The organism is Micromonospora sp. CNB394, from assembly GCF_000374985.1.
GTDB lineage: Bacteria > Actinomycetota > Actinomycetes > Mycobacteriales > Micromonosporaceae > Micromonospora > Micromonospora marina.
The window spans coordinates 112,748-167,461 of record NZ_KB895830.1; the positions used below are offsets into that span (position 1 = coordinate 112,748).

59 protein-coding genes, 1 pseudogene and 1 riboswitch (2 of these 61 only partly in view) are annotated in these 54,714 nt (G+C 73.2%); of the genes and pseudogenes, 32 read left to right on the forward strand and 28 right to left on the reverse strand.

Translation table 11 applies throughout. The features are described from left to right. A pseudogene (locus C569_RS34195) lies at positions 1-301 on the reverse strand (AAA family ATPase); its annotated part reaches 404 nt to the left of the window's first position; the annotation flags it as partial. On the opposite strand from C569_RS34195, the gene C569_RS0110450 reads away from it, so the two are divergent. Continuing rightward, positions 300-1,256 (forward strand): sulfotransferase, encoded by a 957-nt coding sequence (locus tag C569_RS0110450; RefSeq protein WP_018785730.1) that lies wholly within the window; start codon positions 300-302, stop codon positions 1,254-1,256. The pseudogene C569_RS34195 and the gene C569_RS0110450 overlap by 2 nt on opposite strands. 8 nt (positions 1,257-1,264) lie before the next feature. Further along, positions 1,265-1,732 carry a hypothetical protein gene (locus C569_RS0110455; RefSeq protein ID WP_155945525.1) on the forward strand — a complete coding sequence of 156 codons (468 nt, stop codon included), beginning with the start codon at positions 1,265-1,267 and terminating at the stop codon, positions 1,730-1,732. A 31-nt stretch (positions 1,733-1,763) separates the two neighbouring features. Here the strand turns inward: C569_RS0110455 and C569_RS0110460 are convergent, their stop codons facing one another. Together C569_RS0110460 and C569_RS0110465 are read right to left on the reverse strand one after the other, a co-directional pair. Further along, positions 1,764-2,303 (reverse strand): hypothetical protein, encoded by a 540-nt coding sequence (locus C569_RS0110460; protein WP_018785732.1) that lies wholly within the window; start codon positions 2,301-2,303, stop codon positions 1,764-1,766. Positions 2,304-2,389: 86 nt separating this feature from the next. After that, on the reverse strand, positions 2,390-3,568 hold the full coding sequence (locus tag C569_RS0110465) for a Fic family protein (protein ID WP_051090474.1): 1,179 nt from the start codon (positions 3,566-3,568) through the stop codon (positions 2,390-2,392). A gap of 131 nt (positions 3,569-3,699) precedes the next feature. Here C569_RS0110465 and C569_RS0110470 point away from each other — a divergent pair, with 131 nt between their 5' ends. Genes C569_RS0110470 through C569_RS0110480 form a run of 3 tightly spaced genes read left to right on the forward strand, consistent with a single transcriptional unit; the run spans position 3,700 to position 7,336 of the window. Continuing rightward, on the forward strand, positions 3,700-4,167 hold the full coding sequence (locus C569_RS0110470; RefSeq protein WP_018785734.1) for a DUF4442 domain-containing protein: 468 nt from the start codon (positions 3,700-3,702) through the stop codon (positions 4,165-4,167). Between the two features lie 47 nt (positions 4,168-4,214). Continuing rightward, positions 4,215-4,967, forward strand: a complete 753-nt coding sequence (locus tag C569_RS0110475; protein ID WP_018785735.1) for an HAD family phosphatase — start codon at positions 4,215-4,217, stop codon at positions 4,965-4,967. Beyond that, on the forward strand, positions 4,964-7,336 hold the full coding sequence (locus tag C569_RS0110480) for a glycoside hydrolase family 65 protein (RefSeq protein WP_018785736.1): 2,373 nt from the start codon (positions 4,964-4,966) through the stop codon (positions 7,334-7,336). Before C569_RS0110475 ends, C569_RS0110480 begins: the two co-directional genes overlap by 4 nt. Before the next feature lie 42 nt (positions 7,337-7,378). On the opposite strand, the gene C569_RS0110485 is transcribed toward C569_RS0110480, so the two are convergent. The 3 genes from C569_RS0110485 to C569_RS0110495 form a co-directional block, all read right to left on the reverse strand. Beyond that, positions 7,379-7,558, reverse strand: coding sequence for a hypothetical protein (locus C569_RS0110485; protein ID WP_018785737.1), 180 nt, complete (start codon positions 7,556-7,558; stop codon positions 7,379-7,381). 81 nt (positions 7,559-7,639) lie between these two features. Beyond that, the gene (gene trxA, locus C569_RS0110490; RefSeq protein WP_018785738.1) at positions 7,640-7,987 is read right to left on the reverse strand and encodes a thioredoxin; all 348 of its coding nucleotides are present in this window, start codon (positions 7,985-7,987) and stop codon (positions 7,640-7,642) included. Then, positions 7,957-8,349 carry a MerR family transcriptional regulator gene (locus C569_RS0110495; protein ID WP_018785739.1) on the reverse strand — a complete coding sequence of 131 codons (393 nt, stop codon included), beginning with the start codon at positions 8,347-8,349 and terminating at the stop codon, positions 7,957-7,959. The genes trxA and C569_RS0110495 overlap by 31 nt, the downstream gene beginning before the upstream one ends. 200 nt (positions 8,350-8,549) lie before the next feature. Here C569_RS0110495 and C569_RS0110500 point away from each other — a divergent pair, with 200 nt between their 5' ends. Then, positions 8,550-9,203, forward strand: coding sequence for a dienelactone hydrolase family protein (locus C569_RS0110500; protein ID WP_036345521.1), 654 nt, complete (start codon positions 8,550-8,552; stop codon positions 9,201-9,203). A gap of 12 nt (positions 9,204-9,215) precedes the next feature. On the opposite strand, the gene C569_RS0110505 is transcribed toward C569_RS0110500, so the two are convergent. Continuing rightward, positions 9,216-10,367 carry an AI-2E family transporter gene (locus tag C569_RS0110505; protein WP_018785741.1) on the reverse strand — a complete coding sequence of 384 codons (1,152 nt, stop codon included), beginning with the start codon at positions 10,365-10,367 and terminating at the stop codon, positions 9,216-9,218. A gap of 129 nt (positions 10,368-10,496) precedes the next feature. Between C569_RS0110505 and C569_RS0110510 the strand changes: the two genes are divergently transcribed. Then, entirely contained in the window at positions 10,497-10,679 is a 183-nt protein-coding gene (locus tag C569_RS0110510) for an antitoxin (protein WP_018785742.1), read from the forward strand. A gap of 109 nt (positions 10,680-10,788) precedes the next feature. On the opposite strand, the gene C569_RS0110515 is transcribed toward C569_RS0110510, so the two are convergent. From C569_RS0110515 to eccB, 8 genes are all read right to left on the reverse strand, one after another. Beyond that, positions 10,789-11,400 carry a C39 family peptidase gene (locus C569_RS0110515; RefSeq protein ID WP_026267966.1) on the reverse strand — a complete coding sequence of 204 codons (612 nt, stop codon included), beginning with the start codon at positions 11,398-11,400 and terminating at the stop codon, positions 10,789-10,791. 145 nt (positions 11,401-11,545) lie between these two features. Continuing rightward, a complete protein-coding gene (locus C569_RS0110520) occupies positions 11,546-11,959 on the reverse strand; it encodes a pyridoxamine 5'-phosphate oxidase family protein (protein ID WP_018785744.1) in 414 nt (137 codons plus the stop codon). 31 nt (positions 11,960-11,990) lie between these two features. Further along, complete coding sequence (locus C569_RS0110525) at positions 11,991-12,326, reverse strand: YkvA family protein (RefSeq protein WP_026267967.1); 336 nt, start codon at positions 12,324-12,326, stop codon at positions 11,991-11,993. A gap of 77 nt (positions 12,327-12,403) precedes the next feature. Further along, positions 12,404-13,234, reverse strand: a complete 831-nt coding sequence (locus tag C569_RS0110530) for a hypothetical protein (protein ID WP_026267968.1) — start codon at positions 13,232-13,234, stop codon at positions 12,404-12,406. Positions 13,235-13,390: 156 nt separating this feature from the next. Continuing rightward, positions 13,391-13,828 (reverse strand): hypothetical protein, encoded by a 438-nt coding sequence (locus C569_RS0110535; protein ID WP_026267969.1) that lies wholly within the window; start codon positions 13,826-13,828, stop codon positions 13,391-13,393. Positions 13,829-13,988: 160 nt separating this feature from the next. Further along, positions 13,989-15,425 (reverse strand): WXG100 family type VII secretion target, encoded by a 1,437-nt coding sequence (locus C569_RS34855; protein WP_026267970.1) that lies wholly within the window; start codon positions 15,423-15,425, stop codon positions 13,989-13,991. Next, positions 15,418-15,789 carry a hypothetical protein gene (locus C569_RS0110545; protein WP_026267971.1) on the reverse strand — a complete coding sequence of 124 codons (372 nt, stop codon included), beginning with the start codon at positions 15,787-15,789 and terminating at the stop codon, positions 15,418-15,420. Before C569_RS0110545 ends, C569_RS34855 begins: the two co-directional genes overlap by 8 nt. A gap of 116 nt (positions 15,790-15,905) precedes the next feature. Then, entirely contained in the window at positions 15,906-17,375 is a 1,470-nt protein-coding gene (gene eccB / locus C569_RS0110550; protein WP_018785748.1) for a type VII secretion protein EccB, read from the reverse strand. A 162-nt stretch (positions 17,376-17,537) separates the two neighbouring features. Here eccB and C569_RS0110555 point away from each other — a divergent pair, with 162 nt between their 5' ends. After that, on the forward strand, positions 17,538-18,707 hold the full coding sequence (locus tag C569_RS0110555) for a type VII secretion protein EccE (protein WP_018785749.1): 1,170 nt from the start codon (positions 17,538-17,540) through the stop codon (positions 18,705-18,707). Here the strand turns inward: C569_RS0110555 and eccD are convergent. Next, the gene (gene eccD / locus C569_RS0110560) at positions 18,691-20,088 is read right to left on the reverse strand and encodes a type VII secretion integral membrane protein EccD (protein ID WP_018785750.1); all 1,398 of its coding nucleotides are present in this window, start codon (positions 20,086-20,088) and stop codon (positions 18,691-18,693) included. The genes C569_RS0110555 and eccD overlap by 17 nt on opposite strands. 169 nt (positions 20,089-20,257) lie before the next feature. On the opposite strand from eccD, the gene C569_RS0110565 reads away from it, so the two are divergent. From C569_RS0110565 to C569_RS0110575, 3 genes are all read left to right on the forward strand, one after another. Continuing rightward, positions 20,258-24,223: a type VII secretion protein EccC gene (locus tag C569_RS0110565; protein WP_018785751.1), complete on the forward strand. Its 3,966-nt coding sequence runs from the start codon at positions 20,258-20,260 to the stop codon at positions 24,221-24,223. A 323-nt stretch (positions 24,224-24,546) separates the two neighbouring features. Continuing rightward, positions 24,547-24,855: a WXG100 family type VII secretion target gene (locus C569_RS0110570; protein WP_018785752.1), complete on the forward strand. Its 309-nt coding sequence runs from the start codon at positions 24,547-24,549 to the stop codon at positions 24,853-24,855. A gap of 28 nt (positions 24,856-24,883) precedes the next feature. Continuing rightward, positions 24,884-25,165 (forward strand): WXG100 family type VII secretion target, encoded by a 282-nt coding sequence (locus C569_RS0110575; protein ID WP_018785753.1) that lies wholly within the window; start codon positions 24,884-24,886, stop codon positions 25,163-25,165. A gap of 60 nt (positions 25,166-25,225) precedes the next feature. Here the strand turns inward: C569_RS0110575 and mycP are convergent, their stop codons facing one another. Beyond that, the gene (gene mycP, locus C569_RS0110580) at positions 25,226-26,380 is read right to left on the reverse strand and encodes a type VII secretion-associated serine protease mycosin (protein WP_018785754.1); all 1,155 of its coding nucleotides are present in this window, start codon (positions 26,378-26,380) and stop codon (positions 25,226-25,228) included. 139 nt (positions 26,381-26,519) lie between these two features. Further along, positions 26,520-26,858 (reverse strand): helix-turn-helix domain-containing protein, encoded by a 339-nt coding sequence (locus C569_RS0110585; RefSeq protein ID WP_018785755.1) that lies wholly within the window; start codon positions 26,856-26,858, stop codon positions 26,520-26,522. Between the two features lie 155 nt (positions 26,859-27,013). Here C569_RS0110585 and C569_RS0110590 point away from each other — a divergent pair, with 155 nt between their 5' ends. Then, positions 27,014-27,667, forward strand: a complete 654-nt coding sequence (locus tag C569_RS0110590) for a carbonic anhydrase (protein WP_018785756.1) — start codon at positions 27,014-27,016, stop codon at positions 27,665-27,667. Between the two features lie 54 nt (positions 27,668-27,721). On the opposite strand, the gene C569_RS0110595 is transcribed toward C569_RS0110590, so the two are convergent. The 3 genes from C569_RS0110595 to C569_RS0110605 form a co-directional block, all read right to left on the reverse strand. Then, a complete protein-coding gene (locus C569_RS0110595; RefSeq protein WP_018785757.1) occupies positions 27,722-28,750 on the reverse strand; it encodes a hypothetical protein in 1,029 nt (342 codons plus the stop codon). A 3-nt stretch (positions 28,751-28,753) separates the two neighbouring features. Beyond that, a riboswitch (cyclic di-AMP (ydaO/yuaA leader) is annotated at positions 28,754-28,885 on the reverse strand. A gap of 154 nt (positions 28,886-29,039) precedes the next feature. Then, positions 29,040-30,314: a YibE/F family protein gene (locus tag C569_RS0110600; RefSeq protein ID WP_018785758.1), complete on the reverse strand. Its 1,275-nt coding sequence runs from the start codon at positions 30,312-30,314 to the stop codon at positions 29,040-29,042. 163 nt (positions 30,315-30,477) lie between these two features. Then, positions 30,478-30,777: a metal-sensitive transcriptional regulator gene (locus tag C569_RS0110605; protein WP_013283780.1), complete on the reverse strand. Its 300-nt coding sequence runs from the start codon at positions 30,775-30,777 to the stop codon at positions 30,478-30,480. An 80-nt stretch (positions 30,778-30,857) separates the two neighbouring features. On the opposite strand from C569_RS0110605, the gene C569_RS0110610 reads away from it, so the two are divergent. The 9 genes from C569_RS0110610 to C569_RS0110650 all read left to right on the forward strand — a co-directional run bounded on the left by C569_RS0110610 (position 30,858) and on the right by C569_RS0110650 (position 36,978). Continuing rightward, positions 30,858-31,064 (forward strand): heavy-metal-associated domain-containing protein, encoded by a 207-nt coding sequence (locus C569_RS0110610; RefSeq protein WP_018785759.1) that lies wholly within the window; start codon positions 30,858-30,860, stop codon positions 31,062-31,064. A gap of 36 nt (positions 31,065-31,100) precedes the next feature. Further along, positions 31,101-32,072, forward strand: a complete 972-nt coding sequence (locus tag C569_RS0110615) for a hypothetical protein (protein WP_018785760.1) — start codon at positions 31,101-31,103, stop codon at positions 32,070-32,072. A 17-nt stretch (positions 32,073-32,089) separates the two neighbouring features. Next, positions 32,090-34,345, forward strand: a complete 2,256-nt coding sequence (locus tag C569_RS0110620; protein ID WP_018785761.1) for a cation-translocating P-type ATPase — start codon at positions 32,090-32,092, stop codon at positions 34,343-34,345. Positions 34,346-34,412: 67 nt separating this feature from the next. Then, positions 34,413-34,586 carry a CsbD family protein gene (locus C569_RS30065; protein ID WP_036345575.1) on the forward strand — a complete coding sequence of 58 codons (174 nt, stop codon included), beginning with the start codon at positions 34,413-34,415 and terminating at the stop codon, positions 34,584-34,586. 180 nt (positions 34,587-34,766) lie between these two features. After that, complete coding sequence (locus C569_RS0110630) at positions 34,767-35,183, forward strand: YbaB/EbfC family nucleoid-associated protein (RefSeq protein WP_018785763.1); 417 nt, start codon at positions 34,767-34,769, stop codon at positions 35,181-35,183. Further along, positions 35,183-35,506, forward strand: a complete 324-nt coding sequence (locus C569_RS0110635) for a hypothetical protein (RefSeq protein WP_018785764.1) — start codon at positions 35,183-35,185, stop codon at positions 35,504-35,506. The genes C569_RS0110630 and C569_RS0110635 overlap by 1 nt, the downstream gene beginning before the upstream one ends. Before the next feature lie 2 nt (positions 35,507-35,508). Beyond that, the gene (locus tag C569_RS0110640) at positions 35,509-36,003 is read left to right on the forward strand and encodes a hypothetical protein (protein ID WP_026267973.1); all 495 of its coding nucleotides are present in this window, start codon (positions 35,509-35,511) and stop codon (positions 36,001-36,003) included. Between the two features lie 36 nt (positions 36,004-36,039). Continuing rightward, the gene (locus C569_RS0110645) at positions 36,040-36,519 is read left to right on the forward strand and encodes an EndoU domain-containing protein (protein ID WP_018785766.1); all 480 of its coding nucleotides are present in this window, start codon (positions 36,040-36,042) and stop codon (positions 36,517-36,519) included. Positions 36,520-36,534: 15 nt separating this feature from the next. Beyond that, positions 36,535-36,978 (forward strand): hypothetical protein, encoded by a 444-nt coding sequence (locus tag C569_RS0110650; RefSeq protein WP_018785767.1) that lies wholly within the window; start codon positions 36,535-36,537, stop codon positions 36,976-36,978. Positions 36,979-37,000: 22 nt separating this feature from the next. Here the strand turns inward: C569_RS0110650 and C569_RS0110655 are convergent, their stop codons facing one another. The 5 genes from C569_RS0110655 to C569_RS0110675 all read right to left on the reverse strand — a co-directional run bounded on the left by C569_RS0110655 (position 37,001) and on the right by C569_RS0110675 (position 41,212). Further along, positions 37,001-38,242, reverse strand: a complete 1,242-nt coding sequence (locus C569_RS0110655) for an RNA polymerase sigma factor (RefSeq protein WP_026267974.1) — start codon at positions 38,240-38,242, stop codon at positions 37,001-37,003. After that, the gene (locus C569_RS0110660; protein ID WP_231394758.1) at positions 38,239-38,601 is read right to left on the reverse strand and encodes a YciI family protein; all 363 of its coding nucleotides are present in this window, start codon (positions 38,599-38,601) and stop codon (positions 38,239-38,241) included. Before C569_RS0110660 ends, C569_RS0110655 begins: the two co-directional genes overlap by 4 nt. 100 nt (positions 38,602-38,701) lie before the next feature. Beyond that, the gene (locus C569_RS0110665; protein ID WP_018785770.1) at positions 38,702-39,892 is read right to left on the reverse strand and encodes a DUF2786 domain-containing protein; all 1,191 of its coding nucleotides are present in this window, start codon (positions 39,890-39,892) and stop codon (positions 38,702-38,704) included. A gap of 133 nt (positions 39,893-40,025) precedes the next feature. Next, on the reverse strand, positions 40,026-40,451 hold the full coding sequence (locus C569_RS0110670) for an ATP-binding protein (RefSeq protein ID WP_018785771.1): 426 nt from the start codon (positions 40,449-40,451) through the stop codon (positions 40,026-40,028). 38 nt (positions 40,452-40,489) lie between these two features. Next, entirely contained in the window at positions 40,490-41,212 is a 723-nt protein-coding gene (locus C569_RS0110675; protein ID WP_018785772.1) for a cyclopropane-fatty-acyl-phospholipid synthase family protein, read from the reverse strand. Between the two features lie 85 nt (positions 41,213-41,297). Here C569_RS0110675 and C569_RS0110680 point away from each other — a divergent pair, with 85 nt between their 5' ends. The 10 genes from C569_RS0110680 (at position 41,298) to C569_RS0110730 (ending at position 52,079) form a co-directional block, all read left to right on the forward strand. Next, complete coding sequence (locus C569_RS0110680; protein WP_026267975.1) at positions 41,298-41,516, forward strand: hypothetical protein; 219 nt, start codon at positions 41,298-41,300, stop codon at positions 41,514-41,516. 316 nt (positions 41,517-41,832) lie between these two features. Continuing rightward, positions 41,833-42,063, forward strand: a complete 231-nt coding sequence (locus C569_RS30070) for a hypothetical protein (RefSeq protein WP_018785774.1) — start codon at positions 41,833-41,835, stop codon at positions 42,061-42,063. Positions 42,064-42,309: 246 nt separating this feature from the next. After that, on the forward strand, positions 42,310-42,399 hold the full coding sequence (gene kdpF, locus C569_RS30075) for a K(+)-transporting ATPase subunit F (RefSeq protein WP_018785775.1): 90 nt from the start codon (positions 42,310-42,312) through the stop codon (positions 42,397-42,399). Continuing rightward, on the forward strand, positions 42,399-44,054 hold the full coding sequence (gene kdpA / locus C569_RS0110700) for a potassium-transporting ATPase subunit KdpA (RefSeq protein WP_026267976.1): 1,656 nt from the start codon (positions 42,399-42,401) through the stop codon (positions 44,052-44,054). The genes kdpF and kdpA overlap by 1 nt, the downstream gene beginning before the upstream one ends. A 20-nt stretch (positions 44,055-44,074) precedes the next feature. Next, complete coding sequence (gene kdpB / locus C569_RS0110705) at positions 44,075-46,249, forward strand: potassium-transporting ATPase subunit KdpB (RefSeq protein WP_026267977.1); 2,175 nt, start codon at positions 44,075-44,077, stop codon at positions 46,247-46,249. After that, entirely contained in the window at positions 46,249-47,130 is an 882-nt protein-coding gene (locus C569_RS0110710) for a potassium-transporting ATPase subunit C (RefSeq protein WP_018785778.1), read from the forward strand. The genes kdpB and C569_RS0110710 overlap by 1 nt, the downstream gene beginning before the upstream one ends. Positions 47,131-47,212: 82 nt before the next feature. Next, entirely contained in the window at positions 47,213-49,759 is a 2,547-nt protein-coding gene (locus C569_RS0110715; protein WP_018785779.1) for a DUF4118 domain-containing protein, read from the forward strand. Continuing rightward, entirely contained in the window at positions 49,756-50,436 is a 681-nt protein-coding gene (locus tag C569_RS0110720; protein WP_018785780.1) for a response regulator, read from the forward strand. Before C569_RS0110715 ends, C569_RS0110720 begins: the two co-directional genes overlap by 4 nt. Before the next feature lie 58 nt (positions 50,437-50,494). Beyond that, positions 50,495-51,601, forward strand: a complete 1,107-nt coding sequence (locus C569_RS0110725; protein WP_018785781.1) for a magnesium and cobalt transport protein CorA — start codon at positions 50,495-50,497, stop codon at positions 51,599-51,601. 208 nt (positions 51,602-51,809) lie between these two features. Beyond that, complete coding sequence (locus C569_RS0110730; protein ID WP_018785782.1) at positions 51,810-52,079, forward strand: GlsB/YeaQ/YmgE family stress response membrane protein; 270 nt, start codon at positions 51,810-51,812, stop codon at positions 52,077-52,079. A gap of 65 nt (positions 52,080-52,144) precedes the next feature. On the opposite strand, the gene C569_RS0110735 is transcribed toward C569_RS0110730, so the two are convergent. Next, positions 52,145-53,728, reverse strand: coding sequence for a DUF4139 domain-containing protein (locus C569_RS0110735; protein WP_026267978.1), 1,584 nt, complete (start codon positions 53,726-53,728; stop codon positions 52,145-52,147). A gap of 217 nt (positions 53,729-53,945) precedes the next feature. Between C569_RS0110735 and C569_RS0110740 the strand changes: the two genes are divergently transcribed. Further along, the gene (locus C569_RS0110740) at positions 53,946-54,287 is read left to right on the forward strand and encodes an STAS domain-containing protein (RefSeq protein ID WP_231394755.1); all 342 of its coding nucleotides are present in this window, start codon (positions 53,946-53,948) and stop codon (positions 54,285-54,287) included. Here the strand turns inward: C569_RS0110740 and C569_RS0110745 are convergent. Beyond that, positions 54,267-54,714 carry the final stretch of a PP2C family protein-serine/threonine phosphatase gene (locus tag C569_RS0110745; protein WP_018785785.1) on the reverse strand. Its footprint extends 821 nt past the window's final position, so the window shows 448 of its 1,269 coding nt (coding positions 822-1,269); its start codon lies beyond the right edge, outside the window; it ends in the stop codon at positions 54,267-54,269. The genes C569_RS0110740 and C569_RS0110745 overlap by 21 nt on opposite strands.

Consider the following 54,714-nt stretch of genomic DNA (forward strand, 5'->3'; position numbering starts at 1 on the left):
CGTGGGTGTCGACGTAGCAGCCCTCGGCCGAGTACTCGCCGCGCCGGTAGCGCCGCGCCCGGGGGAAGAGGAAGTCGTCGACAGTCGCGCGGATGACGTACCGGCCACGGGCGCGCAGGACGGCGGCCAGCTCGTCGGCGAGCGTGGTCTTGCCGGCGGCGGGCGGCCCGTCGACGGCGACCCGGGTCGGGTGCGGCACGGCGACGGACCCGACCGCGTCGGCCAGGTGGGCGATCAGCCGATCTCGGCGGGGGTAATTGGATTGCCCCGGTGCCGGGGCGGGAGTTTGACTGCCGTCCATGCCGTCTCCCTCACCGGTCTTCGTCGCGGGTACCGGCCGCTCGGGCACGTCGCGGATCGCCGACATCATCGGCCAGCATCCGCTGATCCACCGGATCCCGATGGAGACCAAGTTCCTCGTCGAACCCGGTGGCCTGCGGGACCTGGCCGACGCGCTCACCCACCGGTACGACCCCGTCGTCGGTGAGGACGCCCTGCACCGGCTGAGCGACTTCCTCACCGTACGCGTGCCCGGCCGCCGTGACGACCGCGGCAAGACCGTGCCCGAGTTGGTCGGCGAGCGGCGCTACCGGGACGCCGTACACCAGCTCTGGCCGCAGGTGATCGCGCACGCCTTCGAGGAGCCCGTGCCCGCGGAGGGGTTCGGCGACGGCGACCGCCCGGCCGGGCCGTTCGGGCCGGCCAGCCGACGGCGGGTCGTGCCGAGGTATTTCCGCGACCGGGGGGAACTTGTCGGCATCCTGCGGGGCCTGGTCGACACCCTGTTCGGCGGAGCGGCGGCCGACGCGGGCAAGCCGACCTGGTGCGAGAAGACGCCGTTCAACCTGTTCGCCATGGACTTCCTCTGGGAGTTGTCTCCCGAGGCGACGATCGTGCACATCAAGCGTCACCCGGTGGCGGTGCTCGCCTCACACCTGGCCCAATCGTGGGCGCCGTCCACCGTCGACGGGACGCTCGCCTACCTGGTGCCGGTCTACCAGCGATGGCTGGCCTGGAAGGACGCGGGCGGCCTGGCGGGTCGACGATACGTCGAGGTGAGGGCGGAAGACCTCGCGGCCGACTGGCCCGGGCAGCGGCGGGCCCTTTTCGAGCGGCTCGGCGTCGAGGACGCCGTCACCGCGTCGACGTTCCGGGCGGACAAGCTGGCGCACCGCGACGACCAGTTCGACGCCGACGCCCGCGCGTACGTCGAGCGGGAACTGGGCGAGATCATCCCCGCGATGGGATACGAGTGACGGCCGCGATGTCGGGGGCCGGCCAGGCGCAGGTCCGCGACGACGGCGAGGTGACCGGCGCGCCACGCTGGTCGATGCGGAGCTGGATCGACGCGATCGACCGGCCGGAGATCGTCGACAACGCCCTGCGCCGGGACGATCCGTACGCCGGGGTGGCGCTTCTGACCCTCGTGCTCAACCATCCCGAACCCGACGTCGTGCTGCCCCGGATCAAGCGGGCGCTCACGTCGGTGAGCGCGCAGACCCGCGCCAACGCACTACAGTCCCTCGGCCACGACGCCCGTCTGCACGGCCGGATCGATGCGGACTCGATCGCTCACCTGCGCCGGGCCCTGGAGGACCGTACGGTCCTGCACGGGTACGAGATACGCGGATACGCGGGGGACGCCGCCAGTGACGTGGCGATCTTCGCCCCGCGGCGTTGCCTGCCCCGGTGGCTGCGCCGGCGCTTCGCGGGCCCCGCTCCCCGGAGCTGACCGGCTCGACGGGTCGACGGGAACCGGCCGCTCAGGCGGCCCCGGACCACGTCTTGTGGCGCAGCTCGCGGAGCACGCCGTGCCGGCGGAGCGCCCACCCAAGGCGCCGCGCACTGGGGTGCCTGACGAACAGCACCGCCGCCCGGCGGATCAGCCCGAACCGGTTGTCGCTCACCTGGTCGTCGACCGCCCGCCAGATCAGCTCGCGTACGCCGGCGCTGTCCAGCATCGCCCGTACCTCGTGGCGTACCCGGGGATCCTCGGCCGCGGACGTGACGGCGGTGACCAGGCCGGGCCGGTCGGCGAGCGGCTCCACCGCCGCGGCGACGAGCGGCCGGCGTACGGTGTCCCGCTCCAGCAACAGCAACACCGCCTCCCGGACCTGGGTGCTGTCGAGTCCGGACCGCAGCAGGCCCAGCGCGCTCCGCTCGACCTCGCGGTCGCGGTCCGGAAGGGACAGCGCGGCCAGCAGCACCGTCACCTCGTCGAGGTCGACGAGGTGACGCAGCCCGTCGCGGAACTCCGGCAGCGCCCACGCCACCGTCAGCCCGCGTGCGAGATCGCGGTTCATGGGCCACTCGCTACCCGGAGTCGGCAGCCGCCGAAACGCGTTCGACTAATCCACCGGGCCGGACAGCGCCGTGAAATGGACCGTGGTTACAACCGCCCACCTGAGCCGGTCTTATTGGCAGCCTCGGTCGCGAGAACGACCGGCATGGCCGGATAGGGGTCGCTGATCGGCTTGCGCTGAGCATGGACCCGTTCCCGTACCGCCACCAGCGTGGGGCCGGCGACGTAGTGCCTTCCCCGCCGCTCGCCACGTGCTTCCAACAGCCCGTGCTCAACAAGGTTGGCCAGATCACGAGATGCGGTCCGATCCTCGACATCGGCAAGTTTGACGTACCCGGAGCGGCGGATGCGATAGCCCAGGACTGCCTCGTAGAGCAGATCGGTCACCCGCTCAGGGAGCCTGTTCTCGGCAACGATCGCGTCCAACTCCGACCAGATGCCGGACGCCTCCCTGAAGCGGCGCGCGACGGTCTGCGCCTGCATGTGATGGGCACGCAGGTTGAACGACACCCAGAGGTGCGCCGAACCCTCGGGGTTCCAGCGGCCACGTCCGGTGACCGCCAGCACTCGGTAGTAGTCCTCCGTGTTGCTGCCCAGCCATTCCTCAATGCTGGAAAAGGCCGGCTCAACGATCGCGCGGCGGGAGAGCACCAGCGTCTGAAGGGCGCGTGCCATCCGCCCGTTACCGTCGCGGAACGGGTGAATCATCACCAGGTTCAGATGCGCCATGGCTGCTTTGACGAGCGGCGAGGCGGTGACGTCCGACCGTAGATCCTCGGCTAGTTCCTCCATGAGGTGAGGCACGTGGTCGGCGTCCGCGCCCTCATACACGCGCTCATCGGTCCGCTCATCGTGCACGTAGATCGGGCCCTTGCGGTATTGCCCCGGGCTCTTGCTCAGATCGTGCGAGAGCATCATGTAGTGCATGCTGCGAATCGCCGACGTATCGAAGCGGAAGTGCGGATCCCCGGCGGTTTGCAGCACGTATCCCAGAGCCTGCCGGTAGCCCCGGATCTCGGCGAAGGTCCGGTCGTCGGCGCTCAACGGCTCCTCGCCGTCAAGCGCGGCGGCGGCGTCGTCCTCGGCGACCACGTAGCCCTCGATGCTGTTGGAGCCGAGAATCGCGCGGGCCAACATCGTGCGCCGGAGGCCGCCGGTCCACCGGCGAGGGGTGCGCAGGACATCGGCGAGCATGCGGCGCATGTCGTGCACCTCGGCCAGCACGGTCTCGTCGTGATCGCTGAGTACTGGGGTGGCGTAGATCATCTCGTGTCCCATTGTCTCTCAATAAGAGACAAGCCTAGCGGCAGTTCGCGAGGATGTCGCTTAGTTAGCGACATTAGGTCAGGGTGACCTGGCGTCTTGCCGAGAAAGTTACTGGCGAGTAGCGTTCGGGCATGAGCATCGACTCTCGCCAGGTGGCGGCCGGTCTTCTCGACGCCGTGCCGTTCGCCCGCACGCTCGGAATCGAGTTCGTCGAGGTGGCGCCCGAGGCCGAGGGCGGGGTCCGGGCCGTGGTCCGGCTCCCCGACGACCCGGCGCACCACAACCACGTGGGCGGCCCGCACGCCGGGGCCATGTTCACGCTGGGGGAGACCGCCTCGGGCGCGGTTGTCCTGGCCGCGTTCGGGCACGTGCTCGACCGGGCCGTACCCCTGGCCGTGACCGCGACCATCCGCTACCGCAAGGTGGCGGTGGGGCCGGTGCTGGCGACCGCCCGGCTCAGTCGTCCGCCCGCCGACGTGCTGGCCGAGCTGGACGCGGGAACGCGGCCCGAGTTCCCCGTCGAGGTGGAGATCGGCACCGAGGACGGCACCGTCACCTCGGCGCTCACCGTGATCTGGACGCTCCGCCCGAACCGCTGAGCCCCGAACGGGGTTTGCCCGGCGCGAGGGCTGGATAGATTCAAGCGATGCTGGGCCTCCCCGCGCACGTGAGCGCTTGTCTCTTCGATCTGGACGGTGTGCTGACGCAGACCGCCAAGGTGCACAACGCCGCCTGGGCGGCGACGTTCGACGCGTACCTGCGGCGCCGGTCGGTGGAAACCGGCGAGCCGTTCCACCCGTTCGACAGCGGACCGGACTACAACCGGTACGTGGACGGCAGACCGCGTGCCGACGGGGTGCGTACATTCCTGGCCTCGCGCGGCATCATCCTGCCCGAGGGATCGCCGGACGACCCGCCCGGGGCGGACACCGTCAACGGCCTCGGCAACCGCAAGAACGTCGTCCTGCTCCAGCAGATCGAGCAGCACGGCGTCGATGTGTACGAGGGTTCGGTGCGCTACCTGGAGGCGGCCACCACGGCCGGGCTGCGCCGCGCGGTCGTCTCGGCCAGCGCCAACTGCGCCGCCGTGGTGCACGCCGCCGGGCTGGAGCGCTGGCTGGAAGCGCGGGTGGACGGCGTGGTCGCCCGCGCGAGCGGGCTGCGCGGCAAACCGTACCCGGACACGTTCCTGGAAGGTGCGCGGCTGCTCGGCGTCGAACCGGCGCGGGCCGCCGTCTTCGAGGACGCCCTCGCCGGAGTGGCCGCCGGCCGGGCCGGCGGATTCGGGTACGTGGTCGGCGTCGACCGGGTCGGCCAGGCCGACGAGCTGCTCGCGCACGGCGCCGACGTCGTGGTCACCGACCTCGCCGACCTGCTCGCATCGGAGCCGGCCGCGTGATCCGGGAACGGGCGTATCCGGTCGAGCCCTGGCACGTGCGGGAGATGCAGCTCGACATGGACGTGCTGGCCCAGTCCGAGTCGGTGTTCGCGCTGTCCAACGGCCACATCGGGTTGCGCGGCAACCTCGACGAGGGCGAGCCGCACGGGCTTCCCGGCACCTACCTGAACTCGTTCTACGAGCTGCGGCCCCTGCCGTACGCGGAGGCGGGCTTCGGTTTCCCCGAATCCGGGCAGACCATCGTCAACGTCACGAACGGCAAGCTGATCCGGCTCCTCGTCGACGACGAGCCGCTCGACGTGCGCTACGGCGAACTGCTGGCCCACGAGCGCGTCCTCGACATGCGCGCCGGCACGCTCCACCGGGACCTGCACTGGCGCTCCCCGGCCGGCCGCGAGGTCAAGGTCCGCACCACCCGGCTGGTGTCGTTCACCCAGCGTTCCGTGGCGGCCATCCACTACGAGGTGGAGCCGGTCGACGGGCCGCTGCGACTGATCGTCCAGTCCGAGCTGGTCGCCAACGAGTCGCTGCCGCCGCAGAGCCGCGACCCCCGGGTGGCCGCCGTCCTGGAGTCGCCGTTGCAGTCCGAGGAGGAGCTGACCACCGACGACGGCGGCCAGCTCATCCACCGCACCAAGGTCAGCGGCCTGCGGGTCGCCGCCGCGATGGGCCACGACATCGACGGCCCGGAACGCACCACGATCGAGAGCGAGGGGTACGAGGACTGGGTCCGTACCACCGTCGGCTGCGTGCTCAAGCCCGGCCAGACGCTCCGCGTGGTCAAGTACCTCACGTACGGCTGGTCCAGCCGCCGGTCCCTGCCGGCGCTGCGCGACCAGGTCGGCGCGGCGCTGGCGGCGGCCCGGCTCGACGGCTGGGACGGCCTGCGCCGGGCCCAGCGCGAATACCTGGACGCGTTCTGGGACGCCGCCGACGTGCGTGTCGAGGGCGACCCCGAGGTGCAGCAGGCCGTCCGGTTCGGCCTCTTCCACGTCCTCCAGGCCGGTGCCCGCGCGGAACGGCGGCCGATCTCGGCCAAGGGCCTCACCGGCCCCGGGTACGACGGCCACGCGTTCTGGGACACCGAGATGTTCGTGCTGCCGGTGCTGACGTACACGCAGCCGGGCGCGGTGCGGGACGCGTTGCAGTGGCGCTACTCCACGCTGCCCCAGGCCCAGGAACGCGCCCGCACGCTGAACCTCGAAGGGGCCGCCTTCCCGTGGCGCACGATCGAGGGGCCGGAGTCGTCGGCGTACTGGCCGGCCGGCACCGCCGCGTTCCACATCGCCGCCGACGTCGCCGACGCGCTGCGCCGCTACGTCCTGGTCACCGGCGACGAGACGCTGGAACGGGAGACCGGGCTGGAACTGCTGGTCGAGACCGCCCGGCTGTGGCGCTCGCTCGGCCACCACGACCGCGCCGGCCGGTTCCACATCGACGGCGTCACCGGCCCGGACGAGTACACGGCGGTGAAGAACGACAACGTCTACACCAACCTGATGGCGCAGCGGAACCTGCGTACCGCCGCCGACTGCGCGATGCGCTACCGGGACCAGGCGCTCGACCTCGGCGTCACCGAGGAGGAGGCCGCCGCCTGGCGGGACGCCGCTAACGACATGCACATCCCGTACGACGCGGAGACCGAGGTGCACGAGCAGGTGGAGGGGTTCACCCGCTTCCAGGAGTGGGACTTCGAGCACACGCCGCCGGAGAAGTACCCGCTGCTGCTGCACTACCCGTACTTCGACCTCTACCGCAAGCAGGTCGTCAAGCAGGCCGACCTGGTGCTGGCCATGCACTGGCGGGGCGACGCGTTCAGCGCCGCCGAGAAGCTGCGCAACTTCGTCTACTACGAGCGGCGCACCGTACGCGACTCGTCGCTGAGCGCCTGCACCCAGGCGGTGCTGGCGGCCGAGGTGGGGTACCTCGAACTGGCCCACCGCTACCTGCGCGAGGCCGCGCTGATGGACCTGCACGACCTCAACGAGAACACCCGCGACGGCGTGCACATGGCATCCCTGGCCGGCGCCTGGATCGCGCTGGTCGCCGGGTTCGGTGGGCTGCGCGACCACGACGGGACGCTGTCCTTCGCGCCCCGGCTCCCCAGCCGCCTCAGCCGCCTGGAGTTCTCGCTCCAGTGGCGCGGGATGCGGCTGCGGGTCGACGTGCGGCCGCACCAGACGACGTACTCGCTGCGCAACGGCGGCCCGGACACGGCCGTGGAGCTGCGGCACCACGATGAGCCGCTGCGCGTCACCTCCGGGCAGCCGGTCACAGTGGCGGTGCCACCGGCCCATCCGAGCGGGACACAGCCGGAACAGCCCCAGGGCCGTGCGCCGCTGATGCACCTGCCGGACCGCATGGACTGAGCGGCCCCGCCACGAGGGGCGGGACCGCTCGGTACGCGTACCTCAGAACTGGCGGCCGTTTGACGGACGCCCGCCGGCGTCGCGCGGCGCCGTGGCCCGCGGATCGTCGGCGGTACGCGCCGTCGAGGCGCGGTCGGCCCAGTCCGGGGAGTCCTTCAGCTCCTGCTCGCGGCGTTCCTGGTCGGTGAGTTCCTGTTCCCGGGACCTGTCCTGTGTCGCCATGACGATCCTCGCGATCGGTCGGGGTCCGTGGTCACCTCGCGCGTTCCCGCCCGGCGGCGGCTCAACCGTCCAGGCGAGGGCTCAACCGTCCACGTGCCGGGCGAAGCTGCGCCGCAGGTGGTCCTTCGGGCGGGAGCCGACGATCGAGCCGACCACCTCGCCGCGCCGGAACACCAGCATGGTCGGCGCGGACATGATCCGGTGGGCGCGGGCGGTGGCCGGGTTCTCGTCGGTGTTGACGGTGACGAAGCGCAGCGCGTCGCCGAACTCCTCGGCCAGCTCGGCCAGGTGCTTCGACACCACCCGGCACGGCGGGCACCATTCGGCCCAGAAGTCCACCACCACCGGGCGGTCGGCGGCCAGCACGGTGGCCGCGAAGGTGTCGTCGGTGACCGGGTTCAACCGGCCGGTCCCCGTGTCCTGAGGCATGTTTCCTCCCGTTGGGCGATCGCGTGGGCGAGCTGGTCGTGCAGCCGGCGGCGGACGTCGCCGAGCCGGTCGAGGTAGTCGTCCACCTCGGTGAGCTTGCGCCGCAGCACCGCCACCGAATCGGGGCAGACGTCACCGGTGTGGTGCCCGGCGCGCAGGCAGGCGACGAACGGGCGGATGTCGTCCAGGCCGAAGCCGACCGCCAGCAGCGACCGGATCTCGCGGACGACGCGTAGTTCCGCCTCGTCGTAGACCCGGTAGCCGTTGGCGGACCGGTCCGGCCGGACCAGCCCGTGGGCCTCGTAGTAGCGCAGGGCGCGGGTGCTCGTGCCGGCCCGCTGCGCCAGCTCCCCGATCCGCATCCGCCGCCCCCGTCCCTCACTGCCAGGCTGACGCTAAACCTTGCCGCCGACGTCAACGCAACCCCGCACGCGTCCGTTTCCCCTGCCGTCTCCGTCGATCATGAAGTTGACGGCGTTGTCGATCTCGGAATCTGCCGCCAACCTCATGATCGTCGGGGTGGGGGGTATGCGGTGGGGAGAGCGGGAGGGACGGTGGGGTGATGCGTGAGGTTTCGGTACCTGTGGTGGACGGCGGACTCGTGGGGGACGTGGTGGTGCCTGCCCGGGCGCGGGGGGTCGTGCTGTTCGCGCACGGGAGCGGCAGCTCACGGCACAGCCCGCGCAACACGGCCGTCGGGCGCGCGCTCAACGAGCGCGGGCTCGGCACGATGCTCGTCGACCTCCTGACCGCCGACGAGGAGGCCCGGGACGAGGTCACCGCCGACCTGCGCTTCGACATCGGCATGCTGGCCGAGCGCCTGGCCGGGATCGTCGACTGGACGGGCGCCGACCCGGAACTCGGGCGACTCCCGATCGGCCTGTTCGGGGCCAGCACCGGCGCGGCCGCCGCCCTGGTCGCCGCCGCGACCCGGCCGGACCGGGTGGGCGCGGTGGTCTCCCGGGGCGGCCGACCCGACCTGGCCGGCAGCTCACTGACCGCGGTACTCGCACCGACGCTGCTGCTCGTCGGCGGCCTCGACGAGCAGGTGATCGTGCTCAACGAGCAGGCCCGGGACGCGCTGGGCGAGGTGGCCGAGCTGCGGATCGTGCCCGGCGCCACGCACCTGTTCGAGGAGCCCGGCACGCTGGAGCAGGTGGCCGACCAGGCGGGTACGTGGTTCACCACGCACCTGCGCCAGCCGCACCCCGCCTGAGCAGTGGCGGAATCAGCCCGCGGCCTCGGCGGCGCGGCCGGGATCGGCGGTCGGCGCGGATGCGCCGGTGCCGCTCCGCCCGCCGGCGCGGTGCTGCTGCACGGTGTCCAGCACCCGCCACAGCACCGCCGCGATCGGCACCGACACGAAGGCACCGGCCACCCCGGCGACCAGCGTGCCGGCGGTGACCACCACCAGGATGACCGCCGGGTGCAGCTGCACCTGCCGCCGCATCACGAGCGGTTCCAGCAGGTTGCCCTCGATCTGCTGGACGGCGATCACGGCGGCCAGGGTCAGCAGCGCGGTGGTGGGGCCGTTCGCGGCCAGCGCGACGAGCACCGCCACCGCACCGGCCACGGTGGCCCCGATGATCGGGACGAACCCGCCGACGAACGTGATCAGGGCGAGCGGCAGGGCCAGCGGGACACGCAACACGACAAGCGCCAGCCCGATGCCGATGGCGTCGATGGCCGCGATGATCATCGTGCCCCGGCTGTACGCGCCGAGCGTCCGCCAGCCCGCCCGCCCCGCCTCGGCGGTCAGCTCCCGGCGCGGGCCGGTCAGCCGGCGCAGCACCCAGTGCCACATCGAGCGGCCGTCCTTGAGCAGGAAGAACAGCAGGACCAGCGCGAGCAGGATCGCGCCCACGACCTCGGCGACCTTGCGCGCCCCGGCGACCGGGTCGGGTGCGCCGCTGCTCAGGCCCTGCCGGATCTGCTCCACGAGCCGGTCGAGCTGCTGATCGCTGACCGGCAGGCTGGACGTGACGAAGTCCCGGGAGCGCTCCAGCCCTTGGCCGAGCTGCTGGCTCAGCTCGCCGAACTGACTCGCCGCGAGGTTCCAGACCAGGACGCCGGCGCCGCCCAGGATGCCGAGCAACAGCAGGATGCTCAGCAGCGCGGCGAGCCCGGCCGGCACCCGCAGCCGGCGCAGGCGTACCAGGACCGGGTCGAGCAGCGCGGTGAGGAAGAGCGTGCCGGCCAGCGCCACCGCGAGCGGCGCCAGCAGTACGGCAATCTGCCCCAGCAGCCACAGCCCGGCCGTCACCACCAGCAGACAGGCGCTCCAGGTGACCGCCGTCCGTACCGGCCAGGGCAGTCCCGCCCAGGTCTGCCGCGGCCCGGTGGCCGGTGCCCGCCCGGGTGTGCCAGCGTCGTCGTCCACGTCGCCTCCTCGATCGTGGCCGTTGGTACCCGACGCGGGTCTATCCGACACCAGGGCAGCAACCACCCACCCGGTGTTTGTGCCCCCCGCCTCAGGGAAGGCATTCAACGTATCGAAGGGAGATCAGGCATGAGCGACTTCATGGACAAGGCCAAGGATTTCGCGGACAAGCACGACAAGCAGGTCGACCAGGGCATCGAGAAGGCGGGTGACGCGGCCGACAAGCGCACCGGCGGCAAGTACGACGACCAGATCGACAAGGGCGTCGACATGGCGCAGCAGCGCACCGGCGAAGGCGACACCGGCCGCTGACGTACACCCGCTTCGACGCCGGAACACGACGGCGGCCACGCCCCCGCCGGGGAGCGTGGCCGCCGCGGCGTCGGGCCGGCCTCATCCACCGGAGAGACCGGCCCGGCCGTCAGGAGCTGTAACCGCGGCCCGCGATCCAGTTGGCCAGCTCGGTCACGTCCATCCAGTACGTCGGCGCGTCCGGCCGGGCCGGGTCGGCGATCATCACCCGGTCACCGTCGCCCTCGTACCGCACGACAGTCACGTAGTGGCCGGGATAGCTGTGCTCCACCCCGTCGACGTCCAGGGCGCCGCCCAGGATGTTCGCCACCACCGGCCGGTCGTCGTCCACAGCGCTACGGATGTCCGCGCGCAGGCGGTCGACTTGCTCCCGGGTGGCCACGTCGTCGCGGATCTCGGTGGTCCGGTACTTCCCACCGGTGTACTCGTTGAGCACCCGGGTGATGTCGATGGCCGAGTCGGTGCCGTTCACGGTGGTGCCGAGCTTGGCGGCCAGCTCGTCCTGGCTCACGTCCCTGCCCTCGGCCGACAGCGCGATCCGGGTCGAGGCGGGACCGCAGTAGAAGAAGTTCGGCTGCGCCTGGTACTCGTAGTCGGCTGCGCGGTCACCCTTGCCCTCGACCGGGGCGGCGTGGGCGGCGGCGGCCGGACCGGCGACGGCACCGCCGGCCGCGGCCAGGCCGGCGACGGACAGCACACACCTGCGGATGATCGGATTCATGGTCGAGGCTCCATTCGGGGGTCGACGGCTCCGTGCGGGAGACGCGGCACCAGGAGTGGCGCTCGGCGTACGGAGAGTTCAACCGCCCTGCCTCGGCAGCCCATTCCGGCCGTGACCGGGGCCACCGCGGAACCGGACGGACACCTCAGCCGGGGAGGCTCCCCAGGAGCCCGGTCACGGCGATCTCGATGACCACCCGCTCCGGATTCGGACGCGGCGTGCGATACCGCTCGGCGTACCGGCGTTCGGCCTCGGCCACCGACTCCGGGTCACGGCGCAGCACCGCCTGGCCCTCCACGGTCAGCCACCAGCGGCCGTCGACCTGGCACACCGCTACCGGGACGCCGTCCGGCCCGGCCGCCGCGACGTGCCGGGCCTTGGCCGACCCGGCGGAGGTGATCACCCGGGCCAGCCCGGCCGCCGGGTCGAAGGTCACCCCCACTGGTACGACGTGCGGGGTGCCGTCGGCACGCGGTGTGGTGAGCGTGGCGAGGTGCCGGTGCGCGAAGAAACTCCGCACCCGCTCGTCGTGTGGATCCAGACGGTGCCGTCCCGCCATGTCGTCTCCTCGCATCCGTGCCGGTGACGTCTCAGCGGCGGGGCGCCGTGCCGGGCGGCAACGTCGCCGCCGGGGACTCCCCGGCGGCCCGCTGCTCGGCGCGGTGCTTGGCGACCAGCCGGCCCAGGTAGAACAGCGCGCCGGCCAGCACGCCCATGTCGTCCAGGTAGATCGGGTCGGGCAGCAGGTCCACCGGCAGGATCGTGTAGATCAGCGCACCGTAGAACGCGACCTTGCCGCCGGCGCCGAGCGCGCCGAGCATCCGGCGGGTGCGGACCACCCGGATCGCGAGCAGCACGGCCCCGGCCAGCATGGCCGCCGCGAGAACGGCGGCGACGACGACGAGCACCCAGTTTTCACGCGACACGCCACCACGCTAGCCGAGCCGGGCCTGGGCCGCCCGGTGTCGAAGCTGTCGAGCCTTCCGTCCTGTCCTCGGTGTTCTCAGGCCACGACCGCCGCCCGGCCCCGGGCCACCGGGGTCAGCTCGCGAGTGGTCTCCACGCCCGCTGCGGTCGGCAGCTCCCGGGTGGCCTCGGGGCCGGCGAACCCGACGATGGACAGTTCCGTCTGCGGCTCGGCGACCGGGTGCAGTGCAGCGAACGCCTCGTCGCGCAGGCTCTGCGCCGCCGCGGCGGCCCGCTCGGCTGCCTGCCAGGCCGCCTGCTCCCGCTGCGCGGCGGCCCGGTGCCGTGCCGCCAGGTTGTCCCGGACCAGCCGGCGCAGCAGCAGTTCCTGCTCCACCGGGTGCCGGCTGGGATCCCAGCCGTTGCCGCCGAGGATGTCGCTGAGCTGCCGCACCGTGATCTCGTCGCGCCACTGGGCGTCCATCGCGGCCCGGTGCAGCCAGCGCTCCCGGTCGGCGTACTCGGCCGGGGTCTTGGCGGTCCGGGGCAGCGGCAGCGCCGCGGCGGCGGTCAGGCGCCGGACGTCCTCCTCGGCCGCCTGGTACGCCTGCCAGGCGACCTCGGCCTCCTCCTGGGCGCTCAACCACCCGGCGCGGCTCCGCTCGGCGGTCGCCGTCGCGCGGGAGGCCGCCACCGCCATCTCGTCGGCGTAGCGGAGCCGCTCCCGGTCCCGTACGCGGGTGCGCTCGGCGCGTTCGATGCTGCTCGGCCGGGCGGCGTCGCTGATCCGTTCGACCAGTTCCGAACGGAACCGGGACGGCCGGACGATCAGCGCGGCGACCACTGTCGCGGCCACGGCGAGCAGGACCAGCCAGATCACGGCGGCCACGGGCATGTCGGGCAGGACGGAGGAGAAGACGGTCTGCATCACCAGCACCTCGTGGTGGAACGAAAGATGATCAACGGTGGTGACCCGGACATCCGGGCGGGTGCGCGTCGTGACTCAGACGCGACGGGACGCGCGGCAGGGCGTGCGGGGTGCGGGCCGTGGGACCGCGCCGGGGCGTACCGGAAGGGCGCCCGGTCAGGCGTGCGGCGGGCCGCGACGGGCGATGTGCGCCCGGCCGGGGTCGGCGGCGGCGACGACAGCGACGCCGGGGACGCGCCCGGCGGAGTCGGCGGAAGGGGCCTCGGTGACGGCCGGGCCGGTGCCGGGACCTGTCGTCCGTGGGGTGGCGGTCGTGGCGTCGCCCGCCGTGAGATCGGCGGTGCGTGCGGCGCCGGCCGTGACCGCCTGCCGCGCCGTGACGTGCTCGACGGCGGCGAGATGCTCGATCGCCGCGACGTGCTCAGTCGCGACGGCGTGCGGGGCGACTGTCGCGTGCGAGGACGCGGTGGCGTGGGCGGGTGCGGCGGCGATGCCCTGGAGGCCGGCGATCAGCACCAGGCTGGCCACCGCCGTGCGGGCGATCCGGCGCAGCGTCGCCGTCCAGGTGGACGGGTCGAACGCTACGGGCAGCACCGTTTCAACCTATCGGTCAGCGGAGGATCCCGCAGCTCAAGGATCTTGCGGGTTTCGTGAGCCTGCACACGGGCCGGTGTGGACGGACCACCCGGGCCGGGCCGGACGCGCGGCGGGGCGGCGCCCCGCCGGGGTGCCGCGCCGCCGCGTGGATGCGGTGTCAGTTGCCGCCGAGCACCGGCGGCGGGGCGGCGTCGCCGTCGCCCCAGACCATCTCGTCCTCGGTGAGCCAGGTCAGCCGGCCGTCGGACTCGTCGTCGCCGTGGCCGCCTCGCCCGCCCAGCACGCCGCTGCGGCCGGCCATCGCGGGCCGCCCGGTGGTGCCGCCGGTGCGCTCGGCGGACCTGCTCCCGGCGTCGACCACGAGGCCGCGCCCGGAGGTGAGCCGGCCCGTGCCCGCCGCCGAGCGGTTCTCCGCGCCGGGCACGCCGCCGAAGCGGGCCGAGGACGCCGAGTTGGCGCCGGTGCCCGCGAGCGAGCCGGTGCTCAGCACGCCGGGGGCGCCGTAGAGCCCGCCACCTGCTCCGCCGGCGCTCATCGTCGTCGGTCCGGCGCCACCGGGACCGAAGCCCGGGCCGCCGCCGATCGACGGACCGCCGACGGTGCTGGTCAACGGAGCGGCTCCGGCCAGCGAGGTGCCGGTCGGGTCGACGGTGCCGACGGTCGGCACCGAACCCGGAGCGCCGGCACCCGGCTGACCGCCAGGAGTGCCCGCACCCGGCGTGCCCACGCCAGGAGTGCCCGCACCCGGCGTGCCCACGCCAGGAGTGCCCGCACCCGGCGTGCCCACGCCAGGAGTGCCCGCACCCGGCGTGCCCACGCCAGGAGTGCCCGCACCCGGCGTGCCCACGCCAGGAGTGCCCGCACCCGGCGTGCCCACGCCCGGCGTGCCGCCGGTCGGGGCCGTGTGGTGCACGCCCGACGCGGTGGCGGTGGCGTTCGCGCCCGGGCCGAAGCTGCCCAGGCTCGGGCCGGACGACGGCGCCTTCACCGACGGCCCGTTCTGCAGCGTCGGGTCACCGTTGCCGGTGTCGCCGGGCAGATCGGTCTCCGGCGGTTCCGGGACGACGATCCGGCCGTACGCCGAGTAGTCGTAGCCCTCGGCGAGCTTCGCCACGACCTGCACCATCCGCTGGTGCGCCTTCTCCTGCTCGGCCTTGTCCTGCTGGTGGCCGACGATCCCGCCGATCACCGCGCCGGGAGCGCCGCCGAGCAGGAAGCCCTTGCCGGCGCCGGAGAGCAGCTTGTCGTTGTCGTCGGTCTTCTCCGGGCTCTCCGCCTTCGACTGGGCGGCCCGCAGCTCGCTGGCCATCATGTCGAGGCCCTGCCGCATACCCGTCATGCCCTCGGCGAGGTTGCCGGAGTAGCGGACGACCATGTCCAGCCGGCGCTGGAACTCGCGCGCGGCGTCGCCGGTCCAGGTCTTCGCCAGCGCCTCCAGGTCGGCGGTGAGGTCGCGGCTGAGGTCGTCGAGCGTGCCCTTCAGCGAGGTCCACTGGGCGCTGAGCGCCTCGATCTGCTTCGGGTCGCCGGCGTTGACGCCCTGGTATAGCTCCTCATGAGGGACGTGCTCGTAGCGCTGGGTGTACTCAGACACGCGGGTCCTCCTTCGGCTGCTCCATCGCCTCGTTCAGCCCGGAGAGGGCGGCGGCGATGTCGGCCGCGGCGGCGGCGTTGCGGGCCTCGGCGGTCCGGTAGTTCGTCATGATCTTGTGGGTCGCCTCGCGGGCGGCCAGGATCGCCCGGCGCAGCCGGTCGACGTGGTTGACGTAGCTCTGGTGGGTCTCGGAGTAGCGGCGGGCGTTGTCGGTGGCGTCGGTGAACGTGCCGAGGGCCGGCGGGCGGCACTGCATCTGGGTGTTGAGCCTGCGCAACACCGACTCCGCCTCGTGCAGACGCCGCTCGAGCCGCTGGTGGAAGTCCTCCAAGGACAGTACGTCTACCGTCGTGCGCCCCGTCATGGTTGCATCCCCGTAGTCATCGTCGACGACCGTTCGCCGCACTCAGGCTAGTCGAAGCGGACCAACCCGGGTGACCCGTGACGGACAACCTCCACCTCGGCGCGGGCGAGGACCGGTCAACCGCCCTGGACCTGCGCCGCCCCGCCGCCGGCCGAGGGCGTCGCGGTGGCACCGGGAAGGGTCGACGCATCGAAGTAAGTCAACGCATCCTCGCGGGACAGCGTCGGACCGGTCGGCACCAGCGCCAGCAGTGAGGCGGGTACGGCGAGCGGCGTCACGTCGCCGTACCCGAGCGCGCTCTTCGCGTCGCCCCCGGCGGTGCCGAGCGGATAGCGGATGCCCTGCGCGGTGATCAGGTAGACCGTCGAACCGGCCGCCGCCTTGCCGCTCTCCCCGGCCGTGGCCTGCACCAGCACGCCCTTGCCGCCGGGCAGCAGAACGCTCTCGGCGGTGCGTACCGCGTCCCGGGGGCCCTGCCGTGCGGGCACCGCGGTCGCCGAGGTCAGCTCGGCCGGCGGGGAGTCGAAGACCTCCAGCGTGGTGGTCGGTGGCTGACCGGCCGGACCGGGCCGGTAGGTGGCGCAGAGCACCGTCCGCCCCGGACGGACCTCGTGCAGCGCCGGCAGCCGGGCCGGCAGGCCGTCCGCGTCCAGGCGCTGGTCGGTGAGGAGCCGGCCCGCCTCGTCGGGGGTGATCTGGGTAACCTCACCGCCGCCACCGAGCAGCAGCAGCGCGGTGACCTCACGGACGGTCGCCAGGCCCTGCCGGGTCAGCACGTAGTACTGGCCGGCAGCCTGGTAGACCTGGCCGATCCGGGCCGGCCGGCCGGCCACCGTGAGCCCGCTCGCGCCGCCGTCGCCGGCGATCGTCGGCTTGCGCAGATCCGGGCCGACCGGCACCGCGTTCAGCAGTTGCTGCCCGACCGTCAGGTTCGTCGCGCCGGCCATCTTCAACGCCACCAGCGCCTGCTCGTCGCCGGCCACCCGCAGCCGGGAGCCGCCGGTGAGCAGGTGACGCGCGTCGCCGGTCCGCACCACCACGGCCCGGTCGGTGAGCGTCGTGCCGCCGGGCAGCGCGCGATCGATCACCAGGTGGGTGGTGGAGCGCTGCGGGTCGTTCGGATCCGGCACGTCGCACACCGACCAGGGCAGCCCGACCAGCGACCTGCGATCCGGCAGGTCGTCCGGTGCGCCCACGATGCCGACCAGCCGCCCGCGTGGACGGTCCTTGATCGACGCCTGGGACATGGTGCGCGGCTGCGCCCCGGCGTCGTTGACGATCAGCCGCGCCGACGCGTAGTTGAGCGTCGGGTGCAGCACCTCGTCCTCGCCGACGTAGTACGTCGCGCCGGTCTCCCGCTCGATCACCAGCGTGTTCGGCTCCAGCGGAGCGGAGTTGCTGGTGAGCTGCCCGTACGCGCCCACGCCGCCGAGCACCACCGCGGCCGCGACGACGCTGCCGAACACCGCCATGCCGAGGCGGCGCATCGGCAGGTCGTTGGTCTCCGGATCACCGGAGAGCAGCGCCGAGACGATGCGGCGGGTGACGAAGCGGTACGCCTGCACCTGATCGCGGCGGGTCCGCATGACTAACCTCCGGCGGGGGTGGGTCCACGGCGACAGGTCCGAACAGCGCCGCGGGCTTCCCTACGATAAGGGGCCGTCGGGGGTGCGCCGGGCCCCGTCCGCCGCCCGAACGACAGCACCCGCCCGGCGGATGCCCAGCATGTCCAGAAGGGACGCACACCGATGACGCAGCTCCAGGCGCCACCCGGTCGTACCGCCACCGCTCCCGCCGTACCGGACCGGCCGGTCACCCCGGCCGACAAGCGCCGCCGGGGACGCCTCGGCCCGGTCGTGGTCGGGCAGCTCGTGGTGGTGGAGTGCGCCGCGCTCGCGGTCTGGTTCGCCACCGCCGGCCCGGCGTGGCTGCTCGCGGTGGTCGCCGTCCTGGCACTGCTCGCGGTGGCCGCGACGTTCGCGCGCCGGGACGGCCGCTGGTGGTACGAGGATCTGATGCTCCGCCGCCGGCTGCGCCGGCGCCGCGACCGGGCCCGGGGCGCGGCACCCGGTGGTGACCCGAGGCTGGCCGCGCTGGCCCCGGAGCTGACAGTGGTGGAGCTGACCGAGCGCGGCATCCGGCTCGGCATCGGGCAGGACGACCGGGGCTGGTTCGCCGCGCTGGCGCTTACCGGCCGGCCCGGCGCACCCGCCGGCTCGATCGAGGCGGCGGCGGTCGACCGCGCGCTCGCGGTACTCGCCGACTTCTCCGGCCCGGTCACCCAGACCCAGGTCGTCTCGCACACCCTGGTCTGGTACCCGGCGCCCGGCGCGCCGCCGTCGGCGTACCGGACCGTGTGGATGGCGCTGCGCCTGTCGGTGTCCGACGCGCGGGCCGAGGCGGTGAGCCGGGGCGGCGGCCTGCGCGGCGTGCACCGTGCGGTGGCGGCCGGGGTGGGCCGGCTCGGCAAGGCGCTCAACGCCGCCGGCCTCGGTCACCGGGTGCTCGACCGGAACGAGCTGCACGCGGCGGTGGTGTCCGGGGCCGGGCTCGACCTCGCGCCGGAGTCCCCGGTGGAGACGTGGACCAGCCTGCGCGGGGGCGGCTGGACGCAGCGTTGCCTGGCCCTGCGGGTACGCCCCAACGGTTCACTCGGTGCACTGGTGGACGCGGTCACCGCCACCTCCGCGCCCTCGCACACGGTCGCCGCGGTGGTGCTCCCGGGCGGGCGGCGGGTGCCGCCGCTGCTGCGGGTGGCGGCCATGGACGGGCACGCCGAGGCGCTGGTGAAGGCGGTCCGGGAGATGGCCCGGCGCGCGGGCGTGCCGGCCCGCCCGCTGGACGGCCAGCACGGCCCCGGCGTCTACGCCACCGCGCCGGTCGGCACCGCGATGGGCACCGTCACGGTCGAAGGTTGACGATCCAGCCGTACGCGCCGCAGACCCAGACGGCCAGCGGCACCAGCGCGATGATCAGCAGGATCTCGACGATGTCCAGGATCCGGCCCCAGACCGGGGAGATCCGCTTGCCGGCCACGGTCAGGCCGTAGACCAGGCTGATCACGGCCAGCACGGCCAGGCCGCCCAGGATCAGCCCGAGCCGTGTCGCCAGCGAGCCGGCGGCGAACACGGCGGCGGCGACCAGCCCCAGGCCGGCGGTGCCGGACAGCAGTACCGGCGTGCGCTGGGCGCGGCTGAGGAACGGGCGGGCCCGCAGCAGCGACAGCAGGGCCAGCACCAGGCAGAGCAGGACCGCGGGGAGCCGGCCGTCCCCGGCCAGCACCACCTCGCCGCCGAGCACCAGCAGCGAGACGGTCCAGAGCAGACCGGTGAGGAACGCGTCGGCGCGCTCGCTGTCGCGCAGCACCGACGGCCCGTCCACCGACTCGGTGTCGGTCTTGAGGTCGTCCGGCCCGGTGGGGATGGACGGCACCGGCAGCCGGGCCAGGCGGTAGGCGAGCATCGGCAGCGCGGGCAGCGCACCGAACGCGACTGTCGCCACCACCGCCGCCGAGGCCGCCACGCCGATGCCGAAGGCCAGGCTGAGTACGGCGCCGAGGCCGACCGCCCCGCCGATGCCCACCGCGCCGAGGAACAGCGGCAGGCGGTCGCCGACGGCGAGCGCGGCGACCGCGCCGAAGACCACCACGGCGGTGCCGGCGAGCAGGACGTGCGGGCCGGCCAGCTCGCCGAGCGTCCGGTCCCCGGCGAGCACCAGCAGGCCGCCGGCGCCCGCGTAACCGATCCCGACCAGGGCCAGCACCGCGCCGGTGCGGCTGTCGCCGGCGGCGCGGGAGAGCACCGCGGCGCCGACCAGCAGCGCCACCGCGACCACGAACGCGGCCGCCGCGCCGGGTAGCTGCGGCGGGCCGGTGAGCAGCGTCGCCACCGCGCCCGCGGCGAGCGCCGAGGCGGCCAGCAGGACCGCGAACGCCCTGGTGGTGCCGACCTGCCAGGCGCCCGCCCGCTGGGTGGTGGAGGTGGCGACCGCGTCCACCACGTCGTCGAAGACGATCTCGGGAGCGGTCGCGGCACGCGGGTTGAAGTAGAGCACCTCGCCGTCGCGTACGCCGAGCTGAGCGGCGGTCCGGCCGCCGTCGAGCGGCTGGCCGCCGAGCCGGGACAGGGCCCAGCCGCCGTGCCGCACGCCCTCGTCGGCCAGGTCCTCGCCCGCGTACCGCAGCAGCGTGGGCAGCAGGTCGGCGAGCGGCACGTCGGACGGCAGCGCCAGGTCCATCCTGGTACGCGGCGCCACGATGGTGATCCGACTCAGCCCACCGGTCGCCGCCTTCGTCGCCACAGTGGCCTCCTCGTGCTCGCCTACGATCCGCCGGGCCGTCGGCGTCGCCCACACGGGGCCACGACGCCACCGGGAGATTACCTACGATGGCGGTCGCACAGGTTGCCCACCCGACGCTCACCGGCGGTGGCAGACCACGATCACTGCCGCTTCTGGGGAGGGGAGAGCCGTGAGTACGGTGGTGTTCCGCCGGCTTCCGCGTCAACCGGGGCCCGCGCTGCCGCGCGGCGAGGTGCTGCTGGAATCCCCGCCCGAGCTGCCCGAGCCGCAGGCCAAGGGCATGGGTCAGGTGCTGATGATCCTGCCGATGCTCTGTGGTGTCGGCGCGATGGCGTTCCTCTACGCCGGCCGGGGCGGCGGCATGATGACGTACGTCGCCGGTGGCCTGTTCGGTGTGTCCATGCTGGGCATGGCGATCGGCACGCTCGGCAACGGCGGCAAGGACAAGGCCGAACTGAACGCCCAGCGGCGCGACTACATGCGCTACCTCGCGCAGATGCGCAGGCGCACCCGGCGCGCCGCCGAGCAGCAGCGCGCCGCGATGACCTGGCGGCACCCGGAGCCGGACGCGCTCTGGTCGATCGCCGCCTCCCGCCGGCTGTGGGAGCGGCGGATCACCGAGGACGACTTCGGCGAGGTGCGGATCGCGCTGGGCCCGCAGCGGCTGGCGGTGGAGATCGTGCCGCCGGAGACCAAGCCGGTGGAGGACCTGGAACCGATGAGCGCCATCGCGCTGCGCCGGTTCGTCCGGGCCCACTCCAGCGTGCCGGACCTGCCGACCGCGCTGTCGCTGCGCGCGTTCAGCCGGATCGCGTTGCGCGGCGACCGGGAGCCGGTGCTCGACCTGACCCGGGCCGCGCTGGGTCAGCTCGTCACCTTCCACGCCCCGGAGGACCTCCTCGTGGTCGTGGTGGTCGCGCCGGACCGGCAAGGGGCCTGGGACTGGGTGAAGTGGCTGCCGCACGCCCAGCACCCGGGGCGTACGGACGCGGCGGGCGCGCGCCGGATGGTGTTCGCCGCGCTGAGCGAGGCGGAGACCGCGCTGGCCCAGGACCTGGGCGGCCGGCCCCGGTTCGCGCCGGAGGCGAAGCCGCTGACGACCGCGCCGCACGTGGTGGTGGTGCTGGACGGCGGCGAGGTCTCGGCGACCTGCGCGCTGACCGGGCCGGGCCTGCTCGGCACGACCGTGTTCGACCTGTCCGGTGCGGTCCCGCGCGACGCCGGGCGCTGGCTGCTCTGCCTGGACGCCGGGGACGGCACCGGCCTCGACCTGGTCCGCGGCACCGCGACGTCGCGGCTCGGGCGGCCGGACCGGCTGTCCCTGAGCGCGGCCGAGGGCCTGGCCCGGCAGATCGCCCCGTTCCGGCTCTCCCAGCAGCAGGGCGCCAGCACCGAGGAGCCGCTGGCCCGCAGCATGGAGCTGCCCGACCTGCTCGGCGTCGGCGACGCGGCCACGGTGGACACCCGGCAGACCTGGCGTCCGCGCAGCCACCGCGACCGGCTGCGCATCCCGCTCGGCCTGGGACCGGACGGCAACGTGGTCGAGCTGGACTTCAAGGAGTCCGCGCACGAGGGTATGGGCCCGCACGGCCTGGTCATCGGCGCGACCGGTTCGGGCAAGAGCGAGCTGCTGCGGACCGTGGTCGGGGCGCTCGCGGTGACGCACTCGTCGGAGGAGCTGAACTTCGTCCTGGTCGACTTCAAGGGCGGCGCCACCTTCGCCTCGCTGGACGCGTTGCCGCACACCAGCGCGGTGATCACCAACCTCTCCGACGAGCTGCCGCTGGTCGACCGCATGCGGGACGCGCTCGCCGGTGAGATGAACCGCCGGCAGGAGGTGCTGCGGGCGGCGGGCAACTACGTCTCCCGGTACGACTACGAGAAGGCGCGCGCCGCCGGTGAGCCGCTGGAGCCGATGCCCAGCCTGCTGATCATCTGCGACGAGTTCTCCGAGCTGCTCGCCGCCAAGCCGGACTTCATCGACCTGTTCGTGATGATCGGCCGCCTCGGCCGGTCGCTCGGCGTGCACCTGCTGCTCGCCTCGCAGCGGCTGGAGGAGGGAAAGCTGCGCGGCCTGGACACGCACCTGTCGTACCGGATCGGTCTGCGCACGTTCTCGGCGGTGGAGAGCCGGATCGTGCTCGGTGTGCCTGATGCGTACGAGCTGCCCAGCGCGCCCGGCCACGGCTACCTGAAGACCGACACCGCCACCATGCTGCGGTTCCGCGCCGCCTACGTGTCCGGCCCGTACCGCGCGCCGGGGCAGGTGCAGCGTTCCACCCGGGCGCAGGTGCAGCGCCGGATCGTCCCGTACGGCGTCGACTACGTGCCGGTGCCGGCTCAGCCGAGCCCGGCGGAGGCCGCCCCGGAGCCGGAGCAGAGCGGCGACGGCAAGGCCGTGGCGATGCTGGACGTGCTGATCGACCAGCTCAAGGGCCGGGGACGCCCGGCGCACCAGGTGTGGCTGCCGCCGCTGGCCGAGCCGTCCGGGCTGGCCGAGCTGCTGCCCAAGCTGAGTGTGCACCCGACGTACGGCCTGACCACCGCCGACTGGCCGGGCCGCGGCCGCCTCGCCGTCCCGGTCGGCATCGTGGACCGCCCGTACGAGCAGCGCCGCGACCCGATGATGGTCGACCTGGCCGGGGCCGGCGGCAACGTCGTGATCGTCGGGGCGTCGCTGAGCGGCAAGAGCACCATGCTGCGCTCGATGCTGGCGTCGCTGGCGCTCACCCACACGCCGCGCGAGGTGCAGTTCTTCTGCCTCGACTTCGGCGGTGGCGCGTTGCGCAGCCTGGACGGGCTGCCGCACACCTCGGGTGTGGCGGGCCGGCGGGACGTCGAGGCGGTCCGGCGGACGGTGGCCGAGGTGGTCGCCGTGATCGACGAGCGGGAGAACCGGTTCACCCAGCACGGCATCGACTCGGTGGCCAGCTACCGGCGCCGCCGGGCCGCCGGCGAGTTCGCCGACGACCCGTTCGGTGACGTCTTCCTCGTGGTGGACGGCTGGAACACGCTGCGCCAGGAGTACGAGGAGCTGGAGCAGACGATCACGAACCTGGCGAACCGGGGCCTGGGCTTCGGCGTCCACGTGGTGATCACCGCGGTGCGCTGGGCGGAGATCCGGATCAACATGCGGGACCTGCTCGGCACCAAGCTGGAGCTGCGGCTCGGTGACCCGTCGGAGTCGGAGATCGACCGGCGGGCCGCGCAGAACGTGCCGGTGGGCGCGCCCGGTCGCGGTCTGACCCGGGACAAGCTGCACTTCCTGACCGCGATCTCACGGATCGACGGCAAGCGCGACATCGAGGACCTGGCCGAGGCGTCGGTGGCGCTCGCCGGTCACGTCGCGGTGAACTGGCCGGAACAGCCGGCGCCCAAGGTCCGGCTGCTGCCGCGCAAGCTGGCCGTCGCCGAGCTGGCGAAGGTGGTCGACAGGTCCGCCCCGGGCATCCCGATCGGCGTGAACGAGTCGGCGCTCGCCCCGGTCTACCTGGACCTGGCCGGTGAGCCGCACCTGACGGTGTTCGGCGACGCCGAGTGCGGCAAGACCAACCTGCTGCGGCTGATCGCGCGGGGAATCGCCGAGCGGTACACCCCGGCCCAGGCGCGGCTGGTCATCGCCGACTACCGGCGCGGGCTGCTGGGCGCGGTCGAGGGCGACCACCTGCTCGACTACGCACCGTCGAACCAGGTGTTCAGCCAGGGGCTCGGCTCGATCCGCAGCGCGTTGCAGAACCGGCTGCCCGGCCCGGACGTGACCACCGCCCAGCTGCGCGACCGGAGCTGGTGGAAGGGTCCGGACCTGTACATCCTGGTGGACGACTACGACCTGGTCGCCTCCGGTGGCGGCAACCCGCTGAGCGCGCTGCACGAGTTGCTGCCGCAGGCGCGGGACGTCGGCCTGCACCTGATCATCACGCGCCGGGTCGGCGGTGTGGCGCGGGCGCTGTACGAGCCGGTGCTGCAGCGCCTGCGCGAGCTGGACTCGCCGGGTCTGCTGATGTCCGGCAGCCGGGAGGAGGGCGCGGTCTTCGGCAACCTGCGGCCGACCCCGCAGCCGCCGGGCCGGGGCACGCTCGTGCGCCGCCGCGACGGCCGGCAGCTGATCCAGACCGCGTGGACGGAACCGGCCTGACGGGACGCCTACAACGACGCGGTCTCCGGTCTGGCCGCCACCGCCGCCATCCCGGTCCTGGCCGTCGGCATGTCGACGATCGTCGAATCGTCACGCGGGCGGCCCTGGCCTCGGGCTCGACCGTCCACCTCGTACGCAGGGCGCCCGGACCACGTCTGTCGACAGTGGGGTGGCGGGATGCGACGGCGAGCCGTCAGGGCTGCGCGGGTTGGACGTCGTCCGCTACGGTTCGGATGAAGTGTCCGTCGGTGGGGTGGGTACGCCTTGCCGCGGGGGAGGGCGCGGCGGATCCGCCGCCACAACATGACGGAAGGGTGTGAAGCATGGCGTTCGAGGTCAGTGCAGCGACTCTGCACACCGCCGCGAGTGACGTGCGGTCCACGCGCAGCGACGTCGACGGCGAGCTCAAGAAGCTGTGGAACGTGGTCGACGATCTGGCGATGGCCTGGAAGGGCCAGGCGTCCACGGGCTTCCAGGGCCTGATGAACCGCTGGACCGAGGACACGAACAAGCTGCTGACCGCGATGGACAACATCGCGGACCTGCTTGACAAGTCCGGCACCACGCACCAGGTCAACGACGAAGACCAGCAGCAGATGCTGGACAAGTTCCACGCCGCGCTCAACCCGTGATCCGCGAGGACAGGCAGAGGAGGAATCGATGAGCATCAAGGTTGACTACGCTGTTCTGGAGAGCAGCAACCAGCAGATGCAGGCCATCTCGCGGACCATCGACGAGAAGCTGGACACGCTTCGGGCGATGCTGAGCAAGCTCGAGTGGGAGGGCCAGGACCGGGTCGCCTACGAGCAGCACCAGGCCCAGTGGGACGCCGCCGTGCGGGACATCAACAAGGTCCTGAACGAGATCGGCGGCGCGGTGGGCATCGCGCGCGAGAACTACATGACCACGGAGATGAGCAACTCCAAGGTCTGGGGCAACTGAGCCCGAACGGTCCACAGCGGCTCCGCTCCGGCTCGTGCCGGGCGGAGCCGTCGTGCGTTCTCAGGCGTCCTGCGGGACTTCCCGCCGTCCGGGGCGCCATCCGCGCCGGCGTCCGCGTGCCACGATGGGGCGCATCGTCAGCAGGACGCCGGCCAGCAGCGCGCCGACGACGGCGACCCAGATCGCGACGGTGCGCTGCCAGGCCAGCGGGTCGGCGGGCGGCGCCGGCGGCGGCATCGCACCCGGTGGCGGATCCTCCCGGGTGCCCAGCAGGCTGGTGACCGCCCGGTACGGGTTGACCATGCCGAAGCCGACCTCGGCGTTGTGCCCGTCGGGCGGGTTGTCGGCGGTACGGGTCAGCCGGTAGGCGACCTCGTCGGCGCTGATGTCCGGGTGTGCGGCCCGCACCAGCGCGGCGGCCCCGGAGACGTAGGCGGTGGCGAAGCTCGTCCCGCCCTGCGGCTCGGCCCGGTAGCCCGATCCCTGCGGCGCGGGCCCGACGATGTCCAGCCCGGGGCCGGCGATGTCCACATAGTCCCCGCTGACCGAGCTGCCGACGTGCCCGCCCTGCTCGTCGATCCCGGCGACGGCGACGACACCGGCGTACGCCGCCGGATAGGCGGGCCGGTCCTCCCGGTTCTCCTGCCGGTTGCCGGCGGAGGCGACGACCACCACGTCCTTGCCGAGCGCGTACCGCACCGCGGACTTCAGCGCCGGGTCGTCGAGCGTGACCAGGGACAGGTTGATCACGTCGGCGTCGTGGTCGACCGCCCAGCGGATCGCCTTGCCGATCTCGGCCGGCACGTCCGGGTCGAAGTTCTCCCTGTTCTCGGCCAGCACCCGCAGCGGAAGGATCTTCGCCTCCGGCGCGATGCCGGTGTACGGCGAGCCGGTGCCCTCCCGGCCGGCGATGATGCCCGCGACCATGGTGCCGTGGCCGACCAGGTCGCACTGGCCCTTCAGGCGGACGAGCTGGTTGAAGTCCTCGCCCGGCAGCACGCGCCCGCGCAGCAGGGGATGGTCCGGCGAGACCCCGGAGTCGATCACCGCGACGGTGATCCCCGCGCCCTTGCCGATCCGCCACGCGGCGGCCGGGTCGAGGCGGCTCAGCGCCCACGGCACCTCGGTGGGCGCCGGGCCGCCGGGCGGGCCGCACTTCGGGGCGGCCAGCGCGGGCGCGGGCAGCGCCAGCGCGCCGCCGAGCAGGGCGGTCACCGTCGCTCCGGAAAGGACGGACCTGATCCGGTGTCCGGCCCGGACGCGTCCCGTGGTCGCGCCCGGCCGCGAGCTGTCGCGCACGCGGTGAGATTACCTGCCGCGCCCGCCCGCGCGGGCACACGTGGTACCGGCCTGGTCACCTGTCGGCGGTGGCGTCCCCGACCGGCTCGGCGAAGAGGGCCAGCAGGGCGCCGACCTGCTGGTCGGCCTCGGCCGGGTGCCGGAAGCGTCCCTTCGGGTTGATCGTGTACTCGTTGCGCCGTCCCACCCGCGTACGCCGCAGGTAGCCCCCCGCCTCCAGGTCGGCGACGATGGCCTGGGCCGCCCGTTCGGTCACGCCCACCTCGTCGGCCACGTCCCGCAGCCGGGCGGTGGGATTGCGTGCGATCGCGAGCAGCACGTGGCCGTGGTTGGTGAGGAAGGTCCAGTTACGGCGGCTCCCGCCCTCAGCTGGTGTGGTCGCCATGGTGGTCATGCTATTCCCCTGCTCGGTAGTACCGGCCCGGCGCGGGCCGGCACGGGAAAGTATGAAATGCGTATCACGAATCTTGACGGGCCCCCAGGTGCGTGTGACCGTGGGTCGCGAGGCCGTTCGGCCTGGTGGTTCCCCAGGTAGACGAGGTGAGGGACATGACGCCGAGCACCCCGGAGCAGGCACTGACCGAGCTGCGTGCCGGTAATCACCGGTTCGTCAGTGGCGCTCCGCAGCATCCGAATCAGGACGCCGGGCACCGGGCGGCGGTCGCCGTCGGCCAGCACCCCTTCGCGGTGATCGTCGGCTGCTCCGACTCGCGGCTCGCCGCCGAGATCATCTTCGATCGCGGTCTCGGTGACCTCTTCGTGGTGCGGACGGCCGGGCACACCGCCGGGCCGGAGGTGCTCGGCAGCGTCGAGTACGCGGTCACCGTGCTCGGCACGCCGCTCGTGGTGGTGCTCGGCCACGACTCGTGCGGCGCGGTCCAGGCCGCCCGGGAGGGGGTCCGGACCGGCGCCGCCCCGGTCGGGCACCTGGGCGCGGTGGTGGACGCGGTCTCGCCCAGCCTGCTGCGCGCCGCCCGCCAGGGCGTCGACGACCTCGACGGCATCATCGACGTGCACATCGCGCAGACGGTGGAGACGCTGCTGGCCCGGTCCGCCGTACTGGCCGAGCGGGTGGCGGCCGGGCGGTGCACGGTGGTGGGCATGTCGTACCGGCTCGCCGGCGGCGAGGTGCGGACCGTGGCGCAGTCCCCGGCCCCGCTGCCCGCTCCGGCGGCGCCCGCCGACCCGGCGCTGGCCGGCTGACCCGTAGGGCGACGAAGGGGCCGCCCTCGGGGCGGCCCCTTCGTCGTGTCCGGGTCAGAGCAGCGACATGTGGACGTGATCGGTGTGGTTCGACGGTCCGCTGTACGAACGCCAGCCGGTGGCCGGGAACCAGATCTGCCGGTTCCAGATGACGTAGTAGATGCCCAGCCGGTCGGCGTTGCGGATGAGGAAGGCGGCGACCTCGTTGCCGTACCGGCGGGTGTCGTTGTTGTGCCAGGGCGCGAAGCCGCTGTTCTGGAGCGACCAGTCGCACGCCTTGCCCTTGGGGTGCTCCCACGGCCCGCCGGGCCGGTAGCAGCCCACGAAGCGCTTGAAGCCCGCGCGGCGGACCTCCTGGTAGGCGTGCAGTGTGCGCGGTGTGACGCAGCCCGAGGTGGTCGGGTCGTCCTCGCTGCACGACTCGGCCTTCCAGCCGCCGTCGGCGGTGCGGCCGGGGGCGATCTTGGCGACCGGTGAGGTGGCGGAGACCAGGCCGCCGGTGAAGCCGAGACCGCCGACGAGCTTCAGCGCGCGCTCGGCCTGCACCTTCTCGCGCTCCATCGCGTTCTTCTGCTTCTCCTGCTCGCGCACCTCGGCGTCGAGCGCGATCTTGGCCTGCTCGGCGCGGGTCTTGACCGCGTTGATGGCGGCCAGGCGCTGCGCGTTGAGGAGGTTCAGTTCGTCCAGGGCGTTGACCCGGCGGACGAACGAATCGGGGGAGTTGCTCTCCAGCAGCATCGCCATCGCGCCCATCCGGCCGGTCCGGTAGGACTGGGCGGCGAGCTGGTTGACCTGTGGGCTGAGCGCGTCGAATTCGGCCTGTGCCGTCTTCACCTCGGCCGCCAGCCGCCGCTGGCGGTCCTGCGACTTGGCCAGCTTCGCCTTGGCCTGGAGGAAGTTGCGGTTGGCGGCGTCGATCGCCTCGGTGATGAGCGGCGGTTCGCCGTCCTCCTCGTGACCCGAGGGGGTGCCGGGGGCCGCCGCAGTGGGGGCCGCGGTCGCCGGGGTGGGCCCGGCCAGCACGGCCAGCGAGGCCAGCACGGCCACCACGGGTGTCAGCCAGCGGCGCAGGGGTGCCGTCACAATGTTCCCTTCCGTCGGCCGCCGACCGGGTTAGCTGACGGGTTCGGGACGGAAGTGGCCCCTACCGCTGTCGCGGATTCACCCCATGTACCTGGTTCCCCGGCTCGCCCGCGGGCGATTGGGCGGCGGCACCGCTGGCGCCGGTGCGCGCCTTCGGCGGTGACCGGCAGCGAGGTTACCTGACAGCACTCCTGAGGTTCTACGTCCGGAAGCCGACCAATAGCGAGATTTCGCCGTGGCGCACCGTGACCAGCGTCGCGTTTGAAATCGATGGTCACGCTGCGCAGTGTCACCATGCGGCCTCCGTACTCTTCCCGCCGCCGAGCGCCTCCAGCGCGTCGTCCCGCCCGGCCGGCGGCCGGGGCGCGGGTGGCGCCGGTTCCGCGCCGCGCGAGCGCCGTCCGGCGGTGGTCACGATCGCGGCCAGTCCGGTCGTCAGCGGTACGGCGGCGATCAGGCCGAGCGTGGCCACCGCGCTGCGGACGATCTCCTGGGCGAGGAACTCGCTGGTGAGGATCTGGCTGACCGGTCGGGCGTCGGCGACCAGCAGGAGCAGCAGCGGCAGCGAGGCGCCCGCGTACGCCAGCACGATGGTGTTGACGGTGGACGCGATGTGCGCCCGGCCGACCCGGGTCGCGGCCCGGTAGAGCTGCCGCCGGGACAGGCCCGGGTTGGCGTGTGCCAGTTCGGTGACGGTGGCCGCCTGGGTGACTGTGACGTCGTCCAGCACGCCCAGCGAGCCGATGATGATGCCGGCCAGCAACAGCCCGTGCAGGTCCACGTCGGCCTGGAACATGGACAGCGTGGTGGCGTCCTCGCTGCCGAAGCCGGTCAGGTGGGTGGCGGACGTGGCGAGCAGGCCGAGCACGCCGGTGACCACCAGGCTGCCGAGCGTGCCGAGCACCGCCACCGACGTCTGCGCGGTGATCCCGTGGGTCAGGTAGAGCACCACGAACATGATCAGCGCGGCGCCCACGATCGCCACCAGCAGCGGCGGCCGGCCGGACCCGATGCCCGGCAGCACGAAGCCGAGCACGATGGCGAAGCTGGCCACCAGCCCGCCGAGCGCGGCGAGCCCGCGCCAGCGGCCGAACGCCACGATCGCGGCGGCGAACAGCACCATCAGCCAGATCAGCGGTGTGCCGCGCTGGTGCTCGGCGATGTTGTAGGACTTCACCGCCGGGTCGGCCGGGTCGGTCAGTTCGACCAGGACGACCTCGTCGCCGACGGCGACCCGGGGCGCGCCCGGCCCGGCCGGGATCGGCATCTCGACCGGCCGGCCCGCGTCCGGGCCCTGCTCGGCGGTGACGGTCACGGTGCCGCAGGGGCCACCTCCACCGGCCGGCGTCTCCGGGGTGGGCGGGCAGGGCTCGGTGACCACCCGGGTCACGGTGCCGTGGTAGCGGGGGACGTCCGCGCCGCCGACCGGCTCCCGGTCCTGCCGGGGCCAGAGCACCAGCGCCGCGATCACGGTGAGCGCGAACAGCGGAACCACCACGGCGACGAGCAGCCGTCGTACGCCCGGCGGCGCGGCGGCTGCGGGGCGGGTGTGGTCGGCACCCATGGCGTCTCTCCCAACGGTCGCGGCGACGCCTGGTCCGCCGGACCGGTCTGGTCACCCGGCCGGCGTGGACGTGTCGACCACGTCCGGGGCGTCGCCCGGCCATGGTAGGCAGCCCGGCTCGCCCGGCCCGGCAGGCCGGGCCCGGGACGGGCGGGTGACCGTTTCAGCCGCGCTTCATGAGGCGGCCGACAGCGGCCATCATCTCGGTCGCCATCTCGTCGGCCCGGCCCTCGGCGGCGCCCTCGTGCATGCAGTGCCGGGCGTGGCCGTCGAGCAGGCCGAGGCCGACCTTGTCCAGCGCCGCCTGGATGGCCGAGATCTGGGTCAGCACGTCGATGCAGTAGCGGTCGTCCTCGACCATCTTCTCGATGCCACGGACCTGGCCCTCGATCCGGCGGAGCCGGGCGAGGAGTTGGTCCTTGCTGGCGGTGTAGCCCCGGGTCGGGCTGGACGGCGCGGTCATGACACCGAGGATAGCGTACCCCTTGGGGGTATGCTAACGTTCGAGTCGTACCCCAGGGGGGTATGAGATCGGAGGGCGAGATGGAGACCACGTACCAGGTGAACGGCATGACCTGCGGGCACTGCGTCAACTCGGTGAGCACCGAGCTGAGCGCGCTTCCGGGCGTCACCGACGTCCAGGTCGACCTGGCCGGCGGCCGGGTCACCGTCACCAGTCGGAACCCGCTGGACGTGGACGCGGTCCGCGCGGCGGTCGACGAGGCCGGCTACGACCTCGTCGGTGCGTGACGGGTCCGGCGGACCCGCAGAAACCGAGGAGACACCATGAACACGGCGACGAAGCTCAGCGGCTTCGCCCTCGGCCTCGTGGCGGTGTTCGGCGCGGCGTACGGGATCGGCACCCTGGCCGATCCCGTCGCCCCGGCCGCCGACACCCGCCACGACGACAGCGACAGCGACCACGGGGCCGGCGGCACCGGCCACGGTGACGAGAACGGGGCCTCCGCGCACCCGCCCGGCGGGCTGCTCGTCTCCGAACGCGGCTACACGTTCCAGCCCGCCGCCGCCCCGGCCGGACAGTTCGCCTTCCGGATCACCGGCCCGGACGGCGCGCCGGTCACCCGCTTCGAGGTGGCCCACGACAAGCGCATGCACCTGATCGTCGCCCGGCGGGACCTCTCCGGGTTCCGGCACGTCCACCCGGAGATGACCGGCGACGGCACCTGGCAGGTCGCCTCGCCGCTGCACGGCCCCGGCGCCTGGCGGGCGTTCGCCGACTTCACCCCCGAAGGCGGCGACCCGCTGACCCTCGGCCTGGACGTCACGGTCCCCGGCGAGCTGACCGCCCGGCCGCTGCCGGCACCGGCGACCAGCACCACCGTCGACGGCTACACGGTCACCCTGACCGGCACGCCGGAGCCGGGCCGGACCAGCCGGCTCACGCTCTCCGTCAGCCGCGACGGGCGGCCGGTCACCGACCTTCAGCCCTACCTCGGCGCGTACGGGCACCTGGTGGCGCTGCGGCAGGGCGACCTGGCGTACCTGCACGTGCACCCGGAGGGCACGCCCGGCGACGGGCGCACACCGGCCGGTCCGGCGATCACGTTCGCCGCCGAGGTGCCCTCGGCCGGGGCGTACCGTCTCTACCTGGACTTCCGGCACGGCGACGCGGTGCACACCGCCGAGTTCACCGTCCTCGCCGGCGACCGGACCGCGCCGGTGCCCACCGCGCCGGCACCCACCACCGCACCGACCCCGGACGCCGGACACGGCAGCCCGGGGCACGGGCACAGTTGAGCGCCGGAGGTGCCGCGATGACTGCCACGGGAAAGGCGCTGCCCACCGCGCCGAACCTGATCGAACTGGCGATCGGCGGGATGACCTGCGCGTCCTGCGCCGCCCGGATCGAGAAGAAGCTCAACCGGATGGACGGCGTCGAGGCGACAGTGAACTACGCCACCGAGAAGGCCACCGTCCGGTACGCCGACGACATCGCCCCGGCCGACCTGATCGCCACGGTCGAGAAGACCGGTTACACCGCCGTGGTGCCGCCACCGCCCGAGCAGGCGGAGGCGGCAGCGGCCGGGGAGCCGGTGGACGAGCTGCAAGCGGCGCGTACCCGGCTCCGGGTCTCCGCCGTGCTCACCCTGCCGGTGATCGTGCTCGCCATGGTGCCGGCCTGGCAGTTCGACTACTGGCAGTGGGCCTCGCTGACGCTCGCCGCCCCCGTGGTGGTCTGGGGCGGGCTGCCGTTCCACCGCGCCGCGCTGGTCAACCTGCGGCACGGCGCGGCGACCATGGACACGCTCGTCTCGCTCGGCACACTTGCCGCGTTCGGCTGGTCGCTCTGGGCCCTGTTCCTCGGCGACGCCGGCATGCCCGGGATGACGCACGCGTTCAGCTTCGACATCACCCGCGGCGACGGCGCCGGCAACATCTACCTGGAGGCCGCCGCCGGGGTGACCGTGTTCATCCTGGCCGGGCGGTACTTCGAGGCCCGCTCCAAGCGCACCGCCGGCTCGGCGCTGCGGGCCCTGCTCGAACTGGGCGCCAAGGACGTGGCGGTGCTGCGCGGCGGGCAGGAGACCCGGATTCCGGTCGGCCGGCTCGCGGTCGGGGACCGGTTCGTGGTCCGGCCCGGCGAGAAGGTCGCCACCGACGGCGTGGTCGAGGAGGGCACCTCGGCCGTCGACGCCGCCATGCTCACCGGCGAGTCGGTGCCGGTCGAGGTGGGGCCGGGCGACGCCGTGGTCGGCGCCACGGTGAACGCCGGCGGCCGGCTGGTGGTCCGCGCCACCCGGGTCGGCGGCGACACCCAGCTCGCCCAGATGGCGCGGCTGGTGGAGCAGGCGCAGACCGGCAAGGCGGCGGTGCAGCGGCTCGCCGACCGGGTCTCCGGCGTGTTCGTGCCGATCGTGATCGCGCTGGCCACCGGCACACTCGGCTGGTGGCTCGGCACCGGTTCCGGGCCGGCCGCCGCGTTCACCGCGGCGGTGGCCGTCCTGATCATCGCCTGCCCGTGCGCGCTCGGCCTGGCCACGCCGACCGCGCTGCTCGTCGGCACCGGGCGCGGCGCGCAGCTCGGAGTGCTCATCAAGGGGCCGGAGGTGCTGGAGTCCACCCGCCGGGTCGACACCGTGGTGCTCGACAAGACCGGCACCGTCACCACCGGCCGGATGGCGCTGGCCGAGGTGCTGCCCGCCGGGGGCGAGGACGCCGCCGAGCTGCTCCGGGTGGCCGGCGCGCTGGAGGCCGCCTCCGAGCACCCGATCGCGCGGGCCGTCGCCGAGGCCGCGGCCGAGGCCGGGGCGCTGCCGCCGGTCGGCGGGTTCGCCAACGCCGAAGGGCTGGGCGTGACCGGCACCGTCGACGGCCGGAGCGTGGTGGTCGGCCGGGCCCGGCTGCTGCGGGAGCGGGGTCTCGACGTACCCGAGGAGGTCGAGCGGGCCGCGTCCGGCGCGGAGGCCGCCGGGCGGACGGCGATCCTGGCCGGCTGGGACGGTCGGGCCCGGGGTGTGCTCGCGGTGGCCGACGGGGTGAAGCCGACCAGCCGGGCGGCGGTCGCCCGGCTGCGTGAGCTGGGCCTGCGGCCGGTGCTGCTCACCGGCGACAACACCACGGTGGCGAAGGCGGTGGCCGCCGAGGTCGGCATCGACGAGGTGATCGCGGAGGTGCTGCCCGCCGACAAGGTCGACGTGGTCGAGCGGCTCCAGCGCGAGGGCCGGGTGGTCGCCATGGTCGGCGACGGGGTGAACGACGCCGCCGCGCTGGCCCGGGCCGACCTCGGGCTGGCCATGGGCACCGGCACGGACGCGGCCATCGAGGCGGCCGACCTGACGCTGGTGCGGGGCGACCTGACGGCCGCCGCGGACGCCATCCGGCTCTCCCGCCGGACGCTGGCGATCATCAAGGGCAACCTGTTCTGGGCGTTCGCCTACAACGTCGCGGCGCTGCCGCTGGCGGCGGCCGGTCTGCTCAACCCGATGCTCGCCGGGGCGGCGATGGCGTTCTCGTCGGTGTTCGTGGTGGGCAACAGCCTTCGGCTGCGGCGCTTGCGCCCGATCGGGTGACGGGATTGAGCGGACGGCCGCCGGGGTAACCAGTTGTCGTCAGGCAATCGCACCAGTGGAGGTCATCATGGGTCTCGACGACAAGATCGACAACACGTCGCAGGACACCGCGGGCAAGGTCAAGGAGGGCATCGGCCGGGCGACCGACAACGAGCGCCTCGAGGCCGAGGGCCGCAACGACCAGGCCGGCGCCAAGCTCAAGCAGGCCGCCGAGAAGGTCAAGGACGCCTTCAAGAGCTGAGTACGGTACGCGACGCACACACACCACCGGGTCGGCCCACGGGCCGGCCCGGAGTGCTGTGTACGGGCGGTGACGATCCCGAGTGGCCCATCCCACCGCCCACATCGATGCGGCGGGACCGCCGGGATCGGCGCCGGTGCATAGGATGCGAGGCGACCTCGAATGCGGAGGAGCTCCTCGATGGCCGATCCTGCCGACCCGTCCGGCTTCGGCCGGGTGCTGTCCGAAACCATGGCCGCGCTCCAGCGGCAGACCGATGCGGGCGAGCAGGTGGCGCCGCCGGAAGGTGTCGGTGAGGCCGCCGACGGCCTGATCCGGGTCACCGCCGGTCCTCCCGGGCAGGTCACCGCGCTGACGCTCGACCCCCGCGTGATGCGGATGGCCAGCGAGACCCTCGCCGAGGAGATCGAAGCGGCGGTCAACGCCGCGCTCGCCGACCTGCGGGAGCAGTCCACCACCGCCCCCGGCGAGGTCGACCTGGGCTCGCTCGGTGAGCAACTGCGCCGCATCCAGGCGGACGCGGGGCGCCAGTTCAGCATGTTCACCGACGCCCTGATGCAGGCGCAGGACCGGCTCGCCCGCCAGGACGGGCGCTGATGCCGGTCGAGGTCGATCCGGAGCGGCTGGGTGCCTCCGGGTCAGCGCTGGACGGCGTCGCGACCCGGTTCGGTGCGGCGCTGACCGCCTTCCGGGCCGAGCTGGCCGGCTTCGGTCGGCCCTGGGGGTCCGACGACATCGGCTCGCTGATCGGCGCGGCCCACGACGAGGTCTCCGCGTTCGCGTTCGAGTGCTTCGACAGCGCGCTCGACGAGATCGCCGCTGCCGGTGCCGACCTCGGCGGGATGGCCGTCCGCTACGCCGAGACCGAGGCGGCCATCACCCGCAACCTCGACGGCCTGCGGCGGATGCTGGGAGGCTGAGCATGGGCATGGAGCTACCCGGGGAGCTGCGGTCGCTGCTCGGCGTCCTCGGCTACACCTGGCCCGAGGCTGACGAGACCAAGCTCTTCGAGATGGGCAACGCCTGGATCCGGTTCTCCGACACCCTCTCCGGCGTGGTGAGCGAGGCGAACACCGGCGCCGCGACGGTCTGGACCCAGCACACCGGCCAGGACATCACCGCGTTCCAGACCTGGTGGAACAAGGAGGACAGCCCGGCCGACAGCCTGCGCGACGGCGTCACCGCCGCCGTCCTGACCGGAACCGGCCTGATCATCTGCGGCGCGATCGTGCTCGCCCTCAAGGTCGCCGTCATCGTGCAACTGGTCGTCCTGGCCATCCAGATCGCCCAGGCGATCGCCACCGCGGCGGTCACCTTCGGTGCCTCGCTGCTGGAGATCCCGATCTTCCATGCGCTGGCCCGGACCATCGTCGGCAACCTCGTCCAGGAAGCCCTCTGGAAACTCGCCGACGGGTGAGGTGACATGGGCGGGGGTAGAGCGGGCGGCCGGTTGATGCGGGCCGCGCTGCGCTTTCTCAAGCGCACCAAGACGCGTAACCGGCCCGACCGGATGAAACCGCACTTCACCGAGCACGTCATGGGCGGCCACGTGAAGCCGGGCATGCCCAAGGGGTCGGGCTACCACTACCGGCCCGGCGGTGAGGACTTCCCCGGTCGCCGGCTCCAGCCCGGCAGCGTCGTCAAGGATCCCAAGACCGGGGCCTACACGGCCAAGCCGGAGTTCTTCGATCCGACGCTGAACCCTCCACACGGGGCCTGGAAGCCGAAGAAGGGCAACGGCGGGGAAAGCACGTTCTTCCCCGACGACTGGACGCCGGCCCAGGTCGACAACGCCATCACCGGCGCCTTCCAGAACGCGACGCCGGTACCCGGCACCAACATGTGGCGTGGCACTCACAAGGGCCTGGTGATCGAAGGTTTCTACAATGGCTCGGGCGGCTTCACCCACGGATGGCCGGTCGTCATCCCATGATCCGGAGGACTTCCGTTGGCGTTCATCAGTTTCTCCCTCGATGAGTTCCGGCTCCCGCTGTTCACCGTGACCGATCAGCGCTATCGGGCTCTCGGCGCGTGGCTGATCACCGACGTCTCCGTCTCCTACTCGGCATGCCTGGACGCCCTGCAGATGATCGAAGACGTGGCGAACGGCCGTCCGCTCGACGAGGGGTGGGACAGCGACAAGTACGAGGTCAGTTTCTCCCCCGACGGCGTCGAGTTCGTCAACGAGTGGGTCGCGGACGAGCGGGGCCGTTACTCGCTGGACGAGACCCGGGAGGCGGTCGAGTCCTACTGGGGGTTCCTGGTCGGCCGCCCGGAGAACCGCGAACTGATCCGCGAGTACCGGCCCGACCTGCCGCGCTGGCAGGCGGAACTGCTCCAGTGGGAGGAGCGGTGGGGCCGGCCGCATCCGTACCGGGGACGGTTGTTCTGACCCGGACCGGTCCGCGCGGAACTCACCGGCCGGCCAGGCGCGCGGCGCGTACCTCCAGATGACGCCGCTCCGGCAGGCTCGTGGTGGCCCGCGCGGCGGCCAGGTACGCGGCACGGGCCTCGGCGCGCTCACCGGCCAGGTCGAGCAGGTGCGCGCGGACGGCGGCGAGCCGGTGGTGGCCCGCCGTCCGGTCGTCGGCGTCGAGCGTGGCCAGCAGCGCCAGCCCGGCCCGCGGGCCGTCCACCATGGCCACCGCGACGGCCTGGTTGAGCGTGACCATCGGGTTCGGCGCGACCCGCGCCAGCACCCGGTAGAGCGCGACGATCTGCCGCCAGTCGGTGTCCTCGGCGGTGGGCGCCTCCGCGTGCACCGCGGCGATCGCCGCCTGCACCTGGTACGGCCCCGGCGCCGACCAGGTGAGCGCCTCGGTCACGAGCGCCACCCCCTCCGCGACGGCGTCGCGGTCCCATCGGCTGCGGTCCTGCTCGGCCAGCGGCACCAGCTCACCGGCCGGCCCGGTACGGGCCGCCCGATGCGCGTCGGTGAGCAGCATCAGCGCCAGCAGCCCGGCCACCTCGCCGTCGTCCGGAAGCACCCGGCGCAGCTCCCGGGCCAGCCGGATCGCGTCGGCGGTCAGGTCGGCCCGGTGCAGCGCCTCGCCGCTGGACGCGGTGTAGCCCTCGTTGAAGATCAGATAGAGCACCCGCAGCACGGAAGCGAGCCGTTCGTCCCGGTCGGCCGGCGACGGCAACGTGAAGCGCGCGCCCGCCGCCTCGATCCGCTGCTTCGCGCGGCGGATCCGCTGGCTCATCGTCGCCTCCGGCACCAGGTACGCGCGGGCGATCTCGGCCGTGCTCAACCCGCCCACGGCACGCAGCGTGAGCGCCACCTGCCCGCTCACCGGCAACGCCGGATGGCAGCAGAGGAACAGCAGCCGCAACGTGTCGTCCCCGCTGGGCGGCTCCTCGTCGGCGGGCGGGGCGACCGCCGCGTACGCGGGCTGCCGCACCGCCACCGCCACCTCGCGTTCCCGGCGGGCGTGCTCACTGCGCCACTCGTCGGTGAGCCGCCGGGTGGCGACGGTGACCAGCCAGGAGCGGGGACGGTCCGGCAGGCCCTGTTGGGGCCACTGCACGGCGGCGGCGAGCAGCGCCTCCTGCACGGCGTCCTCGCACGCGTAGAACTGGCCGTGGCGGCGGACCAGCACGCCGAGGACCTGCGGCGCGAGAGTACGCAGCAGGTCCTCGACCACCGGTGATGTCACATCTCCGTCCCGGCCTGCTCCATCACCGCGCGCACCTCCAGCACGCCGAAACCGTGGCGTACGTCCGGCCAGCGCGCGGCGATCTCGGCGGCCCGCTCCGGGGTCTCGCAGTCGACGGTCAGGTAGCCGGCGAACTGCTCCTTGCTCTCCATGAACGGCCCGTCGGTGACCTCGACGCCGCCACCGGCGGCCGGACGGGCCGTGCGGGCCTGCGAGGGGTGAGCCAGCGCCTCCCCGCCGACCAGCTCGCCGGACTCGGTCAGCTCCTTCATGATCTCGTCGACCTCACCGAAGATCGCGGTGCGTTCCGCCTCGGACAGCTCCTCCACGAAGCCGGGCCGGTTCCAGATCAGCAGCATGTACTTCACTGTGCACTCCTCGGATGCGGGCCACCGGCGGTGGCGCCTCGCAGACGGGTCGGAGCCGGTCCGCCCGATCCGACATCATCCCCGGGAGGGGTCAGCGGCCCCCGCGGAGCGGACGGCGTGCCGGGCGGTCCGGGTCGAGCGAGGCCCGGTCGGCCGCGCTGGTGCCGGAAACCCAGCCCTGCTCGTCGCGCACCTGCAGCCGGTGCCGGGTGGTGCCCGGAAAGAGCTGGTCGACGCGTTCCCGGACGGCGTCCGAGCGGGCCGCGAGCACCGGCAGCAGCCGGTCGTCAGCCAGTTCCTCGGCCGCCGCCGCACTCGCCGCCCGCAGCCGGTCGCCGATACGCAGCGCGAACGCGTTGAGGAACGACTCGTCGAAGCCCTTGGTGCGCCGCCCGCCGGCCCGGCCGCGCTCGCCCCGGCCGCGCAGCATCGCGGCGGTGGCCTGCACGAGCAGCGACGTGTGCAACAGCTCGACCGCCGCCAGGTCGGCCGGGAAACCGAGGACCGTGGCGAAGCCCAGGTCGTCGGACCAGACCGACTCGCACCGGTTCGCCGCCGCCACCTCCTGGATCAGCAGTGCCTTCGCGGCCGCGTACGGGGCGTCCACGCCGATCCGCACGCCGCCCGGGCCGCCGGACCGCTCGGCCCCGCCGTCGAGCAGCGCCGCGTCGATGCTGTGCCGGGCCATCAGCTCCTGCGCCTTCGCGGTGAACGCCTCCGCCTCGGCCGGGTAGCCGGTCGACTCGGCCTTGGCGAGCAGCGCGCGTACCCGGTCGAGCATCCGCGAGCCGCTCGGCAGGGCGGTGGCACGTGTGGTGCCCGCCGAGCCGGGTGGCGGCCGCAGCGCCGCGATCGGCGGCAGCCCCGCCACCAGGACGACCGCGTCCACGGCGTCCCGCAGCGCGGTGATCCGGTCGCCGTCGGCCCGCCGGTCCAGCCAGCCCGCGTCGTCGTCCCAGCGGGCGCCGGTCCCGGTGAGCTGGTCGTCGAACCAGGCCGGGACCGGCGCGGGCAGGGTGCGCCGCTGCGCGGCCATCGCGTCGCGCAGCAGCCGCGCGCCGCGCGAGGTCAGCCGCCGGGTGGCGAGCCGGTCCAGGTCGGCGGGCTGCCAGCCACGCGGCCAGAGCCGGCCCACGTCGCGGGTGAGCCGGGCGAGCAACGCCGCGTCCACCGCCGCGCCGTCGGCCACGACGAGCCCGTCGAGGGCTCGCTCGGCAGCGCGTACGTCGGTGCCGCGGGCGGTCGCCACGGCGGCGTCGAGCAGTCGCTCGGCTGGTGACACGGGTGGCTCTCCCTGAACTCCGACAGGCGGCAGGTCGTCCACCCCGGCACCGACGGTACCCGGCCCGCCCGGCCAGTACGACGACCCGATCCCGGCCGGGGACCGGTGAGCCCTTCGGCGGGCGGCCGGGCAGTCAGCGGGAGAACGACGCCCAGATGTTCTTGGTCTTCTCGGTGGCGTACCAGCCCACGTCGAGCGAGACCGACTGGGCCAGGAACAGACCTCGCCCGCCCGAGTCCGTCGGGCGGATGTCGCTCAGCTCCGGCACGGATCGCACGTCGTGGTCGGCCACGTCGAGCAGGAACCGGTCGTCTGTGGCGAGCAGCGTGATGATCGTGGGCGGCCGGCCGTGCCGCAGCGCGTTGCTGGCCAGTTCGGTGGCCACCAGCACGACCAGGTGCGGCACCTCGTCCAGATGCTCGCCCTGCACCAGCCCGTGCCGGTTCAGCGCCTCACGGAGCGAGGCGCGCAGCCCGCGCAGATCCTCGGGACTGTCCAGCACCCACTGCTCCAGCTCGGTGGCCTGTGGCGGCGGCGGCGAGGTACGCAACTGTCCCATGATCTGCCTTTACCCTGCGTAGCCGGTCGTTAAGCAGATCAGCGGCGCAGCAGCGCGAACACGCCCCACCCCAGGTACTCGCGCTGGAACCGGACGTACCGCAGCGGATCCTCGGCCAGCTCCCGCCGCAGCTCCGGGGCCAGCAGGTTCAGCCAGTGCGCGGCGGCGTACCGGTCCCAGCTGTCCTGGTCGGCGAGGACCATCTCGACCAGGTCCCAACCGCACCCGCCGAACGACTCGACCAGGCCGGGCAGGTCCGTGAACTCGTCCCGGGACCGGGCGTGCGAGCCGGTGACGGCCTCCTCGTCCGGCGGGTCACGCCGCCAGTAAGGCTCGCCGACGAGCGCCATGCCGCCCGGCCGTAACGCCCGGTCGAGCAGTTCCAGCGTCCCGGGCACCCCGCCGCCGATCCAGGTCGCGCCGACGCAGGCGGCCACGTCGACCGGCCGTTCCGGGGTGTACGCCGCGGCGTCGCCATGCACGAAACGTACCCGGTCGGCCACGCCGAGTGCGGTCGCGCGCTCGCGGGCCGCGGCGATGAAGGCGGTGCCGATGTCGATCCCGGTGCCGGTGATCCCGTGATCGCGGGCCCAGGTGCAGAGCAGTTCGCCCTTGCCGCTGCACAGATCGAGCAGTTCGTCGCCGGGGCGCAACCGGATCGCCCGGCCCAGCGTGGCCAGCTTGACGTCGTCGAACGGGTTGAGGATGCGCAGCTCGCCCTCGCGGATGGTGAACTGGCGCGGCAGGTCCGGTGGGGTCATCCGTGGAGGGTGCGGCCGCCCGGTGACGCGGAGCAACGGAATTCCGGTCTGGGCCGGTCCGGGTCTCCTGGGGTACGGTCACCGCATGGTGGTCGAGGAACACTGGTGGAACGGCGTCAGCAACCCTCGTGGACGGCGTGACGTCTACATCCGCACCGACGGAAGCCAGTGGCAGGTCCAGGCGCAGATCGGCGGGGCGTCCGGCCGGTCCAAGATCCAGCAGTGCCCGAGTCGTGGCTCGGCGAGCATCCTCGCCGGGGCGTGGCGTGCGAGCGGCTCCGGCTGGCGAGCGATGCCGCGCTGATCTCACGCTCAGCGCGCTGGCCTCACGCTCAGTAGCGAGGTCCGTGCGGCGCGCGATCGGCGAGTGACTCGGCGACCTCCCGCAGTTCGCGCTTGGAGCCCTGAGCACCGCGACGCTGCTGGCCAAGCTATTCCAGGACGCGAACCGCAAACTGCGCGAGGTGGCCGAGCGCTCATCCCCCGGGCCGCCACCCGCTGAGTCAGACGCCCCGCCGCTCGTACCGATGCCGGAGCCGGAAGTGGGACGAGAACGGGCGGACGGGTGCACCGGATTCCGGGTGGCAGCCGTCGCTTCCTGGTGAACCGCGCGGGTTCTGATGACGGCGGGCGTCGTCGGGGCGTACGCCGCTGTGGCGGCCGACCTGCGCGCGGTCGCGGCGGTGACCGCGCTGGGTGCGGCGGTCTTCGCCGGGTTCCTCGCGCACCGCTACAACCGGCTGACCGGCCCGGGCGACGCCCGGTCCCAGGCCGTGCCGATCGGCTTCGCCGCGATGCCCGGCGCGGGTAGCGCCACCGCCGGTCGATCGGCGGCGCGGCCGGTCCGGTGACCCGGATCACCGCCCACGGCGACGGCGTGAAAAGCGCGTCAAGAAACCGCGGCCCCGCGTGATGGTCGCGTCAAAGCCCCTGTCCGCCGGGCTGACACGGCGTTGTGATTGCTCGGCGCGGCCGGGAAGCGGTCGCGACGACATCTTCCGCTAGGAGAGATCAGCCGTGTCTGACGTGCTGTTCGTGTTGCTGACGGTGGGGCTGTTCGCGGCTCTCGCCCTCGTGGTGAGGGGCGTGGAGAAGCTGTGAGCGCCGTCAACGCCGTCGGCCTGGTGCTGGCGATCGGCCTGGGCGTGTTCCTGGTCGCCGCCCTGCTGTTCCCGGAGCGCTTCTGATGAGCATGACGACAGCCGGCGTGCTCTTCGTCCTGTCGCTGGTGGTGGCGCTCGTCGCCGTGCACCGGCCGTTCGGCGACCACATGCACCGCGTGGTCGCCGGAACCCGGTCGTCCCGGATCGAGCGGGGGATCTACCGCCTGGTCGGGGTCAACCCGGCCGCCGAGCAGACCTGGGGCGTGTACGCCCGCTCGGTGCTGGCCTTCTCGGCCGTCTCCCTGCTGTTCCTGTACGCGTTCCAGCGCCTGCAGAACCACCTGTGGCTCTCGCTGGGATTCGACCCGGTGGTGCCGCACGGCGCCTGGAACACCGCTGTGTCGTTCGTGACCAACACGAACTGGCAGTGGTACTCGGGTGAGTCGACGATGGGTCACCTGGTGCAGATGGCCGGCCTGGCGGTGCAGAACTTCGTCTCGGCCGCGGTCGGCATCGCCGTGGCGGTGGCGCTGGTCCGGGGATTCGCCCGCAGCCGCACCGGCGAGCTGGGCAACTTCTGGGTCGACCTGACCCGGGTCACGCTGCGAATCCTGCTGCCGATCGCGGTGCTCGGCGCGCTCGCGCTGATGCTCGGCGGGGTGGTGCAGAACCTGTCCGGCGGGACCGACGTGACCACGCTTACCGGAGGCACCCAGACCGTCACCGGCGGGCCGGTGGCGAGCCAGGAGGTCATCAAGGAGCTGGGCACCAACGGCGGCGGCCTCTACAACGTCAACAGCGCCCACCCGTTCGAGAACCCGACCACGTGGACGAACTGGCTGGAGATCTTCCTGATCCTGCTGATCCCGTTCAGCCTGCCCCGGGTCTTCGGCCGGATGGTCGGGCAGAAGCGGCAGGGCTACGCGATCGTCGCCGTGATGGCGATCCTGGCGCTCGCCGGCATCACCCTCACCAACGTCTTCGAACTGACCGGCGACGGCACGGTGCCGCAGGCGGTCGGCGCGGCGCTGGAGGGCAAGGAGGTGCGCTTCGACGTGTCGAACTCGGCCACGTTCGCGGCGGCCACCACGCTCACCTCGACCGGCGCCGTCAACTCGTTCCACGACTCGTACACCGCGCTGGGCGGCATGACGGTGCTCGGCAACATGATGCTCGGCGAGGTCGCCCCGGGTGGGGTCGGCGCCGGCCTGTACGGGCTGCTGATCCTCGCGGTGATCACGGTGTTCGTGGCCGGTCTGATGGTCGGGCGCACCCCGGAGTACCTGGGCAAGAAGATCGGCTCACGCGAGATCAAGTTCGCCTCGATGTACTTCCTGATCACCCCGGCGCTGGTGCTCACCGGCACCGCCGCCGCGTTCGCCACCGGCAACGACTCGACAGCGCTCAACGTCGGGCCGCACGCACTGTCCGAAGTGCTCTACGCGTTCACCTCGGCGAGCAACAACAACGGTTCCGCGTTCGCCGGCATCACGGTGAGCACGCCGTGGTGGAACACCGTGCTCGGGCTCTGCATGCTGCTCGGCCGGTTCCTGCCGATCATTTTCGTGCTCGCGCTGGCCGGCTCGCTGGCCCGCCAGCAACCCACACCCGCCTCCGAGGGCACCCTGCCGACCCACCGGCCGCTGTTCGTCGGCATGGTCGTCGGCGTCACGGTGGTCCTCGTCGCGCTCACCTTCCTCCCCGCACTCGCGCTCGGCCCGCTGGCCGAAGGGCTGTGACCACCATGAGAGACACGGACATGACCGCACCTGTGCAGACCGCCGACGCGCCGGTGCCCGGCACACCGGACCGCCGGGACGACCGGGTCGGTGGCGGGCTGCTCGACCCCCGCCAGTTGCTCCGGTCGCTGCCGGACGCGCTGCGCAAGCTCGACCCGCGCACGCTGTGGCGCAACCCGGTGATGCTGATCGTGGAGATCGGCGCGCTGTTCACCACAGTGCTCGCGGTGGCCGACCCGTCGGTCTTCGCGATCGCGATCACCGTCTGGCTCTGGCTCACCGTGATCTTCGCGAACCTGGCCGAGGCGGTCGCCGAGGGGCGCGGCAAGGCGCAGGCGGACACGCTCCGCCGGGCCAAGCAGGACACCATCGCCACCCGCCTGGTCGGCTGGACGCCTGGTGCCGCCGCCAACGCGTACCGGGACGAGGCGGTGCCCGCGCCGCAACTGCGGCAGGGTGACGTCGTCCTGGTCGAGGCGGGGCAGGTCATCCCCGGCGACGGCGACGTGGTGGAGGGCATCGCCAGCGTCGACGAGTCGGCGATCACCGGCGAGTCCGCCCCGGTGATCCGGGAGTCCGGCGGCGACCGCAGCGCGGTCACCGGCGGCACGAGGGTGCTCTCCGACCGGATCGTCGTCCGGATCACGCAGAAGCCCGGCGAGAGCTTCATCGACCGGATGATCGCGCTGGTCGAGGGCGCCAACCGGCAGAAGACGCCGAACGAGATCGCGCTCAACATCCTGCTGGCCGCGCTGACGGTCATCTTCCTGCTCGCCGTCGTCACGCTCCAGCCCATGGCGATCTTCGCCAAGGGCTACCAGGCCGCCGCGCCGGACACCGCGGCCATCACCGACTCCGGCGTCACCGGCGTCGTCCTGGTCTCGCTGCTGGTCTGCCTCATCCCGACCACCATCGGCGCGCTGCTGTCCGCGATCGGCATCGCCGGCATGGACCGGCTCGTGCAGCGCAACGTCCTCGCCATGAGCGGCCGGGCGGTCGAGGCGGCGGGCGACGTCAACACGCTGCTGCTGGACAAGACCGGCACGATCACGCTCGGCAACCGGCAGGCCGCCGAGTTCCTGCCGGTCACCGGCGTGGACGCGGCCACGCTCGCCGACGCGGCGCAACTGTCCAGCCTGGCCGACGAGACCCCCGAGGGCCGCTCGGTGGTGGTGCTCGCCAAGAACGAGTTCGGGCTGCGCGAGCGCGAGCCCGGCCTCATCCCGCACGCCACGTTCGTGCCGTTCACCGCGCAGACCCGGATGAGCGGCGTCGACCTCGACACCGACGGCGACGTCCGGCACATCCGCAAGGGCGCCGCCGCCGCGGTGATGAAGTGGGTACGCGAGAACGGCGGCCACCCGACCGCGCAGGTCGGTGAACTGGTCGACGCGATCAGCGGCACCGGCGGCACGCCGCTCGTGGTGGCCGAGCACGTGGCCGGGGAACCGGCCCGGGCGCTCGGCGTCATCCACCTCAAGGACGTGGTCAAGGCCGGAATGCGGGAGCGCTTCGACGAGATGCGCCGGATGGGCATCCGGACCGTGATGATCACCGGCGACAACCCGCGTACCGCGAAGGCGATCGCCGACGAGGCGGGCGTGGACGACTTCCTCGCCGAGGCCACGCCGGAGGACAAGCTCGCGCTGATCAAGAAGGAGCAGGAGGGCGGCCGGCTCGTCGCCATGACCGGCGACGGCACCAACGACGCACCAGCGCTGGCCCAGGCGGACGTCGGCGTCGCCATGAACACCGGCACGTCGGCCGCGAAGGAGGCCGGCAACATGGTCGACCTCGACTCCGACCCGACCAAGCTGATCGAGATCGTGGAGATCGGCAAGCAGTTGCTGATCACCCGGGGTGCGCTGACGACGTTCAGCATCGCCAACGACATCGCGAAGTACTTCGCGATCATCCCGGCCATGTTCGCCGGCATCTATCCCTCGCTGGACCGGCTCAACATCATGCGCCTGGCCGGCCCCGAGTCGGCGATCCTGTCCGCCGTCGTCTTCAACGCGATAGTCATCGTGGCGTTGATCCCGCTGGCCCTGCGCGGCGTGCGCTACCGCCCGGCCAGCGCCTCGACGCTGCTGCGCCGCAACCTGTGGCTCTACGGCCTCGGCGGCATCGTGGTGCCGTTCGTCGGCATCAAGCTCATCGACCTGCTCGTCCAGTTCGTCCCGGGGATCTCGTGATGCGCCTTCCCAGTTGGCTCTCCCAGCACCTGGCCGCCCTGCGCGCGGTGCTCGTCTTCACCGTGCTGCTCGGCCTGGTCTACCCGCTCGCCCTGGCCGCCGTGGGTCGGCTCCCCGGCCTCGACGGCAAGGCGGACGGCTCACTCGTCACCGCCGGCGGGAAGACCGTCGGCAGCTCGCTGATCGGCCAGTCCTTCACCGACGCGGACGGCAACCCCGTCCCGCGCTACTTCCAGTCCCGCCCGTCGGCCGCCGGGGACGGCTACGACCCGACCTCCACCGCGGCGAGCAACCTCGGCCCGGAGAGCGTGGTGGACACGCTCACCGGCGACGAGGAGACCTCGGCGCAGAGCCTGCTCACCCAGGTCTGCGCGCGCAGCAAGGCGGTCGGCGAGCTGGACGGCGTGGACGGGCGGCGCCCGTACTGCACCCCGGACGGGGTGGGCGCGGTGCTCGCCGTGTTTCGCGCCGACGGTCTCACCGGCCGGACCACCCGCGTGGTGAGCGTCAACCAGGTGGCTCCCGCGACGCCGTTCGTCGCCAGCTACCAGGGCGTGCCGGTGGAACTGGCGGAGCCGGGTGAGGACTACGTCGCCGCCGGGGGACTGGTCACTCCGATCCGTGGCGACGCCCCCGCCGATCCGGCGGTGCCGGCCGACGCGGTCACCGCGAGCGGCAGCGGCCTCGACCCGCACATCTCCCCGGCGTACGCCCGGATCCAGGTGGCCCGGGTGGCGCGGGAGCGTGGCGCGGACCCGGCGGCGGTGCGGCGGCTGGTCGCGGAGCACACCACTGGCCGGGCGCTCGGTTTCATGGGCGCGCCCGGCGTGAACGTGCTGGAACTCAACCTCGCGCTGGACGAGGCGTTCCCGGCGCGCTGACGGAGGCGTTAAGAAGGGCCCCCTGCACCTCACGAGGCGTTAACAGGGGGCCCTTCCTTGCACTGGGGGGAGGATGGGGGCCGTGGGCAGGGGTGAACTGCGGATCTATCTCGGAGCCGCTCCGGGCGTCGGCAAGACGTACGCCATGCTCGAGGAGGCCCAGCGCCGGGCCGAGCGCGGCACCGACGTGGTGATCGGCCTGGTCGAGACGCACGGGCGCCGGCACACCGCCGGGATGATCGGCGACCTGGAGGTGGTGCCGCGCCGGTCGATGACTTACCGGGGCGTCGAGTTCACCGAGATGGACCTGGACGCGGTGCTGGCCCGGCGGCCCGAGGTGGTCGTGGTGGACGAGCTGGCCCACACCAACGTGCCCGGCTCCCGCCACGACAGGCGCTGGCGGGACGTGCAGGAGCTGCTCGACGCCGGGATCAGCGTGCTCTCCACGGTCAACGTGCAGCACCTGGAGTCGCTCAACGACGTGGTCGCGCAGATCACCGGCACCACCCAGCGGGAGACCGTGCCGGACCAGGTGGTCCGGGCCGCCGAGCAGGTCGAGTTGGTGGACATGACGCCGGAGGCGCTGCGCCGCCGGATGGCGCACGGCAACATCTACCGGCCCGACAAGATCGACGCCGCGCTCGGCAACTACTTCCGGGTCGGCAACCTCACCGCGCTGCGCGAGCTGGCGCTGCTCTGGCTGGCCGACAAGGTCGACGAGCAGCTCGACGCGTACCGGGCCCAGCAGGGCATCTCCGACACCTGGGAGGCGCGGGAACGGGTCGTCGTCGCCCTGACCGGCGGCCCCGAGGGCGAGACGCTGATCCGCCGCGCCGCCCGGATCGCCGCCCGCAGCAAGGGCGCCCACCTGCTCGCCGTGCACGTGGCCCGCAGCGACGGGCTCGCCGGTGCCGACCCGGCCCAGCTCGCCCGGCAGCGGGTGCTGGTGGAGAGCCTCGGCGGCACTTACCACCAGGTGCTCGGCACCGACATCCCGGCGGCGCTGCTCGACTTCGCCCGGGGCGTCAACGCCACCCAGCTCGTGCTCGGCGCGAGCCGCCGGGGCCGGTTCGCGCAGGTGTTCGCCCGGGGCGTCGGGGTGACCACCACCGCGCTGTCCGGCCCGATCGACGTGCACCTGGTCACCCACCCCGAGGCGGGGCGCGGACGCCGGGGCACGTCGGTGCCCGCCGCCCTGTCGCGGCGCCGGCGGCTGATCGGGTACGCGCTCGCGGCGCTCGGCATGCCCCTGCTCACGCTCGTGCTGCGGACGCTGCCCGACCTCACCCTCACCAACGACATCCTGCTGTTCCTCGCCGGTGTGGTGGGCGTGGCGCTGGTCGGTGGGCTGTGGCCCGCGCTGGTCGCCGCGCTCGGCGGTTCGCTGCTGCTCAACTGGTTCTTCACCCCGCCGTACCGGACGCTGACCATCGCCGAGGCGGACAACCTGCTCGCCCTGGGCGTGTTCGTGGGCGTCGCCATCGCGGTGAGCTGGGTGGTCGACGTGGCGGCCCGGCGTACCCGGGAGGCGGCCCGGGCCTCCGCCGACGCGCAGACCCTCGCCACCGTCGCGGGCAGCGTGCTGCGTGGCGAGCGGCCGTTGCCGGCGCTGCTGGACCGGCTGCGGGAGACGTTCGGGCTGCGCGCGGTCAGCGTGCTGGAACTGACCGACGAGGCCGGGGGACGGCCGGCGCGCGCCCGGCAGGCGGACGCGTGGCGGGTGGCGGCGAGCGTCGGCGAGCGGCCGCCGGGCAGCCCGAGCGCGGGCGAGACAGTGGTGCCGGTGGACGACCGGCTCAGCGTGGTGCTCGCCGGCCGGCGGCTGGAGGCGGCCGACCGGCGGGTGGTCGAGGCGTTCGCCGCGCAGGCCGCCGTCGCGCTGCGCCAGGAGCGGCTGGCCGAGGAGGCGGCCACCGCCCGCCCGCTCGCAGCCGCCGACCGGATGCGGACCGCGCTGCTCGCGGCCGTCAGCCACGACCTGCGTACGCCGCTGGCGTCGGCCAAGGCCGCGGTGAGCAGCCTGCGCAGCCACGACGTGGAGTTCGACGCGGACGACCGGGAGGAGCTGCTCGCCACCGCCGACGAGTCGCTGGACCGGCTGGGCCGGCTGGTGGCGAACCTGCTCGACATGAGCCGGTTGCAGGCCGGCGCGCTGGGCGTGAGCGCCACCGCGATCGGGCTGGAGGACGCCGTACCCCGGGCCCTCGACGAACTGGGCGCGGCGGCGGCCGAGGTGATGACCGACATCCCGGCCGACCTGCCGGCGGCGCTGGCCGACCCGGGCCTGCTGGAACGGGTGCTGGTCAACATCGTGGCGAACGCGTTGCGGCACAGCCCGCCCGGCCGGCCGCCGGCGATCACCGGCAGTGCGCACGCCGGGCAGGTCGAGCTGCGGGTGATCGACACCGGTCCGGGCATCCCGGAGGACCAGTGGGAGCATGTCTTCCTGCCGTTCCAGCGCCTCGGCGACCGGGACAACCAGACCGGGGTGGGCCTGGGGCTGGCGCTGTCCCGGGGACTGGCCGAGGCGATGGGTGGCAGCATCACCCCCGAGACCACACCCGGCGGCGGGCTCACCATGGTGCTGCGGCTGCCGGCCGCCACCCAGCCGGAGGGGCCGCAGGAATGACCCGGATCCTGGTCGTCGACGACGAGCCGCAGATCCTCCGCGCGCTGCGGATCAACCTGCGCGCCCGGGGCTACGACGTCGAGGTGGCCGACAGCGGCGCCGCGGCGCTCAAGGCCGCCGCCGGGCACCCGCCGGACCTGGTGGTGCTCGACCTCGGCCTGCCCGACCTGGACGGCACCGAGGTCATCCGGGGCCTGCGCGGCTGGACCGCCGTGCCGATCATCGTGCTCTCCGGGCGGGCCGGCAGCGAGGACAAGGTGGCCGCGCTCGACGCCGGCGCGGACGACTACGTGACCAAGCCGTTCGGGGTGGACGAGCTGCTGGCCCGCATCCGGGCGGTGACCCGGCGGCTCGCCCCGGCCACGCCCGCCGTACCCGCGCTGCGGATCGGCCGCAACACCGTCGACCTGGCCGACCGGACCGTCGTCCGGGACGACGGTGTCGAGGTCAAGCTGACCCCCACCCAGTGGGCCATGCTGGAGAAGCTGCTGCGCAACCCGGGCAAGCTGGTCAGCCAGCGCCAGTTGCTGCACGACGTGTGGGGACCGGAATACCACCACGAGACGAACTACCTGCGGCAGTACATGGCCCAGTTGCGGCGCAAGCTGGAGGACGACCCGGCCCGTCCCCGGCATCTGATCACCGAACCCGGCATGGGCTACCGCTACCGCCCCTGACGTTTGCGCGTGCGCCGGAGGGGGACTCGGCGACCCGGCCGAGCAGCGGGGGAGGGGCATGGCGGACAACCGGTCCTCGGAGGGGTTCGGCCGGCGCCTGGACGAGCACGCCATCGACGCCGGTACGGCCGAACCCGAGCGACCCGACGGGCTGGTCGACAGCGGCGTCTACGTCGACGGCGTACGCCGGGCGTCGCCGGCCGGCCTCGCCGACACGTTCCGCTGTCTGCAACAGCTCGACGAGGCGATGGCCTGGATCGGGCTGCGCCGGCCGGGCCGCGAGCAGCTCGCCTCGCTGGCCGCCGAGTTCCAGCTCCCCGACCTGGCCGTCGAGGACGCGATCAACGCCCATCAGCGCCCCAAGCTGGAACGCTACGGCGACACGCTGTTCGTGGTGCTGCGCGCCGCCCGCTACCTGGACGCGCGGGACACGGTCGAGTTCGCCGAGCTGCACCTGTTCCTCGGCCCCGGATTCGTCATCACCGTGCGGCACGGCGGCACCCCCGACCTGGCCGGGGTACGGCGGCGGCTGGAGGCCGAACCCGAGGTGCTCGCGCTCGGCCCGGAAGCCGTGCTCTACGCCGTGCTCGACCGGGTGGTGGACGGGTACGCGCCGGTGGTCGCCGGGCTGGAGAACGACATCGACGAGATCGAGACCGAGGTGTTCGGGGGCGACCCGAACGCCAGCCGCCGCATCTACGAGCTGAGCCGGGAGGTGATCCAGTTCCAGCGGGCCGCCCGGCCGCTGCTGAAGGTGGTCGACGCGCTCACCGACGGCTTCGACAGGTACGGCACGGACGAGGAACTGCGCCGCCGGCTGCGCGACGTGGCCGACCACCTGACCCAGGTGGTGGAGCGGGTGGACGGGTTCCGGCACCTGCTCCAGAACATCCTCACCGTCAACGCCACCCTGGTCTCGCAGGCGCAGAACGAGGAGATGCGCAGTCTGACCGCGGCGAGCTTCGAGCAGAACGAGGAGATCAAACGGGTCTCCGCGTGGGCGGCGATCCTGTTCGCGCCCACCCTGATCGGCACCGTCTACGGGATGAACTTCACTTACATGCCGGAGCTGGACTGGCAGTTCGGCTACCTGTTCGCGGTCGTCCTGATGCTGGCCGTCTGCGGCGCGCTCTACCTGCTGTTCAAGCGTCGTGGCTGGCTGTGAGTCTCCGGGGCTCCGGGGGAGAGCGCTGAGCTGACTGATCTACCACGTCAGCTTCGTGATGATCGCCGAGTCGGAGCGTGAACCCTCGGACCACTGATCAGGGTCGGTCATGACAGTTGTGTGACGAAAGCGGCTCCCGGGTTTGGCCGAGTGATCGATCCGGGCAACCAGCGAGGCGTCAACACATCTGAGGGAAGGGACGCCTCTCGTGGAGATCACGGGCTTCTTCACCGCGCTCATCATCGGTCTCGTCATCGGTGCGCTCGGGCGCCTGGTGGTGCCGGGCAAGCAGAACATCCCGATCTGGCTGACCCTGCTCATCGGTGTGGTCGCCGCGTTCGTCGGCACGCTCGTGGCCGGTGCGTTCGGCGTCGACGACACCCCCGGCATCGACTGGATCGAGCTGCTGCTCCAGGTCGGCTTCGCCGCGATCGGTGTCGCCGTCTTCGCCGGCCTCTACGGCCGCCGTCGCGTCTGAGACCGAAGGAAGGGTCCCTTCTTAACGCATTCTGCATAGGAAGGGGCCCTTCTTAACGCGTGCGGCTACTCCCGCCAGCCGGTCAGCTCGACGCCCTTGGCCAGCTCGACCCGGAAGCCGAGGGCGATCTCGCCGGTCTCGCCCGGGGCCAGCGACAGCCGCCAGGTCAGCTCGCCCAGCTCCGTACGCTCGGCCGGCGGCGGCGCCAGCGCGGTCTCGCGTACCGCCACCGCCTCGTCCCGGGACACCGGCAGCTGGTCCCGCACCTCGACAGTGGCCGGACGGGGCGTGTGGTTCGCCACCGTGATCCGGTACTCCACCTCCCGCCGCCGCGTCGACCCGAGCGCGGCCCTGCTCTCGGTGCGCCGGGACAGCTTCCGCTCCACCCGCAGCCGGTCGTCCACCCCGAGCGCCAGCTCCGTCTCCTCGCCCGGCGCCCACGTCGTCAGCGGCGTCGCCGCCACGAAGTCCGCGCCGTGGAAGACCGACGCCGGGCCGGGCAGCAGCGTGTGGTCCGACGTGTTGCGTACCGTGGCGCGCAGGTGCGCCTCGGCGGCGCGCACCGGCACCGTGACGTGGTCCAGCCGGGCCGGCAGCTCCAGCACCGCGATCGTCACCCGGTGCGCGCTGCCGTCGGCCGGCACCGCCACCGGCCGGGCGGGCCGGTAGGTGGCCGCCGTCACGCCCTGCTCGACCTCGGCGACGCTCTCCCGGACCACCGGCGCCGCGGACCGGGCCGTGTGGGGACGCCCCGCCGGCGTCGCGCCGGGCGCCGGGGGCGGCACCATGCCGCCGAACGACGCGGCCGACGCGGCCACCGGCGGCCGCGGGCGGAACCGGTCGAGATACCAGGGCGACAATTCGGGTACGAGGCTCGCCGCCGCCGGGCGGGCCGTGGAGAGCTGGAGGTCGCACTCCGGCCAGTCCTCCCCGGTGCCCTGGCTGACCAGGCCGTACCAGGTGACCGTCATGGTGTCCTCGACCAGCCGCAGGTCGTAGGAGGGCGTCCAGCGGGCACCGTCCACCAGGTACGTCAGCTCCAGCTCCACCTCGGCCCCGTCGGCGTCCACCGAGACGGACACCTCGGCGGCCAGCCGGTCCGGCTCACGCTTGCCGCGCGCCGCGTCCAGGTCCCGGTCGACGGCGGCCAGTTCCTCGGCCAGCTCGGTGCGCCGCCGGGCCAGCCCGCGCCGCCGGGCCCGGGACTCGGCGAGCTGACCGGACACCGAGTCGGTGAAGGCCGCGACGTCGGCCGGGGCCGCGTCGCCCGCCGCCAGCGCGCGGGCGTACGTGCCACCGGCACGCTCGGCCAGCCGGGCGAGGAAGTCGCCGCGCTGCTCCTCGATCCCGTCGGTGTCGCCGATCTCGGCCAGCTCGTCCGCCAGGCCCCGGCGCCGCCGTTCCAGCTCGACGACCCGGGTGTCGGTGCTGCGGGGCTGCCGCCACGCGGTCACGTCCACCCCGAGCACCGTCACCGCACCCCGGCCGGCCACCCGGATCGAGTCCCGGTGCAGGCCCAGCGGGAGCGGGGCGACCCGTACCCGGTGGTCGCCGGCAGCCAGCCGGACGCCACCGCGGCGGGTGACCCGGGCGCGGTCCGGGTAGACGGCCACGCCGACGACAGGCGCATCGATCTCCACAGTGTCCACGGCGGCGAGGGTAGTTCAGCCCCGCCCGCGACGTGGCCGCCGCCGGCGGCGACCTTCCCCGCGCTCAGGAGCCCCAAGGTGTCGTGCACCACTCCGGGGGTGGACGGCTGGGCCGGGTGAGCGCCTGCGGGAGGCGATCGGGGCGGATTTCTGGCACGGTGGACAGGAGTGAGATGCCGTCTCGGCGCGTGGTTGAGGGGGAGTGGTGGAGTTCTCGGTGACGACCAGGCAGGGGCGCGTCGGCCCCGTGATCGAGGTCGCCGGTGATCTGGACATGGCCACCGCGCCGCGGCTGCGTGACCGGCTGCTTGACGTGGTGGAGACCGGCGCGCGGACGGTGGTCGTCGACCTGACCCAGGTCGGGTTCGTGGACTCCAGCGGCCTGGGCGCGCTGGTGCTCGTCTACAAGAACCTGCGGGAGCGCGACGGCTGGCTCGGTCTGGCCGTCGTCCGCCAGTCGATCCGCAACGTCTTCTCGATCACCTCGGTGGACCGCGTCATCCCGCTCTTCGGCACCGTGCGGGACGCCGAGGAGGGCTCACCGGCGGACGTTCGCTGAGCGCTCCTCGTCCGGACTGACGCGGGCGGTGTCGGCGCCGGCGGTGCTGCGCCGCGGCCCGTGGTCGCCGTACCAGTCGACGACGAGCAGCGTGGCGTCGTCGGTCAGCGCCGGCCCGGCGATCTCCAGCACCGCGTCGGACAGCGCCCGGACCGCCTCGCGGGGATGCAGGTGCGCCAGGCGGAGCAGCGCGGCGGGCAGGTCGAGGTCGGCGGCGTTGCGCTCGCGCATGCCGTCGGTGACCACCACCAGCCGGTCGCCGGGCAGCAGTGGCACCTCCCCGCTGCGGTAGCTCTCCTCGGGGAACATCCCGAACGGGAAGTTGCCCGGCAGCGCCACCGGTACGACGCGGCCGTCCCGGACCAGTATCGGCGGGACGTGCCCGGCGTTCAGCAGTTCGCAGCGGCCCGTGGTGAGGTCGATCCGG

Bases quoted from the DNA above. Each gene is read 5' to 3' on its own strand.
- C569_RS0110450 (WP_018785730.1), top strand. From the start codon at position 300: ATGCCGTCTCCCTCACCGGTCTTCGTCGCGGGTACCGGCCGCTCGGGC.
- C569_RS0110455 (WP_155945525.1), top strand. From the start codon at position 1,265: ATGTCGGGGGCCGGCCAGGCGCAGGTCCGCGACGACGGCGAGGTGACC.
- C569_RS0110460 (WP_018785732.1), bottom strand. From the start codon at position 2,303: ATGAACCGCGATCTCGCACGCGGGCTGACGGTGGCGTGGGCGCTGCCG.
- C569_RS0110465 (WP_051090474.1), bottom strand. From the start codon at position 3,568: ATGATCTACGCCACCCCAGTACTCAGCGATCACGACGAGACCGTGCTG.
- C569_RS0110470 (WP_018785734.1), top strand. From the start codon at position 3,700: ATGAGCATCGACTCTCGCCAGGTGGCGGCCGGTCTTCTCGACGCCGTG.
- C569_RS0110475 (WP_018785735.1), top strand. From the start codon at position 4,215: ATGCTGGGCCTCCCCGCGCACGTGAGCGCTTGTCTCTTCGATCTGGAC.
- C569_RS0110485 (WP_018785737.1), bottom strand. From the start codon at position 7,558: ATGGCGACACAGGACAGGTCCCGGGAACAGGAACTCACCGACCAGGAA.
- trxA (WP_018785738.1), bottom strand. From the start codon at position 7,987: ATGCCTCAGGACACGGGGACCGGCCGGTTGAACCCGGTCACCGACGAC.
- C569_RS0110495 (WP_018785739.1), bottom strand. From the start codon at position 8,349: ATGCGGATCGGGGAGCTGGCGCAGCGGGCCGGCACGAGCACCCGCGCC.
- C569_RS0110500 (WP_036345521.1), top strand. From the start codon at position 8,550: ATGCGTGAGGTTTCGGTACCTGTGGTGGACGGCGGACTCGTGGGGGAC.
- C569_RS0110510 (WP_018785742.1), top strand. From the start codon at position 10,497: ATGAGCGACTTCATGGACAAGGCCAAGGATTTCGCGGACAAGCACGAC.
- C569_RS0110515 (WP_026267966.1), bottom strand. From the start codon at position 11,400: ATGAATCCGATCATCCGCAGGTGTGTGCTGTCCGTCGCCGGCCTGGCC.
- C569_RS0110520 (WP_018785744.1), bottom strand. From the start codon at position 11,959: ATGGCGGGACGGCACCGTCTGGATCCACACGACGAGCGGGTGCGGAGT.
- C569_RS0110530 (WP_026267968.1), bottom strand. From the start codon at position 13,234: ATGCAGACCGTCTTCTCCTCCGTCCTGCCCGACATGCCCGTGGCCGCC.
- C569_RS0110545 (WP_026267971.1), bottom strand. From the start codon at position 15,789: ATGACGGGGCGCACGACGGTAGACGTACTGTCCTTGGAGGACTTCCAC.
- eccB (WP_018785748.1), bottom strand. From the start codon at position 17,375: ATGCGGACCCGCCGCGATCAGGTGCAGGCGTACCGCTTCGTCACCCGC.
- C569_RS0110555 (WP_018785749.1), top strand. From the start codon at position 17,538: ATGACGCAGCTCCAGGCGCCACCCGGTCGTACCGCCACCGCTCCCGCC.
- C569_RS0110570 (WP_018785752.1), top strand. From the start codon at position 24,547: ATGGCGTTCGAGGTCAGTGCAGCGACTCTGCACACCGCCGCGAGTGAC.
- C569_RS0110575 (WP_018785753.1), top strand. From the start codon at position 24,884: ATGAGCATCAAGGTTGACTACGCTGTTCTGGAGAGCAGCAACCAGCAG.
- C569_RS0110585 (WP_018785755.1), bottom strand. From the start codon at position 26,858: ATGACCACCATGGCGACCACACCAGCTGAGGGCGGGAGCCGCCGTAAC.
- C569_RS0110590 (WP_018785756.1), top strand. From the start codon at position 27,014: ATGACGCCGAGCACCCCGGAGCAGGCACTGACCGAGCTGCGTGCCGGT.
- C569_RS0110600 (WP_018785758.1), bottom strand. From the start codon at position 30,314: ATGGGTGCCGACCACACCCGCCCCGCAGCCGCCGCGCCGCCGGGCGTA.
- C569_RS0110605 (WP_013283780.1), bottom strand. From the start codon at position 30,777: ATGACCGCGCCGTCCAGCCCGACCCGGGGCTACACCGCCAGCAAGGAC.
- C569_RS0110610 (WP_018785759.1), top strand. From the start codon at position 30,858: ATGGAGACCACGTACCAGGTGAACGGCATGACCTGCGGGCACTGCGTC.
- C569_RS0110615 (WP_018785760.1), top strand. From the start codon at position 31,101: ATGAACACGGCGACGAAGCTCAGCGGCTTCGCCCTCGGCCTCGTGGCG.
- C569_RS0110620 (WP_018785761.1), top strand. From the start codon at position 32,090: ATGACTGCCACGGGAAAGGCGCTGCCCACCGCGCCGAACCTGATCGAA.
- C569_RS30065 (WP_036345575.1), top strand. From the start codon at position 34,413: ATGGGTCTCGACGACAAGATCGACAACACGTCGCAGGACACCGCGGGC.
- C569_RS0110630 (WP_018785763.1), top strand. From the start codon at position 34,767: ATGGCCGATCCTGCCGACCCGTCCGGCTTCGGCCGGGTGCTGTCCGAA.
- C569_RS0110635 (WP_018785764.1), top strand. From the start codon at position 35,183: ATGCCGGTCGAGGTCGATCCGGAGCGGCTGGGTGCCTCCGGGTCAGCG.
- C569_RS0110640 (WP_026267973.1), top strand. From the start codon at position 35,509: ATGGGCATGGAGCTACCCGGGGAGCTGCGGTCGCTGCTCGGCGTCCTC.
- C569_RS0110645 (WP_018785766.1), top strand. From the start codon at position 36,040: ATGCGGGCCGCGCTGCGCTTTCTCAAGCGCACCAAGACGCGTAACCGG.
- C569_RS0110660 (WP_231394758.1), bottom strand. From the start codon at position 38,601: ATGCTGCTGATCTGGAACCGGCCCGGCTTCGTGGAGGAGCTGTCCGAG.
- C569_RS0110670 (WP_018785771.1), bottom strand. From the start codon at position 40,451: ATGGGACAGTTGCGTACCTCGCCGCCGCCGCCACAGGCCACCGAGCTG.
- C569_RS0110675 (WP_018785772.1), bottom strand. From the start codon at position 41,212: ATGACCCCACCGGACCTGCCGCGCCAGTTCACCATCCGCGAGGGCGAG.
- C569_RS0110680 (WP_026267975.1), top strand. From the start codon at position 41,298: ATGGTGGTCGAGGAACACTGGTGGAACGGCGTCAGCAACCCTCGTGGA.
- C569_RS30070 (WP_018785774.1), top strand. From the start codon at position 41,833: ATGACGGCGGGCGTCGTCGGGGCGTACGCCGCTGTGGCGGCCGACCTG.
- kdpA (WP_026267976.1), top strand. From the start codon at position 42,399: ATGAGCATGACGACAGCCGGCGTGCTCTTCGTCCTGTCGCTGGTGGTG.
- kdpB (WP_026267977.1), top strand. From the start codon at position 44,075: ATGACCGCACCTGTGCAGACCGCCGACGCGCCGGTGCCCGGCACACCG.
- C569_RS0110710 (WP_018785778.1), top strand. From the start codon at position 46,249: ATGCGCCTTCCCAGTTGGCTCTCCCAGCACCTGGCCGCCCTGCGCGCG.
- C569_RS0110720 (WP_018785780.1), top strand. From the start codon at position 49,756: ATGACCCGGATCCTGGTCGTCGACGACGAGCCGCAGATCCTCCGCGCG.
- C569_RS0110725 (WP_018785781.1), top strand. From the start codon at position 50,495: ATGGCGGACAACCGGTCCTCGGAGGGGTTCGGCCGGCGCCTGGACGAG.